The sequence below is a fragment of the Micrococcus sp. EYE_212 genome, from assembly GCF_023147585.1.
GTDB lineage: Bacteria > Actinomycetota > Actinomycetes > Actinomycetales > Micrococcaceae > Micrococcus.
On record NZ_JAHXOZ010000005.1, the window covers coordinates 110,468 to 153,608 of the forward strand.

Annotated in this window: 34 protein-coding genes and 3 tRNA genes (1 of these 37 only partly in view); 15 read left to right on the top strand and 22 right to left on the bottom strand. The window is 73.8% G+C overall.

Annotated features, from left to right (window positions below):
* Positions 1-121: the 3' portion of an SH3 domain-containing protein gene (locus tag KZX60_RS05110; protein ID WP_248116092.1), read on the top strand. Its footprint begins 1,043 nt before the window's first position; only the last 121 of its 1,164 coding nucleotides appear in the window; the start codon falls outside the window, past its left edge; it ends in the stop codon at positions 119-121.
* Positions 122-197: 76 nt separating this feature from the next.
* On the opposite strand, the gene KZX60_RS05115 is transcribed toward KZX60_RS05110, so the two are convergent.
* From KZX60_RS05115 to KZX60_RS05125, 3 genes are all read right to left on the bottom strand, one after another.
* A tRNA-Met gene (locus KZX60_RS05115) sits at positions 198-271 on the bottom strand.
* Between the two features lie 58 nt (positions 272-329).
* Positions 330-401 (bottom strand) — tRNA-Thr (locus KZX60_RS05120).
* 87 nt (positions 402-488) lie between these two features.
* Positions 489-2,732 (bottom strand): DEAD/DEAH box helicase, encoded by a 2,244-nt coding sequence (locus tag KZX60_RS05125; protein ID WP_248116094.1) that lies wholly within the window; start codon positions 2,730-2,732, stop codon positions 489-491.
* Between the two features lie 310 nt (positions 2,733-3,042).
* Between KZX60_RS05125 and KZX60_RS05130 the strand changes: the two genes are divergently transcribed.
* Complete coding sequence (locus tag KZX60_RS05130) at positions 3,043-3,654, top strand: hypothetical protein (RefSeq protein WP_248116095.1); 612 nt, start codon at positions 3,043-3,045, stop codon at positions 3,652-3,654.
* Between the two features lie 13 nt (positions 3,655-3,667).
* On the opposite strand, the gene KZX60_RS05135 is transcribed toward KZX60_RS05130, so the two are convergent.
* The 3 genes from KZX60_RS05135 to KZX60_RS05145 form a co-directional block, all read right to left on the bottom strand.
* On the bottom strand, positions 3,668-4,876 hold the full coding sequence (locus KZX60_RS05135; protein ID WP_248116097.1) for an amidohydrolase: 1,209 nt from the start codon (positions 4,874-4,876) through the stop codon (positions 3,668-3,670).
* 75 nt (positions 4,877-4,951) lie between these two features.
* Positions 4,952-6,217 (bottom strand): cystathionine gamma-synthase, encoded by a 1,266-nt coding sequence (locus KZX60_RS05140; protein WP_248116100.1) that lies wholly within the window; start codon positions 6,215-6,217, stop codon positions 4,952-4,954.
* 55 nt (positions 6,218-6,272) lie between these two features.
* Entirely contained in the window at positions 6,273-7,760 is a 1,488-nt protein-coding gene (locus tag KZX60_RS05145) for a cystathionine beta-synthase (protein ID WP_248116170.1), read from the bottom strand.
* Between the two features lie 160 nt (positions 7,761-7,920).
* Here KZX60_RS05145 and KZX60_RS05150 point away from each other — a divergent pair, with 160 nt between their 5' ends.
* Together KZX60_RS05150 and KZX60_RS05155 are read left to right on the top strand one after the other, a co-directional pair.
* The gene (locus tag KZX60_RS05150; protein WP_248116102.1) at positions 7,921-8,964 is read left to right on the top strand and encodes a 3-methyladenine DNA glycosylase; all 1,044 of its coding nucleotides are present in this window, start codon (positions 7,921-7,923) and stop codon (positions 8,962-8,964) included.
* 169 nt (positions 8,965-9,133) lie between these two features.
* Positions 9,134-9,598 carry a hypothetical protein gene (locus KZX60_RS05155; RefSeq protein ID WP_248116104.1) on the top strand — a complete coding sequence of 155 codons (465 nt, stop codon included), beginning with the start codon at positions 9,134-9,136 and terminating at the stop codon, positions 9,596-9,598.
* A gap of 9 nt (positions 9,599-9,607) precedes the next feature.
* Here the strand turns inward: KZX60_RS05155 and KZX60_RS05160 are convergent, their stop codons facing one another.
* Positions 9,608-11,365, bottom strand: a complete 1,758-nt coding sequence (locus KZX60_RS05160; RefSeq protein WP_248116106.1) for an AMP-binding protein — start codon at positions 11,363-11,365, stop codon at positions 9,608-9,610.
* Positions 11,366-11,498: 133 nt separating this feature from the next.
* Positions 11,499-11,580, bottom strand: a tRNA-Tyr gene (locus KZX60_RS05165).
* 220 nt (positions 11,581-11,800) lie between these two features.
* Between KZX60_RS05165 and KZX60_RS05170 the strand changes: the two genes are divergently transcribed.
* Both KZX60_RS05170 and KZX60_RS05175 read left to right on the top strand, forming a co-directional pair.
* Positions 11,801-12,289 (top strand): YajQ family cyclic di-GMP-binding protein, encoded by a 489-nt coding sequence (locus KZX60_RS05170; RefSeq protein WP_248116108.1) that lies wholly within the window; start codon positions 11,801-11,803, stop codon positions 12,287-12,289.
* 71 nt (positions 12,290-12,360) lie between these two features.
* Entirely contained in the window at positions 12,361-12,873 is a 513-nt protein-coding gene (locus KZX60_RS05175) for a hypothetical protein (protein WP_248116110.1), read from the top strand.
* A 30-nt stretch (positions 12,874-12,903) separates the two neighbouring features.
* Here KZX60_RS05175 and KZX60_RS05180 read toward each other — a convergent pair whose 3' ends face one another.
* Both KZX60_RS05180 and KZX60_RS05185 read right to left on the bottom strand, forming a co-directional pair.
* Positions 12,904-14,199 carry an MFS transporter gene (locus KZX60_RS05180; protein ID WP_248116112.1) on the bottom strand — a complete coding sequence of 432 codons (1,296 nt, stop codon included), beginning with the start codon at positions 14,197-14,199 and terminating at the stop codon, positions 12,904-12,906.
* An 86-nt stretch (positions 14,200-14,285) separates the two neighbouring features.
* Entirely contained in the window at positions 14,286-15,686 is a 1,401-nt protein-coding gene (locus KZX60_RS05185) for an FAD-dependent oxidoreductase (protein ID WP_248116114.1), read from the bottom strand.
* Positions 15,687-15,862: 176 nt separating this feature from the next.
* Here KZX60_RS05185 and rarD point away from each other — a divergent pair, with 176 nt between their 5' ends.
* From rarD to KZX60_RS05200, 3 genes are read left to right on the top strand one after another with little or no spacing between them, the layout of a single operon-like run.
* Positions 15,863-16,843, top strand: a complete 981-nt coding sequence (gene rarD / locus KZX60_RS05190; protein WP_248116117.1) for an EamA family transporter RarD — start codon at positions 15,863-15,865, stop codon at positions 16,841-16,843.
* A gap of 9 nt (positions 16,844-16,852) precedes the next feature.
* Complete coding sequence (locus tag KZX60_RS05195) at positions 16,853-17,359, top strand: hypothetical protein (protein WP_248116119.1); 507 nt, start codon at positions 16,853-16,855, stop codon at positions 17,357-17,359.
* A complete protein-coding gene (locus KZX60_RS05200) occupies positions 17,356-17,880 on the top strand; it encodes an HIT domain-containing protein (protein WP_248116121.1) in 525 nt (174 codons plus the stop codon). The genes KZX60_RS05195 and KZX60_RS05200 overlap by 4 nt, the downstream gene beginning before the upstream one ends.
* Positions 17,881-17,963: 83 nt before the next feature.
* Here the strand turns inward: KZX60_RS05200 and KZX60_RS05205 are convergent, their stop codons facing one another.
* From KZX60_RS05205 to KZX60_RS05245, 9 genes are all read right to left on the bottom strand, one after another.
* Positions 17,964-19,031 (bottom strand): polyprenyl synthetase family protein, encoded by a 1,068-nt coding sequence (locus tag KZX60_RS05205; protein WP_248116123.1) that lies wholly within the window; start codon positions 19,029-19,031, stop codon positions 17,964-17,966.
* Positions 19,028-20,431, bottom strand: coding sequence for a geranylgeranyl reductase family protein (locus KZX60_RS05210; protein WP_248116125.1), 1,404 nt, complete (start codon positions 20,429-20,431; stop codon positions 19,028-19,030). The genes KZX60_RS05205 and KZX60_RS05210 overlap by 4 nt, the downstream gene beginning before the upstream one ends.
* The gene (menD, locus tag KZX60_RS05215) at positions 20,428-22,374 is read right to left on the bottom strand and encodes a 2-succinyl-5-enolpyruvyl-6-hydroxy-3-cyclohexene-1-carboxylic-acid synthase (RefSeq protein ID WP_248116127.1); all 1,947 of its coding nucleotides are present in this window, start codon (positions 22,372-22,374) and stop codon (positions 20,428-20,430) included. The genes KZX60_RS05210 and menD overlap by 4 nt, the downstream gene beginning before the upstream one ends.
* Before the next feature lie 196 nt (positions 22,375-22,570).
* Positions 22,571-24,721: a PhoX family phosphatase gene (locus tag KZX60_RS05220; RefSeq protein ID WP_248116129.1), complete on the bottom strand. Its 2,151-nt coding sequence runs from the start codon at positions 24,719-24,721 to the stop codon at positions 22,571-22,573.
* Positions 24,722-24,966: 245 nt separating this feature from the next.
* Entirely contained in the window at positions 24,967-26,094 is a 1,128-nt protein-coding gene (locus tag KZX60_RS05225) for an o-succinylbenzoate synthase (protein WP_282442605.1), read from the bottom strand.
* Between the two features lie 85 nt (positions 26,095-26,179).
* Positions 26,180-26,854 (bottom strand): hypothetical protein, encoded by a 675-nt coding sequence (locus KZX60_RS05230; protein ID WP_248116130.1) that lies wholly within the window; start codon positions 26,852-26,854, stop codon positions 26,180-26,182.
* 201 nt (positions 26,855-27,055) lie between these two features.
* Positions 27,056-28,669, bottom strand: coding sequence for a dihydrolipoamide acetyltransferase family protein (locus tag KZX60_RS05235; protein WP_248116132.1), 1,614 nt, complete (start codon positions 28,667-28,669; stop codon positions 27,056-27,058).
* Positions 28,666-29,715 carry a transketolase C-terminal domain-containing protein gene (locus tag KZX60_RS05240; protein WP_248116134.1) on the bottom strand — a complete coding sequence of 350 codons (1,050 nt, stop codon included), beginning with the start codon at positions 29,713-29,715 and terminating at the stop codon, positions 28,666-28,668. The genes KZX60_RS05235 and KZX60_RS05240 overlap by 4 nt, the downstream gene beginning before the upstream one ends.
* Before the next feature lie 2 nt (positions 29,716-29,717).
* Positions 29,718-30,926 (bottom strand): thiamine pyrophosphate-dependent enzyme, encoded by a 1,209-nt coding sequence (locus tag KZX60_RS05245; protein ID WP_248116136.1) that lies wholly within the window; start codon positions 30,924-30,926, stop codon positions 29,718-29,720.
* A 246-nt stretch (positions 30,927-31,172) separates the two neighbouring features.
* On the opposite strand from KZX60_RS05245, the gene KZX60_RS05250 reads away from it, so the two are divergent.
* Positions 31,173-31,649 carry an Lrp/AsnC family transcriptional regulator gene (locus KZX60_RS05250; RefSeq protein WP_248116138.1) on the top strand — a complete coding sequence of 159 codons (477 nt, stop codon included), beginning with the start codon at positions 31,173-31,175 and terminating at the stop codon, positions 31,647-31,649.
* A gap of 22 nt (positions 31,650-31,671) precedes the next feature.
* On the opposite strand, the gene KZX60_RS05255 is transcribed toward KZX60_RS05250, so the two are convergent.
* Positions 31,672-33,012, bottom strand: coding sequence for an MFS transporter (locus KZX60_RS05255; protein ID WP_248116140.1), 1,341 nt, complete (start codon positions 33,010-33,012; stop codon positions 31,672-31,674).
* A gap of 57 nt (positions 33,013-33,069) precedes the next feature.
* Between KZX60_RS05255 and KZX60_RS05260 the strand changes: the two genes are divergently transcribed.
* The gene (locus tag KZX60_RS05260; protein ID WP_248116142.1) at positions 33,070-34,566 is read left to right on the top strand and encodes an NCS2 family permease; all 1,497 of its coding nucleotides are present in this window, start codon (positions 33,070-33,072) and stop codon (positions 34,564-34,566) included.
* A gap of 14 nt (positions 34,567-34,580) precedes the next feature.
* Here the strand turns inward: KZX60_RS05260 and KZX60_RS05265 are convergent, their stop codons facing one another.
* On the bottom strand, positions 34,581-35,048 hold the full coding sequence (locus KZX60_RS05265) for a MaoC/PaaZ C-terminal domain-containing protein (RefSeq protein WP_248116144.1): 468 nt from the start codon (positions 35,046-35,048) through the stop codon (positions 34,581-34,583).
* A 199-nt stretch (positions 35,049-35,247) separates the two neighbouring features.
* On the opposite strand from KZX60_RS05265, the gene KZX60_RS05270 reads away from it, so the two are divergent.
* The 4 genes from KZX60_RS05270 (at position 35,248) to KZX60_RS05285 (ending at position 41,276) form a co-directional block, all read left to right on the top strand.
* Positions 35,248-36,804 carry an AMP-binding protein gene (locus tag KZX60_RS05270; RefSeq protein ID WP_248116146.1) on the top strand — a complete coding sequence of 519 codons (1,557 nt, stop codon included), beginning with the start codon at positions 35,248-35,250 and terminating at the stop codon, positions 36,802-36,804.
* An 87-nt stretch (positions 36,805-36,891) separates the two neighbouring features.
* Positions 36,892-37,635, top strand: a complete 744-nt coding sequence (locus tag KZX60_RS05275) for a 3-hydroxyacyl-CoA dehydrogenase (RefSeq protein WP_248116148.1) — start codon at positions 36,892-36,894, stop codon at positions 37,633-37,635.
* Between the two features lie 38 nt (positions 37,636-37,673).
* Positions 37,674-38,828: an acyl-CoA dehydrogenase family protein gene (locus KZX60_RS05280; RefSeq protein WP_248116150.1), complete on the top strand. Its 1,155-nt coding sequence runs from the start codon at positions 37,674-37,676 to the stop codon at positions 38,826-38,828.
* A 132-nt stretch (positions 38,829-38,960) separates the two neighbouring features.
* Positions 38,961-41,276 (top strand): S9 family peptidase, encoded by a 2,316-nt coding sequence (locus tag KZX60_RS05285; protein ID WP_248116152.1) that lies wholly within the window; start codon positions 38,961-38,963, stop codon positions 41,274-41,276.
* A gap of 145 nt (positions 41,277-41,421) precedes the next feature.
* On the opposite strand, the gene KZX60_RS05290 is transcribed toward KZX60_RS05285, so the two are convergent.
* Positions 41,422-42,921 carry an insulinase family protein gene (locus tag KZX60_RS05290; protein WP_248116154.1) on the bottom strand — a complete coding sequence of 500 codons (1,500 nt, stop codon included), beginning with the start codon at positions 42,919-42,921 and terminating at the stop codon, positions 41,422-41,424.
* Positions 42,922-43,141 lie beyond the last annotated feature (220 nt).

Consider the following 43,141-nt stretch of genomic DNA (forward strand, 5'->3'; position numbering starts at 1 on the left):
GGGCTCCTCCTACCTGCGGACGCGGCTGAACGTGTACCCCACGGGCGGACACGCCGGCGACGACTTCCGGGCGCTGCTCGCGGCCGACCTGGACCGCGCGGGGTGGGACCGCCTGCGCTGAGGGGCGTCGGCACCCCGCACGGGGGTGCCGACGCAGAAGGACCCGGCCTCCGTGGAGGCCGGGTCCTTCGTGTTCGTAGCGGCGGGGGGACTCGATCCCCCGACCTCACGATTATGAGTCGTGCGCTCTAACCAGCTGAGCTACACCGCCACGACATGAGAGCGCCCGCGCTCGCGGCGCATGCCGAGAGAACGGGCTCTCATGTCAGAGCCCCGACCGGGAATCGATCCCGGGACCTCCATCTTACCAAGATGGCGCTCTACCACTGAGCTATCGGGGCAACGAGGTGAAACCCTACCAGGTGTTCGCGCAGAGTTCCAACTCGCAGGTGGGCGGCGCCGAGACGGGGCCCGGCGCCGCCCCGGCATCAGCGGCGCGGGCCGCCGTCGCGACGCTCCTGGGCGCCCCAGCGGGGCTTCTTCGGGCCGGCCGAGGGGCCGCGGTCCGAGCGGAACCCGCCGCGGTCCTCGCGGTCCTTCCTGAAGCCGCCGGTGCGCTCCTCACGGCCGCCGAAGCCGCCGCGGTCGTCACGGTCCTTGCGGAACCCGCCGCCGTGGCCGCGGTCGTCACGGTCCTTCCGGAACCCGCCGCCGTGGCCGCGGTCGTCACGGTCCTTCCGGAACCCGCCGCCGTGGCCGCGGTCGTCACGGTCCTTGCGGAACCCGCCCCGGCCGCCGCGCTCGCCACGGTCATCGCCGTCGCGCTCCCCGCGCGTCGGGCGCCCGGTGTCCTTGCGCATGTTGAGCCGGCGCCCGTTGATCTCAGCGCGCCCGGCGGCCTCGAGCTGGGCCGGGGTGAGGTCGGCGGGCAGCTCGACGAGCGAGTGGTTTCCGCGCAGGTCGATCGCGCCGATCTGGGAGGCGGGCAGGCCCACCTCGTTGGCGAGGGCGCCCACGATGTTGCCGGGCTTCACGCGGTCCGTGTGGCCCACGCCGATCCAGTACGTGGCGTTGCCGGCCGCGGGCTCGCGGGCCGGGCCACGGGAGCCGCGCCCGTCCGCGCTGCCGCCGCGCTCGGGACGGTCCTGGCCCCCACGGCCCTCGCGCTCGGTGCGCGCACGGCCCGTGTGGGTGGGGATGTCCTGCTCGGTGGAGAGCAGCGGGCGGCCGCCCTGCGCCATCATGGCGAGGGCCGCGCCCACGCGGGACGGCTCGATCTCGTGCTGCTCCACGTACTCGTCGACGAGGCCGGCGAAGGTCTCGAGCTCCTGGTCGCCGGCGCGCTCAAGCGTCTTGGTGATGGTGTCGGAGAAGCGCTTGAGGCGGGCGGCGTTGACCTTCGCCACGGACGGCACGGCCATCTCCTCGACCTCCTGGCGCGTGGTGCGCTCGATCTGCTTCAGCAGGTAGCGCTCGCGGGGAGTCATGAAGAGGATGGCGTCGCCCGTGCGGCCCGCGCGGCCGGTACGGCCGATGCGGTGCACGTAGGACTCCGCGTCCTGCGGGATGTCGTAGTTCACCACGTGGGAGATGCGCTCCACGTCCAGGCCGCGGGCGGCGACGTCGGTGGCCACGAGGATGTCCACGCGGCCGGCCTTGAGGTCCTCCACGGTCTTCTCGCGCTGCTTCTGCGCGATGTCACCGGAGATGGCCACGGCCTTGAAGCCGGCGCGGGTGAGGCGCTGGGTCAGCTCCTCGGTGGCGGCGCGGGTGCGGACGAAGGCGATGACGCCGTCGTGGTCCTCGGTCTCGAGGATGCGGGTCATGGCCTCGAGCTTGTACTGGTGGCCCACCTGCAGGTAGCGCTGGCGGATGGTGGCGGACGTCGTGGACTGACGGGACACGGCCACCTCCTCCGGGGAGTTCAGGTACTGCGCGGAGATGCGGCGGATGGCCGGCGGCATGGTGGCCGAGAACAGCGCGGTCTGCTTCGACGCGGGGGTGGACGCGAGGATGCGGTCCACCTCCTCGGCGAAGCCCATGCGCAGCATCTCGTCCGCCTCGTCCAGCACAAGGGTCTGCAGCTGGGAGAGGTCCAGGGAGCCGCGCTCGATGTGGTCGATCACGCGGCCGGGGGTGCCGACGACGACCTGGGCGCCGCGGCGCAGCGCCGAGAGCTGGGGGCCGTAGGGCGAGCCGCCGTAGACGGCCAGCACGGACACGTCGCCGAGATGCTTGGCGTACGCGTCGAAGGCCTCGGCGAGCTGGAGCGCCAGCTCGCGCGTGGGGGCCAGGGCGAGGATCTGCGGGGCGTCGGCGCGCCCGTTGACGTCCGAGGCCTCCGCCAGGCGGGAGAGCGCCGGCAGCGCGAACGCGCCGGTCTTGCCGGTGCCCGTCTGGGCGAGGCCCACGACGTCGCGGCCCTCGAGCAGCAGCGGGATGGTCGCCTCCTGGATGGGCGAGGGCGCGGTGTAGCCCAGGTCCTCGATCGCGGCGAGGACGCGTGCGTCCAGGCCGAGGTCCAGGAAGGTGGGGCCGGCCGGCTCGTCCTGCTCGGCCTCGACCGAGTCGGTGTCGTCCTGCTCGGAGGTGAGGTCGGCCTCCGGCGAGGCCTCGGGGGCGTCGGCGGCCAGGGACTCGGGAGTCTCGTCCGACGGCGGGGCGGCGAGGGCCTCGTCCGAGACGATCGGATCCTGGTTCTCGGCGGCCTGGGGGGTGTCATGGATCGACATGGGTGTCCTCCTGAGGGGGTGCGCAGGCGGCACTCAGCGGCGACGGTCGCGGGTCGTCGTCGAGGGTGCGGGTCTGCTGGGGGAATGGGAAACCGTTCACCCGGCGAGCCCCCGGGACCACGACGTTCGTGGTCCTCACACACATCTGCACGACATCTGCAACACCGGCGTGGCACACGCGTCCACGCTCATTCACTCAGGGGGGTAAGTCCGGATACCGGTCCCCACCACTGTACGCCCCCGCGTCCGCTCGGGCGAGACCCGACGGTGTGCCGTGCAGCACCGTCCGCGGCGACGCTAGGCTCGGAGCGTGGCAGACAACAGCAGTGACCACCGTCTCGCACGTGCCGCCGGCCGTGCCACCCGGGCCTTCCAGGAGCGGCAGCGCGCGGACGACGCGCGACTGCGCGAGGAGCGCGCCCGCCTGCGGCGCGAGGACGAGGAACGGCTCGCGGACCGTCGCGCGGCCCGGGTCCGCGCGCTGGACGAGCGCGACGCCGCCGAGGCCGGTCTCGAGCACCCGCTCCTGCGCCTGGCGCGGATCTGGTGGATCGCCGTCGCCGTCCTCCTCTCGGCCCTGTCCGCCGCACTGCTCTGGAGGGGCGCGCAGGCGGAGCGAGAGGGCGGTCCGGTGACCGACCCGCTGACGGGGATCGAGTCCGTGGGACCGCTCGGCGGCGCCACGGGCCAGTACATGCTGGGCGGGCTCGCCGGGATCCTCGCGCTGGCTGCCCTGTGGGGCTGGATCGGGCTGCTGCGCCGCCGCCGCGGGGCGATCTCCTCCCTCACGTTCCTCACCCTGGTGGTGGCCGTCCCCTCGTTCCTGCGCGGCAACGCGCTCCTGATCGCGCTCGCGGTGCTGCTGATCATCGGCACCGCGCTCGTGTGGCTGCCGCCCGTGCGCTCGCGCGTGCGGCGCTGAGCGCCGTCCGCGCTCAGTCCTCCACGGGCCGCGTGGGCGCGACGACGGGGCGTGCCGCCGCGGTGTCGTACTCCATGACCGGGCGCCCGCCGATCCAGACCCGCAGGGCGCGCTGCATGACGTCCAGCGGGTCCCCGCTCCACAGCACGAGGTCGGCGTCCTTGCCCGGGGCGAGCGAGCCGATGCGGTCCGCGAGGCCCAGCACCTTCGCGGGGTTCAGCGTGATGGCCCGCAGCGCGGTCTCCGGGTCCAGGCCCTCCTTGACGGACAGCGCCGCCTGGTAGACGAGGAAGTCGATCGGGATGACGGGGTGATCCGTGATGATGCTGATCTCCACGCCCGCGCGCGCCAGGCGCCCCGGGTTGCGCATCGAGCGGCCGCGCAGCTCCGGCTTGGACTTCGTGGTGAACAGCGGGCCGATGAGCACCGGCACGCCCCGCTTCGCGAGCAGGTCGGCGATCGGGTGGGCCTCGGTGCCGTGGTCCAGCACGAGCTCGTAGCCGAACTCGTCGGCGATGCGCAGGGCGGTGGCGATGTCGTCCGTGCGGTGGCAGTGCTGGCGCCACGGGATCTTCCGCTCCAGCACGAGGGCGAGGGCCTCCATGTGCGGGTCCGCGGTGAACGGCTTCCCCTCGGCCTCCGCCTCCGCGCGGCGGGCCATGTAGCCCTGCGCCTTCAGGAACGCCTCGCGGATGACGAGCGCCGTGCCGAGACGCGTGGACGGCGTGCGGCCCTTCTCCTTGTACACGTTCTTGGGGTTCTCCCCCAGCGCCGACTTCACGCCCGAGGGGCTGCGCAGCACCATCTCGTCCACGGTGCGGCCGTGGGTGTGCAGGGCCACGGCCTGCCCGCCGATCGGGTTGCCGGAGCCCGGGTTCACGTTCACCGTGGTGACGCCGCCCGCGAGCGCGTCCCGGAAGCCCGGCTCGTTGGGGTCCACCGCGTCGATCGCGCGCACGCCCGCCATCACGGGATCGGTCATCTCGTTGACGTCCGCGGTCGCGCCCACCTCGCCCTCCGCGTGCATGCCCAGGTGCACGTGGGCGTCCACGAAGCCGGGCAGCAGCCACCTCCCCTCGCAGTCCACGACGTCGGCGCCCGCAGGCACCTCGACCTCGGCTCCCAGCGCGGTGATCCTCCCGTCCTCCACGAGGAGGACGCCGTCGAAGGGCTCGGACTCGACGGGGACGACATGGGCGTTCGTGAAGGCGATGATGCTCATGTGACCCACACTACGACGCCGGCCGGACCCGCAAGGGGTCCGGCCGGCGTCGTGGACGGCGCGGGACGCGTGCGCTCAGGCCTGGAGGCCGGCGAGGGCCTGCTCGAGGTCCGCGATGAGGTCCGCGGCGTCCTCGATGCCCACGGAGAGGCGGACGAGGTCGTCCGGGACGGCGAGCTCGGTGCCGGCCACGGAGGCGTGGGTCATCTCGGCCGGGTAGTTCATCAGCGACTCGATGCCGCCGAGGGACTCGGCCAGCTGGAAGAGGCGCGTGGACTCGGCCACCTTCTTGGCGGCCGCCGCGCCCCCATGGAAGCGCACGGAGACCATGCCGCCGAAGCCCCGCATCTGGCGCTGGGCGAGCTCGTGGCCCGGGTGGTCCGGCAGGCCCGGGTAGAGCACGTGGGACACGGCCGGCTGCTCGAGGAGCCACTCGGCCACGGCCTGTGCGTTGGCCTGGTGGCGGTCCATGCGCACGCCGAGGGTCTTGAGCCCGCGGGTGGTCAGGTAGGCGTCGAACGGGCCGTTCACGGCGCCGGCCGCGAACTGCTGGAACTTCACGGCCTCGGCGATCTCCGGGTCCTTGATGACCACGGCTCCGCCCACGACGTCCGAGTGCCCGCCGATGTACTTGGTGGTGGAGTGCACCACCACGTCCGCGCCGAGCGCGAGCGGGGTCTGGAGGTAGGGCGTGGCGAACGTGTTGTCGACGACGAGCAGCGCGCCCCCGGCATGGGCCGCCTCGGCGATCGCGGCGACGTCGGAGACCTTCATCATCGGGTTCGAGGGGGTCTCGAGCCACACGATCACGGGGCCCTCGGCCTTCGCCTGCTCGACGGCTGCGCCCACGGCGGCGACGTCGGCCATGTCCACCACGGCGTGGCGCACGCCCCACTTGGCCAGCACCGTGGAGATGAGGCGGTAGGAGCCGCCGTAGACGTCGTTGCCCAGCACGACGGTCACGCCCGGCTCGGCGGCGCCCATGGTGAGCGCGGTCTCGGCGGCGAGCCCGGAGGCGAAGGTCAGGGCGGTGGCGTTCGGGGTGCCGTCCTCCCCCACGCCGGCCTCGAGCGCGGCCAGCTGGGTCTGCAGGGCATCGCGCGTCGGGTTGGTGCCCCGCCCGTAGTCGTAGCCGCGGCGCAGCTCGCCGATGGCGGTCGGCGCGTAGGTGGTGGACAGGTGCACGGGCGGCACGACGGCGCCGAACACCTCGTCCAACTCCTGTCCGGCGTGCACGGCGCGGGTGCCGAAGCCGGCGCCGCGCGGACGGGTGTCCGGCGTGGAGTCGTGCTCCGGGGCGGTCTCGCCGGTGAAGCTCTGCGTGGGGTCCTCGGTGGTCATGGGTGCGTCCTCTCGCGTCGGGGCGGCGTCGGGTCGATCGGCCGGGTCGGTGGGATCAGGCGGTGGCGTAGGCGAGCACGTCGTGCAGGGTCAGCACGCCCACCACGGTCCCGCCGCGGGCGACGAGCAGGGTGGGGTCCTCCAGCAGGCGGCGCGCCGCCTCGCGCAGGCCGGTGGCCGCGCCGATGAGCGGCAGGGCGGCGCCCATGGCGTCCGCGACCTCGGAGTCCGGGCTGACCCGGCCGTCCGCGAGGCGCGCCGCGAGATCGTGGGCGGACACGGTGCCACGCACCTCCCCGATCCGCAGGTCGTGGCGGGGCTCGGCGACGACGGGCAGCGCGTCCACGCCGTAGCGCGTCATGGTGTCCACCGCGTCCGAGACCGACGTGGTCGGCGCCGCGGTCACGATCGTGGGCACCGAGCCGGGGAACAGGTCCTCCTTGTCCTCCAGCAGCGCGCCCACGGTGGCGTCCCAGCGCCCGCCGCGGGGCGCCGTCGTCGTGGCCTGCGCGGCGTGCGGGACGGCGGAGCGGGTCCGGCCGCGGGCCCACCCGGGCAGCACGGTGTCCTGGCCGTCGCGGGCGAAGCCGCGCTCGTCCATCCACGCGTCGTTGAAGATCTTGGCGAGGTAGCCGCGGCCGGAGTCCGGCAGCACGATCACCATGACGTCGTCCGGGCCGAGCTCGCGCGCGGCCCGCAGGCCGGCGGCCACGGCGAGGCCGGAGGAGCCGCCCACGAGCAGGCCCTCCTCGGCGGCGAGCCGCCGGGTCATGGCGAAGGCCTCCTCGTCCGAGACGGCGATGACCTCGTCCGGCACCGAGCGGTCGTAGTTGTCCACCCAGATGTCCTCGCCGACGCCCTCGACGAAGTACGGGCGCCCCGTGCCGCCGGAGTAGACGGAGCCCTCCGGGTCCGCGCCGATCACGCGGACGGGGCCCGACGCGCGGTCCGCGGAGACCTCCTTGAGGAAGCGGCCCGTGCCGGTGATGGTGCCGCCCGTGCCCGCGCCCATCACGACGTGGGTGACGCGGCCGGCGGTGTCCTCCCAGATCTCCGGCCCCGTGGTCTCGTAGTGCGAGGCCGGCGCGGCCGGGTTGAAGAACTGGTTCGGCTGGAACGCGCCCGGGATCTCCCGCTCGAGGCGGTCGGCCACGCCGTAGTACGACTCCGGCGAGTCCGGGGCGACCGAGGAGGGCACGACGACGAGTTCCGCGCCGTACGCGGAGAGCACGTCCCGCTTCTCCTGGCCGACCTTGTCCGGCGTGACGAACACGGTGCGGTAGCCCTTCTGCTGGGCCACGAGGGCGAGGCCCACGCCGGTGTTGCCGGAGGTGGGCTCCACCACGGTGCCGCCGGGGAGGATCCGGCCGTCCTTCTCCGCCTCCTCGATCATCCTGAGGGCGATGCGGTCCTTCACGGAGCCGCCCGGGTTCAGGTACTCCACCTTCACGAGCACCGTGGCGGCGACGCCCTCGGTCACCGCGTTGAGCTTCACGAGCGGGGTGCGCCCGATCAGCTCCAGGACGGTCTCGGCATAGCGCATGCCGCCTCGCTCGGGCGCGGGCACGGGGGTGGCGGAGGACGCGGCGGCGCCCGGGACGGGGGAGGTCTGCTCAGTCACGTGCTCCACGCTACGCCAGGGGCCGGACGCCGTCAGGGGCGTCGAGGACACGCGGGGCAACGTGCGGTGTACGGTGCACGGCATGACCGCCCCGGACGCCGTGCGCCACCTCCGGGTGTCCACGCCCGTCGACGTGGCCCTCACCCTGCGGCCCCTGCAGCGCGGGGCCGCCGACCCGACCGTCCGTGCCACCCCCCAGGGCGTGTGGCTCACGCGCCGCGAGCCGGCCGGGCCCGATGCCGTCCACGCGGGTGCCGGGCCGGCCACCCTCCTGGTCTCTCCCGCGGTGCGCGCCCCGGACGGCGCCGGGGGCTGGAGCATCACCGCCCGCGCGTGGGGCCCGGGGGCCCGCGCCGCGGTCGGGAACGCCGAGGCCCTGCTGGGGCTGGCGGACGCGGGCTGGCCGCAGTTCGACGCCGTGGCCGATCCGTCGGCGGACCCGCCGGGGGTGGGCCCGCCGCTTCCGGCGCACGTGTGGCGCGTCCGCCGCCTCCGGCCCGGGCTGCGGCTGCCCGCCGCGGGCGCGCTCGCCACCCAGCTGATGACCGTGGTGCTGGAGCAGAAGGTCACGCACGACCAGGCACGCCACGGCTGGCGCACCCTCGTGCGGCTGGCCGCCGCCCACGACGCCGAGCCCGCCCCGGGCCCCGCTCCCGCGGGCATGCTGCTGCCGCCCACCGCGGAGGCCGTGCTGCGGATCCCCTCGTGGGACTGGCACGCGCGGGCGTGGGTGCAGCCCTCGCAGTCGAGGACGGTGCTGGAGGTCGCCCGGCGCGCCGAGACGATCGACCGGCTCGGGCGCGACGTCTCCCCCGGCGACACCGCAGGCCTGGCACGACTGGCCCGACGCCTGGAGTCGATTCCTGGCATCGGCCCGTGGAGCACCGCCGAGGCGCTGCAGCGCAGCCACGGCGCGGCCGACCTGGTCTCGGTGGGGGACTTCCACCTCGCCCAGTTCGTGGGCCAGGTCCTCACGGGACGGCGCACGGACGACGCCGGCATGCTGCGCCTGCTCGCCCCGTGGGCCGGGCATCGGCACCGGGTGGTGCGGCTCATCTCGCTCAGCGGCGAGCGCAAGCAGGCCTTCGGGCCCAAGCTCGCCCCGGCGGACCACCGGCGGTACTGACCCCCGCTGCGTCGGCTCCTGCACAGGCGGCTGCGGCCCCGCGCGTCGTCCCCTGAACAGCCACGGCGCGACCGCCGCTCCGAACGGGCCTCCTAGCGTCGGCCTGGAGCGCGCCGACCGGTGCGCTCGAGGCGGGGCCGAGGCCGGCCCCCGATGGAGGGAGCCGACCATGACCACCGCTTTCGAGGACAGCCGCCGCACGCACGGGCGAGCCCGGCACGAGCCCCACGGCCCCGGCCGGCCCGGCCCGCTGCGCCCAGGCGTGCGCGCCTCGGTGCTGATCGTCTCGGCGGAGCCGGACGCGGAGGCCGCGCTGCGGGACTCGATGTCCTGGATCACCGCGTTCGAGGACGACTGCGGTCTCGTGCTCGACCACGACGAGACGAGCCTCTACGCCGTGGCGCCGGCGTCCGACCTGCGCCGCCCCGACGCGGAGGACGCCGCGGAGGGGGACGCCGCCCGGGACCCGTCGGACTTCATCGACGCCGTGCTGCTGCACGGCCGGTGGCGGCTGCGCGGCGAGGGCGGGCACTCCGGCTCCGCCTGGAGGGACCTCTACCGGCAGGCCGTCACCGAGGCCGCCCCGGATGCGCTGTGCACCGTGTGGGACGTCCGACCCCTCCCCGCCGCCTGAGCCGGGGCCTCAGGCCCCCGCCGCGCCGATCACCGCGGCGCCCTCCTCGCGCAGCTCCACCTTGCGGACCTTGCCGGAGACGGTCATGGGGAACGCGTCCATGATGCGCACGTAGGCGGGGATCTTGAAGTGGGCGATCCTCCCGGTGGCGAACTCGCGGACCGCTTCGACGGTGAGCGGCTCGGCACCCTCGCGCATGATCAGGCAGGCCATGAGCTGCTCGCCGTACCGCTCGTCCGGCACGCCGACCACCTGCACGTCCTGGACGTCCGGGTGGGCGTAGAGGAACTCCTCCACCTCGCGCGGAGAGATGTTCTCGCCGCCGCGGATCACGAGGTCCTTGATGCGTCCCTCGATGCGGACGAACCCGTCCGCGTCCATCGAGGCGAGGTCGCCCGAGTGCATCCAGCCGTCCTCGTCGAGGACCTCCGCGGTCTTCTGCTCGGCGTTCCAGTAGCCGAGCATCACCGAGTAGCCGCGGGTGCACAGCTCTCCGGTGGCGCCGCGGGCCAGGGTCTGCCCGGTGACGGGGTCGACGACCTTGGTCTCCACGTGCGGCATCGAGCGGCCGACGGTCTGGGTGCGCGCCTCGAGGGTGTCGTCGCGGCGGGTCATGGTGGAGACGGGGGCGGTCTCGGTCATGCCGTAGCAGATGGCGACCTCGGACATGTGCAGCTCGTCGATCACGCGTCGCATGACCTCCACGGGGCACGGGGACCCGGCCATGACGCCGGTGCGCAGGGTGCTCAGGTCCAGGGAGGCCGCCTCGGGGCGGGCCAGCATCGCGATGAACATGGCGGGCACGCCGTAGAGGCTCGTGGCGCGCGTGGCGGCCGCCGCTGTGAGGGAGTCGAGCGGATGGAACGCCCGGCCCGGGATGACGCTCACGGTGCCGTGGGAGACGGCCGCGATCACGCCGATGACCATGCCGAAGCAGTGGAAGAAGGGCACCGGGATCACGAGGGTGTCCGCCTCGGAGTAGCCCAGCAGCTCGCCGATGTGGAACCCGTTGTTGAGGATGTTGCGGTGGGTCAGCGTGACGCCCTTGGGGAAGCCGGTGGTGCCCGAGGTGTACTGCAGGTTCACGGGGTCCTCGGCTCCGGTGGCGGCCTCGCGCTCGGCGAGCTGCTCGTCCGAGACCTCCGCGGCCCGTGCCAGAAACGTCTCCCACGTGGCCTCCTCGGCCGCGGCGTCGGCGGCGCGGCCGGCCACCTCCCCCGGGCGGGCGTGCGCGAAGAGCTCATCACCCGGGGCGCCGGCGGGCAGCATGATGAGCTGCTCCAGCGCGGGGGCTCCCTCACGGGCCACCTGCCGCGCGATCGCCGGCGGGTCCATGCGGGCGTCCGGGCAGGCCACCACGAGGCCACGCATCGCGCACTGCTCCACCACGTAGGTGAGCTCGTGGCTGCGGTACGCCGGGTTGAGGTTGACCAGGATGACCCCGGCGCGCGCGGCGCCGTAGAGCAGGGACGTCCACTCCGCCACGTTGGGGCTCCACATGCCGATGCGGTCGCCGTGGCCGTAGCCGGCGGCGATCAGCGCCTTGGCCACGGCGCGGGAGTGCTCCGCCAGCTCCGCGAAGGTCCAGGAGCGGCCGGTGTGCGGGTCGCCGCCGGGTCCGCACTCGACGACGGCGGGTGCGTCCGGCAGGCGAGCGGCGGTCTCGTCCAGGTTCTGGGCGAGGGTCTGCTCCAGGAGCGGCACGTCGTCCGGACCCCGCGTGGACGCCGTCTCCTCCGGGCGGGCGGGATCGGCGGGCTGCGTCATGCTGGGACTCCTCTGCATGTGATGCGGATCACATGCAGGCTACGTCCTCCCCAGCCCTCTCCGCCACCCGGCGCCGGACATGACAGAAGACCCCGGGACCGACGACTCGGTCCCGGGGTCTTCTCATGTCCCGTGGCAGATGAGGGATTCGAACCCCCGAAGGCAGTGCCAGCTGATTTACAGTCAGCCCCCTTTGGCCGCTCGGGTAATCTGCCGGGCGACTGGACGGACGCGCTCGCCTCATTCGAGGCACCGCACCGTTCAGGCGAGAGACGACTGTACCGCATGGGCTCAGGAGACGCCCAATCGGGCCGGGGCGCGGCGTCGTCGGACCCCGGTAGGCTGGCCCGCAGGCGCCCCGGGGCGCGCCGGGCGCCTCGCGCGACCTGCCCCGAGGCACGCACAGCCGTACGCGAGCAGCAGGAGGAGACAGCCATGGCCGGTGATTCCACGTTCGATGTGGTCAGCAAGGTGGACAGCCAGGAGGTGTCCAACGCCCTGAACCAGGCGCAGAAGGAGATCGTCCAGCGCTACGACTTCAAGGGCGTCGGCGCGGAGATCGACTTCTCCGGCGAGAAGATTCTCATGAAGGCGAACTCCGAGGAGCGCGTGAAGGCCGTCAAGGACGTCTTCGAGTCCAAGCTCGTCAAGCGCGGCATCTCCCTGAAGTCCCTCGACGCCGGGGACCCGTTCGCCTCCGGCAAGGAGTACCGGATCGAGGCCTCCATCAAGGAGGGCATCGACCAGGCCACCGCGAAGAAGATCACCAAGCTGATCCGGGACGAGGGCCCCAAGGCGGTCAAGGCCCAGATCCAGGGCGACGAGCTGCGCGTGTCCTCCAAGTCGCGCGACGACCTGCAGGCCGTCATCGCGATGCTCAAGGACTTCGCGGACGCCGACCTGCAGTTCGTCAACTTCCGCTGACCGTCCGCCCCGCCGATCCCCCATCGGGCCCCCGGCCTGACCGCCCCGCTCCGCCCCGACGAGGAGACCCCATGCTCTACCTGATCGACCCCCGCGGCGCCGTGTGGTCCGCCGACGTCACCCTGGGCCGCGCCCGGGCCCGCGCCCGCGTGGACGGCCGGCCCGTCGACGACCTGCCCTTCACGAAGGCCGCCATGGTCCTGGACCAGGAGGACTTCGTGGACCTGGCGCTGCGCCACGGCGTGGCCGCCCCTCGCGGCATCCTCCTGGACCACGGATTCGTGGAGCGCGCTCTGGCCCCGTCGAAGCTGACGTTCCAGCAGCGCAACCAGGACGCGATCGCCGAGCAGCTCGAGCCGGTGCAGCGCCGCACGGAGGAGGACTCCGTGAAGAAGAGCCGCCACGAGGCGGTCTACGAGGGCGCCCGCCGGAAGCTCGCCAAGCGGACCGAGAAGGCCGAGGAGGAGGCGCGGGAGACCCTCCAGGCGGAGCCGAAGGACGAGCTCGTCGGCCACTGGACCCGCTTGGGCGGCCGGATCCCGGCCACGATCGCCGCCGACCGCCGCTCCGACGCCGACCGCTGAGCCCCTCCCCCACCGGAACCCCGCGCCCGCTCAGGGCGTGGGGTTCCGTGCGTCGTAGGCCAGGAAGCCCGGCTGCCGCCGCATCAGCACGCTCACGCCCACCACGCACAGCACGCCGCCGGCCACGAGGGTGAGCCCCTCCCCGAGGAGGGTCGAGGCGCCGCCCGTGATCATCTCGCCGACGCGGGGGCCCCCGGCCACGACCACCACGAACACGCCCTGCAGCCGCCCGCGCAGCCGGTCCGGCGTCGCGGCCTGCAGGATGGTGCTGCGGAAGACGCCCGAGACCGAGTCCGCCGCGCCGGCCACCGCCATGCACGCCACGCACAGCGCCATCGCGAGACCGAGGCGCGGGTCGCCCTCGGGCATCGAGCGCGCCCACCACACGACGCCGCCGAATGCGGCCACGGCGGCTCCCCACGCGCAGATCGAGAGGTAGACGCCCCAGCCCTGCGCCGTGACACGCGTGAAGGAGCCGGAGAACAGGCCGGCGAGGAACGCGCCGGCGGCCATCGCGGCCAGCAGGATGCCGACGGCGGACTCGCCGCCGCCCAGGACCACGCCGCCGATCGCGGGCAGCAGGGCGCGTGGGAATGCGGTGGCCATGGCCACGATGTCCGCGAGGAACGTCATGCGCAGGGTGGGCCGGGAGGCGAGGAAACGGAGCCCCTCGACCACCGAGCCCAGCCCCACGCGCCCCGTCGGCGCGGCCTCGCCCTCCTCGCGCGCGGGCGGCAGCGGGGGAAGGCGCCACAGGGCGTAGAGCGCGGCGAGGAACGTGACCACGTCGATCGAGTACGTCCACGCGTACCCGGCGGTGGCCACGAGGACTCCGCCGAGCACCGGGCCCACCATCATGGCCACGGAGAAGGTCATCATGGTCAGGGCGTTGGCGGCGGGCAGCAGCTTCAGCCCCACGAGCGCGGGGACGATGGCGCCGCGCGTGGGCTGGTTGATGCCGGAGGCCCCGGAGTGCACGGCCACGAGGGCGTAGAGCAGGGGCACGGACTCGGTCCCCGCCCACGCGTGCGCCGCGATGCCCACGGTCGTCGCCCACATGACGGCGGAGGAGCACAGCGCCACGGTGCGGCGGTCGTGGCGGTCTGCCACGGCGCCCCCGTACAGGCCCGCGACGACGAGCGGCACGAGCGCCGCCAGTCCCAGCAGGCCCACCGCGAAGGACGAGCCGGTCAGCGCGAAGACCTCGAGGGACACCGCCATGAGCGTGAGCTGGGTGCCCACGGAGGAGAGCAGGTTGCCCACCCACAGCCGCCGGTAGGCGGGCGAGACCTTCAGCGGCGTGAGGTCGGCGAGGAGGCGGGGCACCGGGCCAGAGTAGCCGCCCCCGCACACCACGACGGCGGGCACCCGCGGTGGGTGCCCGCCGTCGTGGTCGGGTCAGGTCGGGAGGATCACTCCCCGCGGCTGATGCGCGTCATCTCGTCGCGGTCCACGACCTTGACGCGCTCGCGGGCCACCGGACCGGCCTCGGTGGCCGCCGCGCCGAGGGACTTCTCGTGCGCGTCGAGGGCGTGCCAGCCCTCCCACGTGGTCACGGGGACGCCGCGCTCGGCGAGCAGCGCGAGCACCGCGTCCTCGGACGGGTCCTCGGCGGTCCAGAGGGCGTCCACGTCCTCGATCAGGTGCTGGATGGTCTCGAGCGAGTCGCCCTTCGTATGGCCGATCAGGCCCACGGGGCCGCGCTTGATCCAGCCTGAGGCGTAGAGCCCCGGCACGGCATTCCCGTCCGCGTCGAGCACGCGGCCCTCGGCGTTCGGGATGACGCCGCGGGCGTCGTCGAACTCCACGCCGTCCACGGGCGAGCCGAAGTAGCCCACCGCGCGGTAGACGGCCTGCACGGGGTAGTCCGCGGTCTCCTCGGTCGGGCGGACCCCGCCCTCCCCGTCCAGCTCCATGCGGCGCATGCGCAGACCGTCGAGGCGGCCGTCGCCGTCGGCGTCGAGGAACGCCTCCGGGGCCTGGAGGAAGTGCAGGTGGAGGCGGCGGGAGGCCTGCTCCGTGCGGTCCTCCTGCTCCATGAGCCAGTTGGTGAGCGTGCCCACCATGGTGCGCACCTGGTTGTTCTCCGCGATCGCCTTCTCCGAGCCGGCGTCGAAGTCGAAGTCCTCCTCGTAGAGCACGATGTCCACGTCGCGGGAGTGGGCCAGCTCGCGCAGCTCCAGCGGGGTGAACTTCACCTGCGCCGGGCCGCGGCGGCCGAAGACGTGCACGTCCGTGACCGGCGAGGACGTGAGCGCGCGGTACACGTTCTCGGGGATCTCCGTGACCAGGAGGTCGTCGGCGTGCTTGGAGAGGATGCGGGCCACGTCCAGGGCCACGTTGCCGTTGCCGATCACCGCGACCTCGGTCGCGTCCATCGGCCACTCTCGCGGCACGTCCGGGTGGCCGTCGTACCAGCTCGCGAAGTCGGCGCCGCCGAACGAGCCCTCGAGCTCCACGCCGGGCACGTCCAGGCTCGCGTCGCGCACCGCGCCGGTGGAGAACACCACGGCGTCGTAGTGGCGGCGCAGGTCCTCGAGGGTGAGGTCCGTCCCGTAGTCCACGTTGCCGAGGAAGCGGATGTCGCCGCGGTCCATGACCTTGTGCAGGGCGGTGATGATGCCCTTGATGCGCGGGTGGTCCGGGGCCACGCCGTAGCGGATGAGGCCGAAGGGGGCCGGGTAGCGGTCGAAGAGGTCGATGCTGACCTGGAAGTCCCGCTCCTCCTTGGTCAGGATGTCCGCCGTGTAGACGCCGGCAGGGCCGGCTCCCACGATGGCGATGCGCAGCGGGCGGTCAGGGCGTTCGGTCACGTCGGGGTGGTCCTTCCGGAAGACGACGGCGGCGCCCGCGTCAGGCCCGCGGGCGGGCCGGCGCGCGGCGCGCGGGGATCGACCTCCCAGTCTACCGGCGGGGCGGCGGCCGCCCGGGTGAGCCCCCTCACGACCCCGCTCCCGCCGCGACGGGGGGGCGGCCCTACAGTGGTCCGGTGACCGCCTCCTCGCCCTCCGCCCCGGACACGGGCGCCCTGCCCACGGTGGACCCGGCCGCCGCCAACGACTCCCGCGGCCTCGCCCTGGGGTTCACGGCCTACCTCCTGTGGGGCGGGATGCCGCTCTACATGGCCGCCACCGCCCCGGCCGGCGCCGTGGAGATCGTGGTGGTCCGCATCGGCTTCGCCCTCGTGTTCTGCCTCCTGCTGCTGACCGCCATGCGGCGGCTGCCCGAGCTGCGCACCGCCCTGTCCTCCCCGGCCCGCTGGGGCACCACGGCGCTCGCCGCCGGCGTGATCGGCGTGAACTGGCTCGTCTACGCGGCCAGCGTGATGAGCGGGAACGTGCTGCAGGCCTCGCTCGGGTACTTCATGAACCCGCTCGTCAACGTGCTCCTCGGCGTGCTGTTCCTGGGCGAGCGCCTGCGCCGGCTCCAATGGGTCGCCGTGGGGATCGCCGTGCTCGCCGTCGCCGTGATGACGGCGGCCCTCGGCGCCGTCCCCTGGCTCGCCCTGGTGCTGGCGTTCTCGTTCGGCCTGTACGGCTTCGTGAAGAAGCGCTTCCCCGTGCCGGTGCACGCGGTGACCACCATGACGGCGGAGACCGTGGTACTCCTGCCCGTGTTCGCGGTGGGCTCGGTCCTGCTGCTCCAGGCCGGGCTGCTGACCACGGTGACCCAGGGCCCGGGGCACTTCTGGCTCATGGCCGGCCTGGGCGTCCTGACGGCCGTCCCCCTCATCCTCTTCTCCTCGGCGGCGAAGTCGCTCTCCCTCACCACGCTCGGGATGCTGCAGTACATCGCGCCCATCCTGCAGTTCCTGGCCGCCGTGACGGTGCTCGGCGAGCACATGCCGCTCCCCCGGTGGATCGGGTTCGGGCTGATCTGGCTCTCCCTGATCGTGTTCACGGTGGACCAGCTGCACCGCTCGCGCCTGCAGCGTCGGGCTGCCCGGGCCGCCGTCGGGAACCGCCCCTAGACTGGCCCCATGCCCGCCAAGCCCCCCGCACCCGTGTACCTGCCCGCGTTCCAGCAGCTCGTCCCGGACCTGCTCGGGGAGCCCTGGGCCGCCGACGACGGCCTCTCCCCGCGGGAGATCGAGGAGCGCCTGCCCTCCGCCCCCGCCGCGGAGCAGCTGGGCGACGCCTTCGTCCTGCCCGCCGCGCTGCGCGAGTTCTACCTCGCCCTGGGCAACTGCGGCGACCTGCTCGAGACGGCCCACTACTTCTGGGATCCGGACGACCTCGAGGCCCGCGACGGCTACCTCATGTTCCTCGAGGACGAGGACGAGACCGTGGTGTGGGGCCTGCCCGTGGCCAACCTGACCCTGCCGGACCCCCTCGTGTGGCGCCGGTCTGCGGGGGCCGAGGCCGAGGAGGGCGCCTGGGAGGACGAGGGCGGCACCTTCAGCGAGTTCGTGCTCGACCTGCTGGCGTGGACCTTCGAGGACCCGGGGGACGAGGACGACGGCGCGGAGCGGGGCGTGGCCCGATGAGCGGGCCCGAGGACACCACGCGAGGCGGCGCCCCCGCCCTGCGCTCGCACGCCCCCGAGGGGTACGCCTGCCCGTTCTGCGGGCTCGTGGCCGGGAACGTGGCGGACCCGGGCAACCGCTGCGAGCTCGGGGACACCGTCTACCAGGACGAGGACCTCCTCGTGCTGATCGCGTGCGACGGCTTCGGCGAGCACGAGGGGCACGCCATGGTGTGCCCCGCCGCGCACCACGAGAACCTCTACGAGCTGCCCTCCCGCGTGCTTCAGCGGATCGCCCTCATGGAGAAGCAGGTGGCGCTGGCCATGAAGGCGGCCTGGAGCCCGGACGGGATCTCCACGCGCCAGCACAACGAGCCCGCCGGCAACCAGCACGTGTGGCACTACCACCTGCACGTCTTCCCCCGCTACGAGGGCGACCTGCTCTACCGGCAGCTGCGCCACGCCGTCGCCCCCGAGGTCCGGGAGCGCAAGGCCCGGGAGCTGGCCGCCGCACTCGACCCCGCGCCGACGTTCCTCGACTGAGGCTCGTCGGGCCGCCGCCGGAGCAGCCCGTCATCCCCGGGCGGCTCGCCGACCGGGACCTGCCGGCCCGGCCCGGCCCGGCGTCAGCTCGCGCGGTCCACCACGTAGTCGGCGAACCCCGCGAGGGACTCCTTCACCACGGAGTCCGGCAGGGGAGCCAGCGCGGCCTTGGCCTGGTCCGCCCAGTCGTGCGTCGTCTCCCACGCCCGCGTGAACGCGGGGTGTGCCACCAGCGCGGCGACGGCGGCGCCCAGCTGAGCGTCGTCGTCGAGGGGGCCGTCCACGAGCTCCTTCACACGGCGGGCCTCGGCGGCCTCGGCCGCGTCCTCGGACGCCGCGGCGCGGTCCAGCAGCAGCGTGCTCAGGGTGGCCACGCGCTCACGCAGGTCCGTGCCGGGGGTCTTGCCGAGAGCCTCGGCGGTGCTGGTGAGGTCCAGCAGGTCGTCGGCGAGCTGGAAGGCCAGGCCCACCTTCTCCCCGTACTCCCCCATCACCGCGACGGCGGACTCGTCCGCCCCGCCGAGCAGCGCGCCGAGCACGCCCGATGCCGCGATGAGCGAGCCGGTCTTGCCGCCGAGCACCCGGTAGTAGTGCTCGATGGGGTCCTGGCCGGCGGACGGGCCGCGGGTCTCCCACAGCTGCCCCTGCACGAGACGCTCGAAGGTCTCCGCCTGGATTCGCACCGCGCGCGGTCCGAGCTCGCTCATGAGCTGGGAGGCGCGCGCGAAGATCAGGTCGCCCGCCAGGATGGCCGCCGCGTTGCCCCACAGCCGGTGCGCGGCGGGCGCGCCGCGGCGCACGGCCGCCTCGTCCATCACGTCGTCGTGGTACAGGGTGGCCAGGTGCGTCAGCTCCATCACGACGGCGGCCTGGCGCGCCTGCGCGCCCACGGGCGCCACCTGCCCGGAGGCCAGCTCCGGATCGCCCAGCAGCGCGGCGAGCACCGTGAGCACGGGACGCACGCGCTTGCCGCCGGCGGCCAGCAGGTGGGCCGTGGCGGTCCGCGAGAACTCGTCGTCGAAGGCGAGCGCCTCCTCCAGCTGCGCCTCCACCTGCTCGAGGGCCGACAGCACGGTCTCCAGCACGCGGCCGTGCTCGGCCAGGTGCTCGAATCCGGGGGGCAGGGCGATGCCGACGTGGTCAGTGCTCACCCGGCCAGCCTACCCAACCGCGGGTCGTCCGCCGTGGTGAGCGACGGGGTGGCCGCCTCGAGGAGGCGGACGGCACGGTCGACGACGTCGCCTCCCTCCGCGTCCACCGTGTTGCCCATGACCTTGACCACGGCACGCAGCAGCGGAGGGACGGCCATGCCCGTGCCGAGCGCGGCGCGCATCACGCGCGGGTCGCCGATCAGGCGGGCGAAGCGGGCGCCGAGGGCGAAGTGGCGGCCCCACAGGTGCTGCGTGAGCACGGGGTAGCGGGCCAGCACGCTGTCCGCACCGACGGCGCTGCCCGCCGCGAGCGCCTCCACCGCCAGGTCCGCGGCGTGGCGGGCGGCCTCCATCGCGAAGCCGATGCCCTCTCCGTTGAACGGGGAGACCATGCCGGCGGCGTCGCCCACGAGCAGCAGCCCGGGCACGTGCTGGGGCGTGCGGTTGAAGGCCATCGGCAGGGCCGCACCGAGGATCTTCGAGGACCGGGTCTCCTCCGAGATCCCCCAGTCCTCGGTCAGCGCGCCGGACCACGAGGTCAGCAGGCCGCGGTAGTCCAGCGTCCCGAACAGGGGCGAGGTGTCGAGGATGCCCAGCCCCACGTTCACCGTGCCGTCGGCGAGCGGGAAGAGCCAGCCGTAGCCGGGCAGCGGATTCCCCTGCTCGTCCGGCAGGCGCAGCCAGGACTCCATCCACTCCCCCCGGTCCCCCGGCAGGGCGGGGGCGGCGCCTCCCACGGCCGCGCCGGCCGTGTAGTACGCGCGGACGGCCACGCCCATGGGGCGGTCCTCGCGCCGGTGCAGGCCCGCGGAGACGGCCGCACGGGCCGAGACGCCGTCGCACGAGAGCACGATCGGGGCGTGCCAGGTGACGCTCTCCCCGATCTTGCGGCCGTTCTCCCCGATCAGCTCGGCGCTCAGCCCGTCGACGCGTCCGGCGTCGTCCCGGGTGACGCCTGTGACGGCGTGGCGCTCGAGAACGGTGGCACCGCGCTCTCGGGCGAGGTCCACGAGGATGGCGTCGAAGTCCCGGCGGGTGCGCGTCAGGGCGTAGTCCGGCCACGTCTGCGTGCTCGGCCACGGCACGTCCACCCCGCGCCGGCCCGCACGCAGGCGCAGGCCCCGGATGCGCTGCCAGCCGCCGTCGTCGCCGGCCTCCCCGCGGTGGGGCACGCCGAGCAGCTGCAGCTCGCGGACGGCCTGCGGAGTGAGGCCGTCGCCGCACACCTTCTCGCGAGGGTGCGCGGACTTCTCCAGCACCACCACGTCCAGGCCCGCGGCGGCCAGGTGCGCGGCGGCGGTGGCCCCGGCGGGGCCGCCGCCGGAGATGAGCACGTCCGCGCGGCGGGGCCGATCGGCGGCGCCCGTGGCGGACGACGGGCGCGGGGTCTCTGCGGTCATCGGGCGGCCTCCTCGGGGCTGGCGGGCTCGGACGCGGGGTCCGGGAAGGTGGAGCGCACGGCAGCGGCGATCGCGGCGGCCACGCGCGGGCGCTCGGCGCGGTCGCAGCGGACCTCCACGAGCCGTCGGCCGCGCACCGGGACCGCGAGGAGGTGCACGAGCCCCACCCGGTCCGCGGCGCAGACGTACGGCACGCCGTACGCGGCGGCCAGGCCCTCCAGGTCCACGGCGTGCGGGGTGCCGAAGAAGCGCTCCACGGCGCCGGCCATCCCCGGGGCCCGTGCCACGGTGCCGTGCTCGAGGCCGGCGAAGATCGCGCCGCCCGTGTCGTTGACCACCACGAGGTCCACGTCAGGGTCGGCCTCTGTGGTCCCCACCAGCAGCCCGCCGGCGTCGTGCAGCGCCGTGAGGTCGCCCAGGAGGGCGACGGTGCGGCGGCCCGTGCCCAGGGCGATCCCCATGGCGGTGGACACCGTCCCGTCGATCCCGGCGAGGCCGCGGTTGGCGTACACGTGCACGTGGGCCAGCGTCGGGGGCCGCCACGCGAGGTCCACGTCCCGGATCAGGGACGAGGATCCCAGCACGAGCGGACCCCGTGTCACGGACGCGCACACCTGGGCGACGCTCTGCGGGCTGAGCCCGTGCGCGGTGTCCTCGTCCAGCACGACGTCCTCCACCGCGGCCTGGGCGCGCATCGAGGCCGTCTGCCATGCGGCGAGCCATCCCGGCTCGCCCTGACCCGCGAAGGACGCGAGCTCCGCGAGGGAGCCCACGACCCGCTCGGCGCGGCGGCCCACCTCGAACCACGGGGCGGGCTCGGTCAGGAGGATCGCGGTCTCCACGTCCGGGCGTGCGAGCAGCGCCGTGACGGAGCGGGTGAGCGTGGGGCGGCCGAAGAGCACGACGCGCTCGATGCGCCCGGCCAGCGGGTGGCTGTCCGCGCCGCGCCCGCCGTGGGAGCCGATCAGCGCTGGATAGGCGGCCACCGCGTTGACGGAGAACCGGGCGTTCGAGCTGGGCTCGGCCAGCAGCGGCAGGCCCAGGGAGACGGCGAACGCGGCCGCCACCGGACCGGCGCCGTGGCAGGCGAGCACCACGGTGCGCCGCTCCCGCAGCCGGGAGGCGTCGAGGTCGGGCAGGCCGGACAGGTCCGCGCCGGCCGGTCGCCACGGGGCCCGGGCCGCGGCGTCGCGGCGCACGTCGCCGACGGCGGGCAGCGCGCGGGAGTCGGCCGAGAGGTCCGGCAGCCCGTGGTCGGCGTCCGGGCACGGGGGCGTCTGCGCGGGGACGCGGGCGCCCATGTCCGCGGCCTCCCGGGGGTCCGGCACCAGCGGGGCGCGGAAGCGCAGGTTCAGGTGCACCGGTCCCGCGGGGGCGTCACGGACGTGGACGGCGGCCTCCCGCGTGGCCGGGCACCCGGCGGCGGGGTCGCACACGAAGCCGTCCGCCGCCAGCAGGGCCTGGCGCACGGTGGCCCCGGCGTCGTTCAGGTGCTGATGCGCCGAACGGCCCGCCGCGGGATCCGCCTCGATGGTGGCCGAGAAGCGGGTGTGGTGCCCGAAGACGCCGTCCTGCTCGGTGGTCTGGTTGGCGCCCGAGCCGTGCAGCTCCGCGGGCCGGTCCGCCGTGAGGGCCACGAGGCGGGTGCCGGCGTGGAAGGACTCCATGAGGGCGGGCAGGAGGTTCCCGACCGCCGTGCCCGACGTCGTGAGCACCCCCACGGGGCGGCCCGAGGCCAGGGAGAGCCCGTGGGCGAGGAAGCCCGCCGCGCGCTCGTCCACCCGCACGTGCAGCCGGATCCGGCCCTGCCGTTCGAGGTCGGCCAGCGCGTACACGAGGGGCGCGGAGCGGGAGCCGGGGCAGATCACCGCGTCCCTCATCCCGGCGTCGGTCAGGGCGGCGGCGACGGCGCGCGCCACGGAGAGGGAGTCGGCGGAAGTCATGGTGGCCCCCAGTCTAGGCGGGCAGAGCCGGACGGCCCCGGCCCGTGCCGTCCCCGCACAGCGGGGGCGGCGCGATCCCCGGACGCGGCGAGGCCGCCACGGCGGTGTGCCGTGGCGGCCTCGTCAGGGGGGACTCGGCCGGCCCCCATGCTGCGGGTCCGGCCCCGTCCGCGCGGGGATCACTCCCCGCATCGGGTCACTTCTTGGGGCCGTTGCCCTGCGCGTGGCCGAAGGCGGAGTTGCCGTGGCCGTTGCTGCCCTTGCCCTTGTTGCCCTTCTCCTTGCCGGAGCCCTTGCCCACGCCGTTGTTGCCGGTCACGTTGAAGACCTGCACGACGGAGGGACGGGGGGCCGCGACCTTGTCGCCGACCTGCACGGGGCCGGCCGGGGACAGGAAGTCCGGGAAGGAGGACGTGTGGGCGCCCCAGTTGCCGTCCTCGCCCGGGTGCTGGACGTTGACGAACACGGAGTTGTCGCGGTCGTGGATGACCGGGCCGCAGGTCTCGGCGTCACGGGGGACGGCGAGGAACTGCTCGACGCGGCCGCGCTCCGGGCCGTCCAGGGTGACCTTGTGGAGGGCGTCGGCGAGGCCGATCGTGCCGGGCTGGCCGTCGGTGGAGATCCAGAGGTTGCCCTCGGAGTCGAACGCCACGTTGTCCGGGCAGGAGATCGGGGACACGAGCTCCTTGGGGTACCCGGCGAAGTAGGCCGAGGAGGAGACCGCCGGATCGCCGGCGAGCAGCAGGATGACCCAGTTGAACGTCGTGGCGGTGTGGTCGCCGCCCTTCTCGGTCAGCTCGACGACGTGGCCGTCGCGGTTGCCCACGACCGGGTTGGCCTCGTCCACCTCGGTGCGCTTCGTGTTGTTGGTCAGCGCCATGTAGACCTTGCCGTTGACCGGGTTGGTCTCCACGTCCTCCGGGCGGTCCATCTTGGTGGCGCCCATCTTGTCCGCGGCGAGGCGGGTGTAGACGAGGACCTCGGCCAGGGACATGCCGGGCACGAGGGACTTCTTGTCGGTCGCCAGGGCGATCCACTCGCCGGCGCCGTCGAACGCGCCGTCGGAGGGCAGGGTGCCCTTGCCGTCGATCTCGGACTTCGGGGAGTCGCCCTTGAACTTGGCCACGTAGAGGGTGCCCTCGTCCAGGAGGCGCATGTTGTGCTTCTTGTCGCCCTCGACGAACTTCTTCGCGGAGACGAACTTGTAGAGGTAGTCGTGGCGCTCGTCGTCGCCCGAGTAGACCACGGCGCGGCCGTCGCCGGAGAGGACGGCGGTGCCGGCCTCGTGCTTGAAGCGGCCCAGGAGGGTGTGCTTCACCGGGGTGGAGGTGGGGTCCTCAGGGTCGACCTCGACGACCCAGCCGAAGCGGTTGGCCTCGTTCTCGTAGCCGTCCTTGGTGAGGTCGAAGCGGTCGTAGAAGAGCTCCCAGCCGCGCTGCGTGGCCTTGGTGCCGATGCCGTAGCGCTTCTCCTCGGCGGTGCCGCGGCCCTTGAAGTACTGGTTGAAGTTCTCCTCGCCGGAGAGCACGGTGCCCCACGGCGTGGTGCCGCCGGCGCAGTTGTTGAGGGTGCCCAGCACGCGGGTGCCGGTGGGGTCCTCGACGGTCTTCAGCAGGGCGTGGCCGGCGGCCGGGCCGGTGACCTTGAAGGGGGTGGTGCCGGTGATGCGGCGGTTGCGACGGCCCCCCTGCACGTACTCCCACTTCTGGCCGCGCTTGGCGCGCTCCAGCTCCACCACGGACAGGCCGTGCGACTGGATGCCGGCGTCCACCACGTCCTTGCGGTGGGAGATGATGTACTCCGGGGAGAACATGATGTTCTCGTTGGTGTACTCGTGGTTGGACACGAGGTAGCCGGAGCGGTCGTCGCCGCCGTCGGAGATGATGTTCAGGTAGTCGTTGTTGTAGCCGAACTGGCCGGCCGCCGACTTCCCCGTCTGGTGCTGGATGTCGAACTCCTCGGAGTCCTTGAAGAGCGGGTCGCCCCAGCGGATGATCGTGCCCCACTCGTAGCCCTCGGGGACCGTGACGTCGTCCACGGTGCGCGGGACGGGCTTGATGGCCGTGAAGTCCAGCTTGCCGCCGCCGGTGGGGTGGTTGCCGTTGTCCGCCAGGGCCTCGGGGGCCTGGGCCATGTTCGCGCCGATCACGACGGCGGCGGCCAGGCCGGTGCCGCCCATGAGGGCCGAGCGACGGGAGATCGCGGTCTCGGCGATCTGCTGGAACGTGGCGTTGTCCGAGGTGTTCGGGATCGGGTGCGAACACGCGTTGCCGCACTTGAGCTCGCAGGTGACAGCCGAACGGTTGCCGCGGGTATGACCGGACATGGGCAGGAGGCGCTTGAGCATGGGGAGTCCTTCGCGTCGTTCAAGAGGGGGTGGGCCCGCCCGTGGGGCGGCCCCGGGCCACGATGCCCGCGGACACCCGCGGACATTCCCCCACCCTGTCCCCCCGAGTCGAGCGGCGAAGGAAACCAAGGTGAACCGGGACGAAACAGTGCGTGGCACCGAGATTTCATCTCGTCGACGTGTCGTATTGCCCTCTGGGTCCCCCCTGGGGGGCGAGATCCCCGGAGGCGCGTCATCGCCCCAGGTCAGCCGGAGATCTGCGCGAGGACCGCGTGAGCGTGCTGCACGCGTTCGGCCCACCGCCGTCGCCCCTCCCGGTCCAGCTGCAGCCGGCGCAGCGCACCCGGGTCCGGTTCGGGAGCGCGGACGCCGGGGGCGGGGAGCGTCCCGTCCACCGGACGCCACGGGGGCGCGACCACGTCGTCGGCGAACAGCGCCGCCGTGCCCAGGCCGCACGCGTGCGGCAGGGAGGGCAGGTGCGCGGCCAGGGCCGCTCCCCCGGCCAGGCCCACGGAGGTGTCCAGGGCCGAGGAGACGACGGCGGGCAGCCCCGCCGCCGCCACGATCGCCGCGGCGCGCCGCACTCCGCCGAGGGGCTGCACCTTGACCACGATCAGGTCGGCCGCGCCCGCCGCGGCCACGGCCAGCGGGTCGTCCTCCTTGCGGACGGCCTCGTCGGCGGCGATCGGGGTGGCGACGCCGCGCTCGCGCAGGGCGCGGCGCACGCGGGCCAGCGGGGCGATGCCCGGCACGGGCTGCTCGGCGTACTCGAGGCCGACGTCGGCCAGCTCGGTGAGCATGTTCAGCGCCTCGTCCTCGGTCCAGCCGGCGTTGGCGTCGATGCGGATCGCGGTCTCCGGGAGCAGCTCGCGCACCCGCCGCACCCGGGCGAGGTCGGCCGCGTGGCCGCCCGCCACCAGGCCGCCGCCGGGGCGGTGCTCGGCCACCTTGACCTTCACCGCGGGCACGGGGCCGAAGCGCTCGAGGACGTCCTCGACCTCGGCCGCCCCCACGGCGGGGACGGTCGCGTTGACGGGCACCGCGTCCCGCACCGGCGCCGGCCAGCCCTGCCAGCCGGCCTCGACAGCCGCCGCGAGCCACCGGGAGGACTCCTCCGGGCCGTACTCGGGGAACGGGGAGAACTCGGCCCATCCCGCGGGCCCGCGCAGCAGGAGCGCCTGACGCGCGGCGGTGCCCCGGAAGCGCACCGTCATGGGCAGCTCCACGGCCACCGCGTCGGCCAGCAGCTCCTCCACCGAGGGCAGGGCGCAGCCGCCGGGGGCACCGGGCAGGGGCGGGAGGGACGGAGGAGGGTGCAGGCCGTCGGGGCCGGGCTGCGCACGGTCCGGCTGCGCGGGGTCAGGCGACGTCATGCGGCCAGCCTAGGGGCGGGAGGCCGCCGTCGCCCGCGCGGGCGTCCGGGAGGCAGGCGTCTCCCGGGCGTCCCCGACGGCGGGGTCAGCGCGCGGCGAGGTAGCCGAGCTTGCGGGCCAGGCCCGCGGCCCGCCCATGCGAGCCGAGCACGCCCTCGAGGCCGGCGACGACGGCGGCCACCACCTCGTCCGTGAGGTGCCAGTCCGGGGTGAAGGGATCGTCGAAGCGGGCCCACGCGGTGCCGACCGCGGCGAGGGCGCGGGCCATCTCGGTGACGTCCCGGAAGACCGGCTCGGGCTCGTCCATGCGGTCCTCCCAGCCGTCCTCGCCGGGGGCCATGAGGATGCGGCCGGTGGCGGCCTCGTGGATGAACGGGTCGGCGCCCTGCTTCGCCACCACCGTCCAGTCGTCGTTCCAGTCCACGAGCAGGGCGCCGGTGCGATGGTTCCAGCGGTAGCCGGCCTGCTCGTCCCACAGGCGGTCCAGCGGGAAGAACAGCAGCGGCAGCCCCACGGTGTCGATCTCGAGCCACTCCGGGCCCACGTAGCGGTAGAAGTCCGCCAGATCCGTGGGCAGCGGCTCCTCGGCGGCCCATTCGATGGGCTCCTGGCGGGCGAGGTTGCCGAACGGGCCGAGCGCCTCACGCGCCGAGATGAGGGACTCCGGGTCCAGCGTGATGCGCGGCCGCGCGGCGGCCTCGCCCGCGGCGGGCGTGTCGATGGAGGAGGACGGACCGTGCGCGGAGGGAACGCGGTTCATGGCCCCAGGCTAGGCACGTGGCACCCCGGGCGGAGGAGCCCCCAGGCGACGGTCGCGTGACGCTCCGGTGAAGCCTGCGTGACGCGCCGCCGTCGTGCGTCCACGAACCCCACACCAGAGCAGGACGAGTCCTGCGCAGGTGTGCCCCTCCGCATCGGAGGGGCACACCTGCACAGGACTCGTCCAGGAGGGGCGGGCCCGTCAGATCCGGGCGAGGGCCGCCGTCGGGTCGTTGAGGCAGTCCGCCACGAACGTGAGGAACGCGCTCGCAGTGGCGCCGTCGGTGACGCGGTGGTCGAAGGTCACGGTCATCTCGGTGACCTTGCGGACCACGATCTCCCCGTCCACGACCCACGGGCGGTCCATGATGCGGCCGATGCCGAGCATGCCCACCTCGGGGATGTTGAGGATGGGGGTGGCGCCGTCGGTGCCGAGCGGTCCGTAGTTGTTGAGCGTGAACGTGCCGCGGGTCAGCTCGGCCGGGGCGGCCTTGCCGTCGCGGGCACGGGTGACGGTCTCGTTGATCGCGCGGGTCAGCTCGTCCGCGGACAGCCGCTCCGCGTGCTCCACGGAGGGCACCATGAGGCCGCGGGGCGTCTGCACCGCGAGCCCGAGGTGGACGCCGTCCACCTCCACGATCTCGTCCCGGCCGCCGGCGCCGGCCTCGATGCGTGCGTTCATCACCGGGTACCGGCGCAGGCCGGCCAGCGTGAAGCGGGCGATCAGGCCGAGCAGGCTCGGGGCGTTCTCCGGGTCCGCCTTCTTCAGCTGCGCGCGCAGCTGAAGCAGGGCGGTGACGTCCACGTCCAGCCACGCGGTGACCTCGGGGACCTCGCGGCGGGAGCGGGAGAGCTGCTCCGCGATCACCTTGCGCACACCCGAGATCGGGGTGCGGGCGGTGACGGACAGGCCCGTGCGGGCGTCCGCCTGCCCCTGCGCGGCGGTGGCGCTCAGGGACTGCGCCGCGGGCGAGGCCTGGCCCTCGGCGGCGCCGACGGCGACCGCCTTCTCGGCCGGCGTCTGCTCGGCCGCGGTCCCGGCGAGCACGGCCGAGGCGGCCAGCGCGCCCGTCGAGGCGGCCGCGGAGGGGACGTCGGCCGCGCCGGAGGAGGCGGCGAGCACGTCGGCGCGGGTGATGAGGCCGTCCGGGCCGGTGCCGGTCACGGCGGCCACGTCCACGCCGGTCTCCCGGGCGAGCTTGCGCACGATCGGGGAGGCCACGCGCGGCGCCTTCCCGGGGGTGGCCGGCGCGGCGCCGGAACGGGCCGGACCGGCGGGGGCGCCGGTGCGCGAGCGCTTGGACGGGCGGGTGCGGCCCTTGGCCTTGTGGCCGGAGGTGCCGTAGCCGATCAGCACGGCGCCGGAGGCCTCCTCGTCGGAGCCCTCCACGTCGCCGTCGCCGCCGCGGGCCTTGTCCGGCGCGGGCTGCACGCCGGCGCGCTCCTCCTCGCGGTAGGACAGCGCGCCGGGCACGGCGCCGTCGGCCGCGGGGGCCGCGTCGGCGTCGGCCGCGGAGCCGGGGGTCGCGTCCGAGGCCGCGGGAGCGGCAGGGGCCGCGGCGGGTGCGCCGGCGTCGTCGGCCGCGCCGACGGTGAACAGCGGCCTGCCGACCTCCATGGTCTGACCCTCGGCGCCGTGCAGCGTCAGGACGGTGCCGGCGTAGGGGCTGGGCACCTCCACGATCGCCTTGGCGGTCTCGACCTCGCACACGGGCTGGTCGACGGCGATCTCGTCGCCCTCGGCCACGAGCCAGCGGACCAGGTCGGCCTCGGTGAGGCCCTCGCCCAGGTCGGGCAGCAGGAAGATGTTGCTCATGCGCGGGCCTCCTCGGGCTCCAGGTCCCAGTTCAGGTCGTCGATCGCGTCGAGGATGCGGTCCACGTTCGGCAGGTGGTGCTCCTCCAGCTTCGGGGCGGGGAAGGGGATGTCGAAGCCGGTCACGCGCAGCACCGGAGCGGCGAGCGAGTGGAAGCAGCGCTGCTGGACGCGCGCCACGAGCTCCGAGGCCACGGACGCGAAGCCCTGGGGCTCGGCGACGACGACGGCGCGGCCCGTCTTGGACACGGAGGCCGCGACGGTCTCCTCGTCCAGCGGGTTCACGGTGCGCAGGTCCACGACCTCCACGCTGTAGCCCTCCTCCTCCGCGGCCGCGGCGGCGGCCAGGCAGGTGGGCACGGACGGGCCGTAGGACACCAGGGTGACGTCAGTGCCGGTGCGGACGACGGCGGCCTGGGCCCAGGCCTCGCCGTGCTCCTTCTTCTCCTCGACGCGGGCCCAGCGCTCCTCGAACTCGGCGCGCAGCTCGTCCAGGTCCAGCTCGGCCTTGGTCCAGTACATCTTCTTGGGCTCCATGAAGACGACCGGGTCGTCCAGGCGGATGGCCGAGCGCAGCATCATGTAGGCGTCCTTGACCGAGGCCGGGGTGTACACCTTCAGGCCGGGGGTGTGCGCGTAGTAGGACTCGGAGGAGTCGCAGTGGTGCTCCACGCCGCCGATGCCGCCGCCGTAGGGGATGCGGATGGTCATGGGCATGGGGGCCGCGCCCTTGGTGCGGTTGCGCATCTTGGCCACGTGGCTCGCGATCTGCTCGAACGCGGGGTAGGCGAAGGCGTCGAACTGCATCTCGATGACCGGGCGGGCGCCGCCGAGGGCCATGCCCACGGCCATGCCCGCGATGCCGGACTCGGCCAGCGGGGTGTCGAAGCAGCGCTCCTCGCCGAAGCGCTTCGTCAGGCCGTCGGTGATGCGGAAGACTCCGCCGAGGGTGCCGACGTCCTCGCCGAACACGACCACCATCGGGTCGGCGGCCATCTCGTCGGCCAGGGCCGCGTTGAGCGCGGCGGCGAAGGTCAGGGTCGCCATGCTCAGGCCTCCTGGGTCTCGGTGCGGGACAGCTCCTCGGCCAGCTGCGCGCGCTGGGCGGCGAGCTGGGGGGTCTGCACGGTGTACACGTGGTCGAAGAGCTCGAGCGGGTCCAGCTCGACCTCGGCGTTCATGGCGTCGCGCAGGCGGGCCGCAACGTCCTCGGCGTCCTGGGTGATCTGCTCGGACACCTCGTCGGTGAGGGCGCCGGTGCCCTGCAGGTACGCGGTCATGCGGCGCAGCGGATCGCGCTCGGCCCACATCTGCACCTCGGCGTCCTCGCGGTACCGCGTGGGGTCGTCGGTGTTGGTGTGCGCCTGCATGCGGTAGGTGTCCGCCTCCACGAGGAAGGGGCCCTGACCCGCGCGGCACAGGTCCACGGCACGGCCGAGGACGGCCAGGAGGGCGGCGAGGTCGTTGCCGTCCACGCGCTCGCCGGCCAGGCCGTAGCCCACGGCCTTGTGGGCCAGGGACGGGGCGGCGGACTGCTTCGCGAAGGGCACGGAGATCGCGTACTTGTTGTTCTGCACGAAGAAGATCACCGGCAGCTTGAACACGGCGGCGAAGTTCAGCGCCTCGTGGAAGTCGCCCTCGGAGGTGCCGCCGTCGCCGACCATGGCCAGGCAGACGACGTCCTCGCCGCGCAGGCGGGCCGCCTTGGCCAGGCCGACGGCGTGCAGCATCTGGGTGGTCAGCGGCGTCGCCTGCACGGAGACGCGGTGCTCCTTGGGGTCGTAGCCCTGATGCCACGTGCCCTGGTAGGCCACCATGACGTCGAGGGGGTCCACGCCGCGGGCGATCACGGCCACGGTGTCGCGGTAGGTCGGGAAGAGCCAGTCGTCCTGGCCCAGGCACACCGCGGCGGCGACCTCGGCTGCCTCCTGGCCGTGGGAGGACGGGTACACGGCCATGCGGCCCTGGCGCACCAGCGCGTAGTTCTGGTCGTTGACGCGGCGGCCGATCACGAGGTGGCGGTAGGCCTCCAGCAGGGTCTCGTCCGAGGGCAGCGGGTACTCGTGGCCGGGCTCGGTGCCCTGCTCCTCCGGGGAGAGCAGCGTGCCGTCCTCGCCGATGAGCTGGATGCGGCGGGTCGCGGGGAGCAGGTACTCCTCGAGGGAGATGCCGAAGGCGGCGCCGGCGTTGGTGCTCGCCGCGGCCTTGGCCGCCTCGTCGGCGGCCGTGCCGGGCACGGCGGGGGTGGAGTCACTCACGTTGGGTCCTCTCGATCTGTGGCCTTCAGTGTGCCGGTCGAGGGCATTCTGTCGCCCGCCGGCGGAGAATCAGTGGAGCAATGGAATACTTTGGCCTGTTGCTGGAGACGTTCTGCTAGTGTGACCGGTGACACGGAGACGGACCGTACAAGGCGTCAGTCCCGCGTCGGCGGCGGCCCCCGAGCTGCCCGCCGGAGCGGCCGCGGCCCGCCGTCCCCATCCTGCCCCAGCTCTCGAGGAGATCCCATGGCCACCGATGCCCTGGACCGCGTGAACCGCGCGATCGTGCGCGAGCTGACCCAGGACGGCCGCCTCTCCGTCGCCGCGCTGGCCGAGCGCGTGCACATCTCCCGCGCGCACTGCTACTCGCGCCTCAACCGGCTGCAGGACGCCGGCGTCATCACCGGATTCACGGTGCGCGTGGACCCCGTCAAGGTCGGCCTGGGCGCCTCGGCGCACGTCACCCTCAAGCTGCGCCAGCACAACTGGCGCGAGCTGCGCGCCACCCTGCTGGCCATCCCGGAGGTGTGGCACGTCTCCCTCGTGGGCGGGAACATGGACGTGATCCTGCTGGTGCGCGCCCGGGACAACGCGGACCTGCGCCGGGTCATCTTCGACGAGCTGCAGACCCTGCCCGGCGTCGTCGACACCCAGACCTACATGATCTTCGACGACCACGCCTCCGGTCAGACGGTCCCCCCAGAGGACCCGGCGGCCGCCTGACCCGCGCTCCAGCGGGACGCGTTCACGCCCGCGGCCGCACCGCCACGTCGGCCGGTTCGGCGACGGCACCCGGCCCCGCCGGCAGCACGATGCGGAACACGACGGCGCCCGCCGCGCACACCGCCGCGAGCGCGCCGACGCCCCACGCGAGGCCGGCCGCCGCGGTGACCAGGGAGACCAGCAGCGGGCCGGCGAGCATGCCGGCGTCGGACATGGACCGCCACAGCCCCAGGAACTGGGGGCGGGCGTTGGCCGGCGAGTAGTCCGCGCCGAGCGTCATGACGATCCCCGAGCCGAACCCGTTGCCGATCCCCAGCAGCAGCGCGGCCGCCGCGAATGCGAGCGGGTGCGCGGAGAGGCTCACCGCGAGGAACCCCGCCCCGAGCAGCGCGAGGCAGGGCACCGCGACCGCGCGTCGGCCGTACCGGTCCATGAGCCGCCCGGACGGATAGAACAGGAGCAGGTCCGCGGCGCCTGCGAGGCCGAAGGCGAGCGAGGCGGCCGCCGGGTCGAGGCCGAGGTGGGCGGCCCACAGCGGGATCACCGCGTTGCGCGCCGCGCGGGCCGCCGAGACGGCCATGACGCCGAAGCCCGCCGTCAGCAGCACCCCGCGCTGGGCGCGCGCCACATCCGCGACGCGCGGGCGCCCTTGCCCGACCCGGGGTGCACCGCCCCCGGCCCCCGCCGCCGTCCCCCGGGCCGCGACGCCGGCCGTCTCCCCGGGCACCGTCAGCTCGCGGATGCGCAGGCACAGGACCGCGCCGGCCGCCATGGTCGCCGTCGCGGCGGCGAAGGCGCCGGACAGCCCCAGCCCCGCCTGGGCGGCGGCGCCGAGGAAGGGACCGGAGAACACGCCGATGCGGATGGTCCCCCCGAGCGTGGACATCGCCCGCGCGCGGTGGGTGGCCGGGATGGCGACCGCCAGGTAGGCCTGCCGGGCGAGGTTGAACCCCGCCCCCGCGACGCCCACCAGGAGCACGGCCAGCAGGAACAGGGCGAGCCGGCCCGGCTCGCTCACCCCGCCGCCCGGGACGACGGCGGCCGAGGCGAGGGCCGCCGTCGTGCCCCAGGCCAGGCCCGCCCCGGCGGTGCCGAGCACCGCCGAGACGATCATGGTGAGCCGCTCCCCCGCGCGGGCGGCGAGGAGCGAGGCCGGACCGTTGGCCACGAGAGAGCCGAGGCCCACCAGGACGACGACGGCGGCGGCCTGGGCCGTGGTGAGGCCGAGGGCGAGCGCCGCGGAGGCGATGGCCGGCGTCATGGCGCCGAGGCCGATCGCGTAGACCACGGACGGCGCGTAGATCTGGAAGGCCCCCCGCAGGTCGCCGAGGCGGGACCGGGTCGCGGGGGTGGGAGAGCTCACCGGTCGAGTCTGCCCGCACTGGCGCGCCGCGTCCAGGCCGCTCACTACCCTGGTGCCATGTCCTCGCGCACCGCCTCCTCCCCCGCCGCCCCGCCCGGGCCACCACGCCCGCCGGCCCCCGCCTCCGGCCTCGACCGCTTCTTCCGCATCTCGGCACGCGGCTCCACCGTCGGCCAGGAGATGCGCGGCGGCCTCGCCACGTTCCTGGCCATGAGCTACATCATCGTGCTCAACCCGCTCGTGCTCTCCGGCGCGGACGCCCACGGGGACGTGCTCGGCGTGCCGCGCGTGGCCGCCGTGACCGCGCTCGTGGCCGGCGTCGCGACCATCGTGATGGGCGTGTGGGCGCGGCACCCGTTCGCCCTCGCCGCGGGCCTGGGCATCAACGCGTTCGTGGCCATCACCGTGGCCACCACCCCGGGCATGACGTGGCCGGACGTCATGGGACTCGTGGTGCTCGCGGGCCTGGTGATGGTGGTGCTCGTGGCCACCGGCTTCCGCACGGCGGTGTTCAACGCGGTGCCGGAGGCGCTGAAGACGGCCATCGTCGTCGGCATCGGCCTGTTCATCGCCCTGATCGGCCTCGTCAACGCCGGGTTCGTGCGCCGCCTCCCCGACGCTGCGGGCACCACCGTGCCCGTGGGCCTGGGCATGGGCGGCGAGCTGGCCGGGTGGCCGGTGCTCGTGTTCATCGTGGGCCTGGCGGTCACGGCGATCCTCGTCATCCGCGGGACGCGCGGGGCCATCCTCATCGGCATGGTGGTGGCCACCGTGCTGGCCAACATCCTCGAGGCCGTGTTCCACATCGGCCCCTCCGTGGCCGCGGACGGCACCGTGAACCCGCTCGGCTGGTCCCTCGTGGCGCCGTCCGTTCCGGACTGGGCGGCCCCGGACCTCTCGCTGCTGGGCCACGTGTCCCTCTTCGGCGCCTTCGACACCCTCGGCGGGCTCATGGCGTCGCTGCTCGTCTTCGCGATCCTGCTCTCGGTGTTCTTCGACGCGATGGGCACCTCCGTGGGCCTCGCCCGCGAGGCCGGCACCGTGGAGCCCGACGGCACCATCCCGGACCTCAACCGGGTGCTCATGGTGGACGCCCTCGCGGTGACCGCCGGCGGCGGCGCGTCCGGCTCCGCCAACCAGATCTTCGTGGAGTCCGGCACCGGCATCGGCGAGGGCGCCCGCACGGGCCTGGCCTCCGTGGTCACGGGCCTGCTGTTCCTGCTGGCCATGTTCCTCACGCCCCTGATCCACCTCGTCCCGTTCGAGGCGGTGGCGCCCGCCCTCGTGGTGGTGGGCTTCATGATGTGCGCGCAGGTGACGCGCATCGACTGGTCGGACTGGGGTGCCGCACTGCCGGCCTTCCTCACGTTCATCCTCATGCCGTTCACGTACTCGATCGCCAACGGCATCGGCGCCGGCATGATCGCCTACGCGGTCATCCGCGCCGGCCAGGGCCGCGCCCGTGAGGTGCATCCGCTGCTGTGGCTGGTCGCCGCCGCGTTCGTGGTGTTCTTCGGCATGGGCGTGGTGCGGGGGATCCTCGGCCTGGCCTGACCCCCGGCGGCCGCTCAGTGCGGGAGCGCCGCGGTCCGCATCTCCAGGTACGCGGAGATCTCCATGGTGAGCACGTCCTTGCCGTCCTGGTTGCACACCCGGGACGCGAACACCACGAGACCCCGTCCCTGCTCCGGCTCGAGCGTCAGCTCGGTCACGACCGCGTCCCCGGTGAGGACGTCCCCGGGCCGAACCGGGCGCACGAAGCGCAGGCGGTCGATGCCCCGCCCCGCGATCACGTGCCAGTGGTCCGTGCGGGCGAGCACCTGGAGCCGCTGGAGGATCGCCACGGTGTGGATGCCGCTCGCGATCAGTCCCCCGTAGCGCCCGTGGGTGACGCTGCGCTCCGGGTCCGTGTGGATGAACTGGGGGTCCCACTGGCGGGCGAACGCCATGACCTCCTCCTCGGTGACCGGGTACGAGCCCATCGATGACCGCGTCCCCACCGGGAAGTCCTCGGCGTACAGTCCGGCGCCCCGCATCCGTGCCTCGTCGTCTCGCATCTCCGGTCGACTCCTTCTCCTCGCGACGCCAGGGCTCCGTGCGCCTCGTCCGTCCGATCCGCCTGCGCGTCATCATTGCACATTCGTGCAGATCGCCATACAGTCGCATAGCATCCACGGATGAGACGGACATCACACGTCTGACCGCCCGCTTCCGCACGCGACCCAGGAGCACCCCATGCCCACCCTGCCCGGCGTCCTCGCCTCCACCGCCCGCCGCGTCCCGGACCGCCCCGCGCTGCGGTGGGGCGAGTCCTCCCTCACGTACGGGGAGCTGGACCGCACCGTCACCCGCCTCGCGGCAGAGCTCGCCGACCGCGGCGTCCAGCGGGGGGACCGCGTGGTCCTCGTCGCGGGCAACACCATGGCCTTCGTGGTCGGGATCTACGGCGCGCTGCGCGCCGGGGCCATCGCCGTTCCCGTCAACCCCCGCTCCGCCGCGCCCGAGCTCCGGCACTTCCTCGCCGACACCGAGTCGTCGATGGTCCTCGTTGACCCGGCCGCCGGCGACGGCGTCCGCGCACTGCAGGCCGACGACGGCGGGCTGGGGACGGCGACGGCCCTCGGCCTCGGCGAGCTGGACGGGTTCGACGACGTGCTCGCCGCGGCGCTGGCCCGCGACGAGTCGACGTTCGAGCGCGAGCTGTCCGAGGACGACGACGCGCTGATCATCTACACCTCGGGCACCACCGGCCGGCCCAAGGGCGCCCTGTTCGACCACCACCGCGTGCTCTGGGTCGGGCAGAACATCACCATGGGCCTCGGCCTCCGCCTGGACGAGACGATGCTGCACGTGGCCCCGCTCTACCACTCCGCGTCCCTCAACCTGCTGCTCTTCAACGGCGTGATGCTGGGCGCCACCCAGGTGCTGATGCCCGCGTTCGCGCCGGACGACGTGCTGGAGGCGCTGGAGCGCGAGAAGGTCACGGTGTTCTTCGGCGTCCCCACGATGTTCGCCCACATGCTGCGCAGCCCGCAGATGGCCGCCCGGGACCTCTCCCACCTGCGCCACCTCTTCTACGGAGCCGCCCCGATGCCCGCGAGCACCGCGGAGGCACTCGTCGCCGCCCTCCCGCACGTGGACATCGTCCAGGCCTGCGGCCAGACGGAGGGCGGTCCCGGCGGCATCCTCCTCACCCACGAGGAGGTCATGGCCCACCCGTCCGCCAGCGGACGCCTGGCCATGCCGAACACGGAGGTGCGCGTCGTCGACGCCGACGGCGAGGACGTGGCCGTCGGCGAGGTGGGCGAGATGATCATGCGCGGCGAGACGATGATGAAGGGCTACTGGCGCAACCCCGAGGCCACGGCCGCCACCGTGGTCGACGGCTGGGTGCACACCGGCGACCTGACCCGCGTGGACGAGGGCGGCTACCTCACGATCGTCGACCGCCTCAAGGACCTGATCATCACCGGCGGCCGCAACGTCTACTCGGTGGAGGTGGAGAACGCGCTCGCCGGCTGCCCCGGCGTCGCCGAGCTCGCGATCGTCGGCCGCGACCACCCGGACTTCGGGGAGAGCATCGTCGCCGTGGTCACCCCCGCGCCGGGGGCCACCGTGACCCTGGAGGACCTCCGCGCGTACGGCGAGAGCCGGATCGCCCGCTTCAAGCTCCCCCACGACCTCGTGATCGCGGAGATCCCGCGCAACCTGTCCGGGAAGATCCTGAAGCACCGGCTGCGGGCCCAGCTCGACGGACCCGTCAGATCGGCCGACCCCGCCGCGCAGGCCTGACCCCCGCCGGCGCCTCCGTCCTCGAGCGGCGCCGCCTCAGCCCGACCCCACCACCCGTCCCGCGGGACGAGAATCGAGATCACGACCATGCAGATCAAGGACCGCACCTTCATCATCACCGGCGGGGCCTCCGGCCTCGGCGAGGCCACCACGACGGCGCTGCTCGAGCGCGGCGCCCACGTCGTGGTGGCCGACCTCGCCGGGTCCGCCCCCGAGGGCGCCGTGCTCGTGGAGACCGACGTGACCGACTCGGACCAGGTGGCCCGCGCGGTCGAGGAGGCGACCCGCCAGCCCGGGCCGCTCTCCGGCGTCGTGAACTGCGCCGGCATCGGCACGCCCGCGAAGGTCCTCTCCCGCGAGGGGGCGCAGCCGCTCGAGGCCTTCGAGAAGATCATCGCCGTCAACCTCGTGGGCACCTTCAACGTCATCCGCCTGGCCGCCCAGGCCATGGCGGGCAACGAGCCGGACGAGGACGGCGGCCGCGGCGTCATCGTCAACACCGCGTCGGTGGCCGCGTTCGAGGGCCAGATCGGCCAGGCCGGCTACTCGGCCTCCAAGGGCGGCGTCGTGGCCATGACCCTGCCCATCGCGCGCGAGCTGGCAGCGCACGGCATCCGCGTGAACACGATCGCCCCCGGGCTCTTCCTCACGCCCATGATGAGCCAGCTGCCGGAGAAGGCGAGGGAGTCCCTGGGCCAGCAGGTCCCGTTCCCCTCACGCCTCGGCGACCCGTCCGAGTACGCCCACCTGGTGACCCACCTCGTGGAGAACCAGATGATCAACGGCGAGACCATCCGGCTCGACGGCGCCATCCGCATGGCCGCGCGCTGACCGCCCCACTGAGCCACACCGACACCGAGGAGACCCCCATGATCCTGGACAGCTACCATTCCCCCTGGCTCACCGAGGACGCCGAGTCCCTGCTCGAGCTCACCGACGAGTTCATGGCCCGCGAGGCCGTGCCGAACTTCTCCCGCTGGGCCGAGCAGCACGGCGTGGATCGCGACTTCTGGAACAAGGCCGGCGAGACCGGCCTGCTGTGCCCCTCCATCCCCGAGGAGTACGGGGGCATCGGCGGCACCTTCGCACTGGAGGCCGCCGTCATGACGGGGCAGGCGCGCTGCTTCGACGACGCGTGGGGCTTCGGCGTCCACTCCCCCATCGTGGCGCACTACATCCTGGCCTACGGCACTGAGGAGCAGAAGCAGAAGTGGCTGCCGGGCATGGTCACCGGCGAGCTGGTCGGCGCGGTCGCCATGACCGAGCCGGGCACGGGCTCCGACCTGCAGGCCGTGCGCACCCGCGCCGTGCGCGACGGCGACGACTACGTGATCAACGGCTCGAAGACGTTCATCTCGAACGCCACGCACTGTGACCTCCTGGTCATCGTGGCGCGCACGGGCGACCAGCCGGGCGGCCGGGGGCTGTCCCTGATCGTCGCGGAGACCGCCGGGCTCGAGGGCTTCGAGCGCGGCCGCGTGCTGAACAAGATCGGCCAGCACGGCCAGGACACCCGTGAGCTGTCCTTCTCGGACATGCGGGTGCCCGTGGCCAACCTCCTGGGCGAGGCCGAGGGCCAGGGCTTCATCCAGCTCATGTCCCAGCTGCCCCAGGAGCGCCTGACGCTGGCCGTCACGGCCGCCGCGGCCTGCGAGGCCGCGGTGCGCGAGACCATCCGCTACACCAAGGAGCGTCACGCGTTCGGCAGCCCCCTGCTGGGCTTCCAGAACACGCAGTTCGTGCTCGCCGAGTGCGTGGCGGACACGCTCGCCACACGCACCCTGGTGGACCAGTGCATCGTGGCGCACGTGGAGGGCAAGCTGACCGCGGCCGACGCCTCGATGGTGAAGTTCTTCGCCACCGACATGCAGAACACGGTGGTCGACCGCTGCCTGCAGCTGTTCGGCGGCTACGGCTACATGGAGGAGTTCCCGATCGCGCGCGCCTTCACCGCCGCGCGCGTGCAGAAGATCTACGGCGGCACCAACGAGATCATGAAGATGCTCGTGGCCCGCGCCCTCTGAGCCGGCGCCCTCACGGGCTTCGGGGGCGGGACACGCCCGGAAGGCGGAACCTTTCGGGCGTGTCCCGCCCCCGTTGCGCGTCGAGGCAGCCTGTGCCCTCGCGCGCGACGCTCCTGTGATGGGATGGGGACCATGCCTGACGCCCAGCACCGCGCCGACGACGTCGTCGCCACCCAGCCCGACGCCCTCGCGCACCGCTCCCCCGCCGCACGCCCGACGCCGCCCGTGGCAGCCGTCGTCCCGACGACGCGCACCGTGCACGGCGAGGAGTTCGCCGACGACTACGAGTGGCTGCGCGCCAAGGAGGACCAGCGCGTGCTGGACCACCTGCACGCCGAGAACGCCTACACCGAGGCCGTCACCGCGGACCAGGCCGATCTGCGCGCGGCGATCTTCGGCGAGATCAAGTCGCACACCGTGGAGACGGACCAGTCCGTGCCCGCTCGCCGGGACCGCTGGTGGTACTTCGTGCGCACGATCGAGGGCGAGCAGTACCCCGTGCACTGCCGCGTTCCCGCGCGGGACACCGGGGATCTCGAGGCGGACTGGACGCCGCCCGTCGTCGCCGCGGGCGAGACGCTGCCCGGCGAGCAGGTGATCCTGGACGGCAACGCCGAGGCCGCCGGCCACCCCTTCTTCTCCCTCGGCGGGATGCACATCAGCCCGGACGGCGAGCGTGTGGCGTACGCCGTGGACCACGCGGGTGACGAGCGCTTCACCCTGCGCGTCCGGGACATCGCCACCGGCGAGGACCTGCCGGACGCGGTGGAGAACATCGCCCACGGGGTGCGCTTCGACCGCTCGGGCGCGCGCGTCTTCTACACGCTGTGGGACGACGCGTGGCGCCCGTACCGCGTCATGGTGCACACGCTCGGCACGGACCCGGCCGAGGACGTGCTGGTCTACGAGGAGTCCGACCCCGGCATGTGGACGGGCTTCGAGGGCGTCGCGGACCGCACCCAGCTGCTCATCGGCGTCGGGAACTCGGAGGTGTCCGAGACCTGGGTCGTCGACCTGCCCGAGTCCGCGGACGAGCCCCTGCCGGCCCCGCGCCTGCTCGTGCCGCGCGCCTGGGGCATGCTCGCCGACGTCGAGCCCGTCACGGGCGGCGACGGCGTCCGCCGCCTGCTGATCGTGCACGATGCGGAGCTCACCGGCGACGGCGCCGAGAGCCTCGCGCCCAACGGCATGCTCTCCGTGGTCACGGAGGCGGACGTGGCCGACCGCTCCACGTGGCGCACCGTGGTCCCGCACCGCGAGGACGTGAAGGTGGACGGCGTCATGGTGACGCTGACCCACGCCGCGCTCGCGGTGCGCCGTGAGACGACGCCGCGCGTCGTCGTCGCGGAGCTGGACGCGGTGCTGGGCTCAGGGGACGCGGGTTCCGTGGGCTGGCGCGAGCCGGCGTTCGAGGAGGAGCTGTACGCGTGCCACCTGGCGTCGACGGCAGCCGAGTCGCCGTTCCTACGCCTGGCCTACACGTCCTGGATCACGCCGGCCCGCGTGCTGGACGTCGTCGCGGCCACCGGCGAGGTGCACCTGCGCCGCGAGGTGGAGGTGCCCGGCCACGACCCGGCCGACTACGCGGTGGAGCGCTGGTGGGCGCCGGCCTCGGAGCCCTCCGCCGCCACGGGTGCGGACGTGCGCGTGCCGCTCACGGTGATCCGCCGCAAGGACGTGGCGCAGGACGCGAGCGCGCCGTGCGTGGTGTACGGCTACGGCTCCTACGAGATGTCCATGGACCCGGCGTTCGGGGTGGCCCGGCTGTCCCTGCTGGACCGTGGCGTCGTCTACGTGGTGGCCCACGTGCGCGGCGGCGGCGAGCTGGGCCGGGCCTGGTACGAGGACGGCAAGAAGGCCGCGAAGGCGCACACGTTCACCGACTTCGTGGACGCCACCCGCTTCGTGGCGGACTTCGGGTGGGTGGACCCGACGCGGATCGCGGCGACGGGCGGCTCGGCCGGCGGGCTGCTCATGGGCGCGGTGCTCAACCTGGCCCCGGAGCTGTACCGGGCCTGCCTCGCGGTGGTGCCGTTCGTGGACGCGCTGACCACGATCCTCGATCCCGAGCTGCCGCTGTCCGCGCTGGAATGGGAGGAGTGGGGCAACCCGATCACGGACCCGGAGATCTACCGGCTCATGAAGTCCTACACCCCGTACGAGAACGTGCGGACCGTGGACTACCCGGCGATCGCCGCGGTGACCTCGCTCAACGACACCCGCGTGCTCTACGTGGAGCCCGCCAAGTGGGTGGCGCAGCTGCGCCGCACGGTCACCTCGGACCAGGCCACGCCCCTGGCCGGTGGCGGCTCGCCCATCCTGCTGCGCACCGAGATGGACGGCGGCCATGGCGGCGCCTCCGGGCGCTACCAGGGCTGGGAGGACACCGCGTGGGAGTACGCGTTCCTGCTCACCGCGCTCGGCGCCGTGGAGCGGGTGGGCGACTGACCAGCCCTCGCCCCAACGGCTGGCGGCCGTCGCCCACCCCTGGACGACGCGCCCCTCTCCAGCCCGTCCCGTGACGCGCTGTGGTCACGACACGCCGTGCCGGCAGTCCACGCCGCGGCGTGTCGTGACCACAACCGCAGAGGGGTCAGCCCTCCTCGGGAAGGCGCAGGCGCTCGGGCAGGTGGGCGAGCACGAGCGACCGCAGGCGTTCGGCATTCTTGAACAGGGACAGGGGGATGTCGCCGCCCGATCCGTCCCGGGCTTCGAGGGTCAGCACCTCGGTCCTGTGCTCGTCCCGGCCCAGAGACCAGGCGACGACGTCGTCCCACCGGATGCCGAGGGAACCGTCGACGAAGTCCAGGCCGATCCCCTCCGCGCCCACGGTGCAGCGGAGCCGGAACCCTCCCATCCGGGCCGCCCAGCCGGGGCGGAACTCCTCACCGGCCACGACCGGGCCGTCGTCGACCTTGACATGCGGGAACATGAGGGTCTCCGCGCCGAGCAGCTGGCCCTCCTCGCGGCCGGCCGGCGGGAACCCGACCAGCAGCGTGTCCTCCAGTCGCGAGAGGAGTCGGGCGATCTCGGCGTCCGACACGGCCTGCACCGCCGGCCCGTCGACGCCCTCCATGGAGGGGTGGCCCAGGAACCGGCTCTGGTGGTCGTGGAGATGCATGTCCACGGCGGCCGCCCCGGCCTCGTCGGCCTCGTACTCCTGCGCCGCCCGCTGCCGTTCGTCGTCATGGGCGCCACCGTCGCGCAGGCCGCGCAGGATCTCCAGGACACCCTGCACGGCGGGCACGGCGTCCTTCTCGGCGCACCGCACCACCACGGCGAGCAGGCCGTGTCGTCCCAGGACGGCGGTGTCCACGGTGACGTCGTCGACGATGCCCTGCTCCTGCCGCAGAGTCCGGAACACCCGCGCGCGGAGGACGGAGAGCAGCAGGACGAGGGCTGCGGGGGAGGTGTCGTGGACGTCGTCGAGCACAAATGAGACCGAGGGCTCCTCCCCTCCGGACAGGTACTCGGCCGGGTACCGCCGCTCCAGGAACGGGGTCTCCGGCAGGGGCCGGCGTGCGCCGGGCGGCAGGGCGAGCCGGAGCGTCTCCGGCGCCGGTCCGCTGAGCACCAGCATCGCGTTGCCGGCCGTGAACCGCGTGCCGGCCCAGTCGGCGACCTCCGCCGGCGTGATCCGGGCGAGGAAGCGGGCGGGCACCACCCCGAGCCCGAAGCCCGCGGCCCCAAGACGGTGGTGGAGGTGCTCGGCCGCGTGGGGTCCGTCGGCCATGGGGCCTCCGCCCTCGGCCTCGAGCACCCGCCGGGCGTGGGCCAGCTCCGCGTCGGAGACGCCGCCGACGGCCAGGGCGGAGAGCCGGGCGCAGATCCGCTCGAGGCGGTCGGCGACCCGCTCCGGCGTCCCCCTCACGCGCAGGACGGTGTAGGTCATGGCCGATTCGCCGTCGACGTCCGGCTCGAGCCCCTCCACCCCGTCGAGTGCGAGGTGCTCCAGCAGGTGGGACAGGCCCAGCGTGGAGACCGTCTCGTCCGCGGCACCGACCCGGAACAGCAGGTCGGCGGTGAGCGGGCCCTCGGCGTCGAGGTGGTGCACCTCGACGCCGTCGACGGTCCGGGCATGGATGTGGGACATCGCGGTCCATCCTTCGGGCTCGGCGGCACCCGGGGGGGCGTGGTCACCTCCCGCGCCGGCCGCGGCCCGCGGCGTTCCCACGGGCTGGGCAGAAGTTGAGTCCCGCATAGTGGTGTAGCGCCCGGTGGTCGGGCACGTCGTCTCAGACGTGGACGCGGCCACCGTGTGATCCTTCGAGTGAACCTCTCACAGCACCCTCGAATGGAGTCATCACGATGAC

Excerpts from the sequence above, each read along its gene's own strand:
- KZX60_RS05125 (WP_248116094.1), bottom strand. The coding sequence starts at position 2,732 with ATGTCGATCCATGACACCCCCCAGGCCGCCGAGAACCAGGATCCGATC.
- KZX60_RS05280 (WP_248116150.1), top strand. The coding sequence starts at position 37,674 with ATGATCCTGGACAGCTACCATTCCCCCTGGCTCACCGAGGACGCCGAG.
- KZX60_RS05270 (WP_248116146.1), top strand. The coding sequence starts at position 35,248 with ATGCCCACCCTGCCCGGCGTCCTCGCCTCCACCGCCCGCCGCGTCCCG.
- KZX60_RS05150 (WP_248116102.1), top strand. The coding sequence starts at position 7,921 with ATGACCGCCCCGGACGCCGTGCGCCACCTCCGGGTGTCCACGCCCGTC.
- KZX60_RS05250 (WP_248116138.1), top strand. The coding sequence starts at position 31,173 with ATGGCCACCGATGCCCTGGACCGCGTGAACCGCGCGATCGTGCGCGAG.
- menD (WP_248116127.1), bottom strand. The coding sequence starts at position 22,374 with ATGACTTCCGCCGACTCCCTCTCCGTGGCGCGCGCCGTCGCCGCCGCC.
- KZX60_RS05265 (WP_248116144.1), bottom strand. The coding sequence starts at position 35,048 with ATGCGGGGCGCCGGACTGTACGCCGAGGACTTCCCGGTGGGGACGCGG.
- KZX60_RS05225 (WP_282442605.1), bottom strand. The coding sequence starts at position 26,094 with ATGACGTCGCCTGACCCCGCGCAGCCGGACCGTGCGCAGCCCGGCCCC.
- KZX60_RS05230 (WP_248116130.1), bottom strand. The coding sequence starts at position 26,854 with ATGAACCGCGTTCCCTCCGCGCACGGTCCGTCCTCCTCCATCGACACG.
- KZX60_RS05175 (WP_248116110.1), top strand. The coding sequence starts at position 12,361 with ATGCTCTACCTGATCGACCCCCGCGGCGCCGTGTGGTCCGCCGACGTC.
- KZX60_RS05220 (WP_248116129.1), bottom strand. The coding sequence starts at position 24,721 with ATGCTCAAGCGCCTCCTGCCCATGTCCGGTCATACCCGCGGCAACCGT.
- KZX60_RS05135 (WP_248116097.1), bottom strand. The coding sequence starts at position 4,876 with ATGAGCATCATCGCCTTCACGAACGCCCATGTCGTCCCCGTCGAGTCC.
- KZX60_RS05155 (WP_248116104.1), top strand. The coding sequence starts at position 9,134 with ATGACCACCGCTTTCGAGGACAGCCGCCGCACGCACGGGCGAGCCCGG.
- KZX60_RS05275 (WP_248116148.1), top strand. The coding sequence starts at position 36,892 with ATGCAGATCAAGGACCGCACCTTCATCATCACCGGCGGGGCCTCCGGC.
- KZX60_RS05200 (WP_248116121.1), top strand. The coding sequence starts at position 17,356 with ATGAGCGGGCCCGAGGACACCACGCGAGGCGGCGCCCCCGCCCTGCGC.
- KZX60_RS05145 (WP_248116170.1), bottom strand. The coding sequence starts at position 7,760 with ATGCGCTATGCCGAGACCGTCCTGGAGCTGATCGGGCGCACCCCGCTC.
- KZX60_RS05260 (WP_248116142.1), top strand. The coding sequence starts at position 33,070 with ATGTCCTCGCGCACCGCCTCCTCCCCCGCCGCCCCGCCCGGGCCACCA.
- KZX60_RS05160 (WP_248116106.1), bottom strand. The coding sequence starts at position 11,365 with ATGACGCAGCCCGCCGATCCCGCCCGCCCGGAGGAGACGGCGTCCACG.
- KZX60_RS05195 (WP_248116119.1), top strand. The coding sequence starts at position 16,853 with ATGCCCGCCAAGCCCCCCGCACCCGTGTACCTGCCCGCGTTCCAGCAG.
- KZX60_RS05235 (WP_248116132.1), bottom strand. The coding sequence starts at position 28,669 with ATGAGCAACATCTTCCTGCTGCCCGACCTGGGCGAGGGCCTCACCGAG.
- KZX60_RS05290 (WP_248116154.1), bottom strand. The coding sequence starts at position 42,921 with ATGTCCCACATCCATGCCCGGACCGTCGACGGCGTCGAGGTGCACCAC.
- KZX60_RS05240 (WP_248116134.1), bottom strand. The coding sequence starts at position 29,715 with ATGGCGACCCTGACCTTCGCCGCCGCGCTCAACGCGGCCCTGGCCGAC.
- KZX60_RS05170 (WP_248116108.1), top strand. The coding sequence starts at position 11,801 with ATGGCCGGTGATTCCACGTTCGATGTGGTCAGCAAGGTGGACAGCCAG.
- KZX60_RS05210 (WP_248116125.1), bottom strand. The coding sequence starts at position 20,431 with ATGACCGCAGAGACCCCGCGCCCGTCGTCCGCCACGGGCGCCGCCGAT.
- KZX60_RS05285 (WP_248116152.1), top strand. The coding sequence starts at position 38,961 with ATGCCTGACGCCCAGCACCGCGCCGACGACGTCGTCGCCACCCAGCCC.
- KZX60_RS05140 (WP_248116100.1), bottom strand. The coding sequence starts at position 6,217 with ATGACCACCGAGGACCCCACGCAGAGCTTCACCGGCGAGACCGCCCCG.